This is a genomic window from Bacillus cereus group sp. BfR-BA-01379 (assembly GCF_022663605.1).
Lineage (GTDB): Bacteria > Bacillota > Bacilli > Bacillales > Bacillaceae_G > Bacillus_A > Bacillus_A mobilis.
Window position 1 is genome coordinate 1 of the sequence record NZ_JAKUFT010000033.1, and the last position, 52,797, is coordinate 52,797.

A 52,797-nucleotide genomic window follows, 5' to 3' on the forward strand; every position below is an offset into this window, starting at 1 on the left:
GAGTTCTACTTTCGTTTCTGCATCTTCATTGCCGATAGGTTTCGGTTCGTTTTTAGTTCCGTATGGATCAATGCCGTATAAAACCCATGTAATCGCTTCGCCTATAGATGATTTACCTGCTCCATTCGGGCCACTAATAGTTGTTATTTCACCGAATGCCACATTAAGGCTGTCATGATTTTTAAAGTTAGTAATACGAAGTTCCTTAAAGTTGATTTTCATTATTTTTCCTCCTTGTTTTGAGGAGAAACTCTTTGATATAATATAGGTACATACTTTTCGAAGTTTCTCCAAACCGTCTTAGGGGTAAGACGGTTTTTTATTTTGTTTTGATGCTTTCACGCATCGGAATATCCAGGAACTTATTTTCTAGGTGGGGGATACCATTAAATTCCTGAATATTCCGACAAGCGAAAGCTTGTCCTATTTCGTTTTAGACTCTTTTTTTAGTTCTAAAAGCGTATGGAATGTATTTCTTTTAATCGTTTCTAACAACTGAAATGCTTCATGTGGCGTATAATCCTCTTCCTCAACTAATCTTGCAAGACCAGTAATTATTAGTTGTTGACCAAAACTCTCTAGGTTCAATTCATCCTTCTTCAATTCCCGTTCCCCTCTCTATTTAGCTAGAGTTATAAACTCCTTATGCATTTCCTCAACCTTATCTGCGCTGTTATGTATCCCTCTAGCTCGTAAACTGCGTATCATTTTGATGATGTTTGCTTTGTCTTCCTTATCCTTCTGCTGTTTATCCATCAACTTTCATCCTTTATCAACTGCTTTATGCGTTTGTAGTTCAATCCTACAAAGATGAGAAATGCAACCAATACCATGAAATATGAGTATGTGCTTTCTTCCATTGTTTACACCGCCTTCTGTTCTTGTTCTTTCTTCAGTCGGTCTATGATGTAAGCTTGTCCTTTTGGTGTTACGTATGTTGTTGTCCATGTGAATGGCTCTCCACTTGGTTTCTGTTTAACACCTTGCGCAATTTCGAAGTATCCTTTTTCAACAGCCGCTTGAGTAGGTTCAGTGGATCGTTTGAACATTAGGTTCCATTCTCTAAGTTTTGCGAATAACTGGCGTTGCCCGATTTTGACATTGTGTTTAGCTGCTAACTTAGCAACCTCGCTTACTTTCAGTGATTCATTTGACTGCATACAAGCTTCTGCAAATGTTACAAGTGGTTGTTGCTGTACAAGTTGTTGTTGCGCTGCTGCAAGCTTTTCTTTCTCTTCTTTTAATTTAGTGAGAAGACCAATTGCAAAGTCTGGATTAGTTACTGCTTGTTCCAGGACTTGATCTGTCATGTATGCCCCGTGTTTTCTAATAGAAGGAAGCACTTCTTCAAACACCCATTTTTCAAACTGTTCCGCTTGTGGGAGTTTTGATTTTACGATTAAGCGGTATAAGTTACCTTCATTAATGAATTTCTTTTCTTGTTTTCTTCCTAGCGAATCGATGACTCCGTAAAACGTGGTACCCATCATCGTGCAATGCCTTGTAATCGCATCGTGTGGTTTTGAATAACCCAGTGATTTCGCAACTTCAACTGCCGGGAAGTATTCTTTCCCTTCTTTAATAAGAATTTCTAAGTTGCCGAACATGTTATGTGAGAATTTTTTAAGTTCGTTCATTTGGTTTACTCCTCTCATTTCGTAAATCTAAGGTTTACTTTAGTTGTTAAAAAAAAGGTCTTTCGGATTTTCCTCAAGAGCATTTGCGATTTTCTCTGCTAAGTCTATTTTCAAAGTTCTTTTTTCGTTTTCGATATACCAGTAGTGCATTTTAGTGATTCCGACTTTATCGGCAACGTCTTGGCAAGACATCCCTTTTTCTAGTCGTTTTTGTTTTAACTGCTTCAAGTTATTTCCTCCCTTCGTTGCCTGTGATTTCATTATAAGTAAACCTTAAGTTTATTTCAAGTGCTTTTTTTAAAAAAACTCAAATAAATTTTATCTTGTGGTAAACACTATGTTTACTTTATACTTTATGTATTATATACACTATTTAAAAAGGGGACGTTAATGTGATCGGGGAAAAGATTAAAGAACTCAGGAAGAAAAGTAAGATTACCCAAGAGCAACTAGGCGATGCTATTGGCGTATCTAAAATGGCTATTTCTTATTTTGAAAAAGGTAAAAAGTCACCTGGGCGAGAATCATTAGAAAAGATAGCCGATTATTTCGGAGTAACTACGGATTATTTATTAGGGAGATCAGAGGACCCTGAACTAAATGAAGAAGATGATAAGGTTGTGTCTGAAGAAGGAAAGAACATACTTGCAATAATAGAGGGTCTTCCAGAGGATGAGCGAAAGAAAGCTTGGGAACAATTAGAGATGTACGTTACTTATATGCAAAATAAAAAGAATAACTAACAAAAGAAGACTACCTCATCCGGCAGTCTTCTTTTTTATGTATTTGGTTTTTCCTTATATGATTCATCAAGGACAATCTTTAGAATATCCTCTGCCTTTGGACTCCCCTGTTGCAACCCCAATTTAGCCGCCATTCTTACTAATTGTTCTTTTGTCATCCCCAACATCCTCCAATATTCTCATAGTAGTTTGTGAATTACATCACAATAATTCTATAAAACTCTATTTTCAAAAATACAGAACTTCCCCAGAAAGCACGAATGCGATTGCCCATTGATATAGGCAATCGCATTCTAATTCATATATATATATCTATTACAGGCCGCCGCCGCCTGGATCAACCATCATACGTTGAACTGCAGGTTTTTGTGCGTCTTGTTTAGGTTCTTCTTTTTTTGTGTCAGCAGAGAAAGTGAACATTCCTGCCATTATTAAAATAGGTAAAAGCGCTAAAATCTTTTTCAATCATTTCACCTCTTCTCTTAAGATAATTATACCATTTTTTCAAGAATAGCCCAAGTGTCTTTTAGGCAATTGGGAATAAAAAATATTCCCTTTCTCCTCGAATATCTCAAGAGATTCTTCCATGAGTTTACGATCATTACGAGCAAGCCCTAAATAAAATTTTTGAAACGCAGAAAGTCTCCCTTGCACTTTTAGCAAATCCATCAATATATCTTCTGCCTTTTTGTTATTCCCTAACTTTATTTCTAAATAGGCCTTTTCGGCAGGGTGAACTTCCAAATCCCCTACCGGCTTATCCCAATATATTTTTAGAAATACCATTGTTTGAAGAATAAGCTTCTTTTTGGCCTTTAAACGCTGATTAAATGGATCCCCTAAGTTTTCTAGTGATTCTTGTAGATATTTTAACGATTTATTGTAATCACAAAAGATATATGACTCTCCAAGGTTGCAAAAAGCGTTTACCCTCTGAATGTTGAATTGCGGATTGTTACCACATTGTTCAATTAATTCAAAAGAAAACTCTCTACATTCAATCACATTACCACGAAGTAGATGTATCGCAGAAAGTATTTCAATAATTCGATGATTATAACTTGATTTTATAAATCGGTTTTTTCTCACACTAATTTGTTTAACCTTTTCTTCTGCGTTTTTCACATAATTAAGGATAGATCTATAATTGCCAGTATCGTACAACAAGTAACACATCAACAAGTCGCACATAGCACTGTTTTCCACATATTTCACTTTTTTACGAACATCTTCTAGCTGATTTAACAATTCATCACCGTTAAATCTCTCTAAGCTTCTTTTATACAATATTTCATATACAGTGGCTGCTTCACGGTTTTTGGCATAAGATGAACCTTTTTCTTTTTCAATCATAGTATTTAACAATTCTAATTCTCCGCGATAAGAAGTGTATTCTAGTGTTTCTCTATAACTTCCGTAATCTTTCTCAGAGTTCAAATTTACATATTCCATAATCATCTTTCTCCTAAGATCATGATCATCGTTGTACGCACACATAAGTGCACCGGAGAATTGATAAAATTTCATATCTCTCTTGCCACTAAAAGTTTCTGATATTGTACTTTTACCAACTTGTAATTGTTTAGCTAATTCACCATCTGTAATACCAATTGCAAATAAATCATTATGAAGCTTATTCAATAATCTTTGCACTGTTTTGCTCCTCCTTGCCGGAACAAAAGACACGTTATACCCATTTTTTAACTTTTGAGGAAAACGCGTCACTACATTCAGAAGATGTGTTATAATTTATGTAAGACTTGCAGTAAGTGTTTTCCCTAGTCTGGTTAGGGAAAGCGGTACTATGGTGTTCGCTGCACCTTAGTACACGCTGTGAGTCTTTTTTACGTCCGTTTATTTTATTATTTTCATAATATCACATTTTTTCCAAAATTCAGTCGTGTGGTTGTCAGAAAAATGTTGAGAAAGTTTTTAAATCGCGATATATCAACATTTCTCACGTGACATAAAATTAAAAAAATACATCGAGAATGAAACGTATGAAGACCTCACATGCATATTTTACCACTAAACAAACATTTGTTCTATACATATTTTTATAGGTTATAAAAATACCAAAATAATTTTAAAAAGTCAGAGTATCGACCAATTATGGTATAGTGATAAGGCGATTATTATACTCAAACTATGAAAACTACAGTCGGACAAAACATTAAACGTTTAAGGAAATCATTCGATTTAACGCAAGAACAACTATCCGATAGAACAGGTTTATCACGTGGACAGATCAAGAATTGGGAAACTGATCGGCACGAACCTGATCTTGAAAGCTTAAAAGTACTTGCGTCGTTTTTTAACACCTCCACAGACGCCCTTCTTAACTTCGAGAACAGAAAAGAAGATGCGTTATTAGAATTACTATTTAATGATATCCAAAGAGCTTATGAGGAGCTTGATGGGCATCAGCAAGGGCGTTTCGCTAAACAATTAGCGTTGTATGTCAAAATGTTACGAGATAACAAGGACATACTATGATTTGATTTCATCATAAAAGAAATCATTTCCAAAATAAAGAGGTAAAACTTTACATAATTTTACCATTCTTTCCAAGAGAGCGTTCGCTCTCTTTTTTTATTTTCATTCGACAAAATATGACAATATAGTTGTAACCGTTTCTGTTATGATAGTTTCGGAAATCTTACATTTTACATAACTGGAGGAACGAGAATGTATAAAAAAATGGGTACAATTGCTTTAGCAGGAGCACTTGCTTTTAGTTTAACTGCATGTGGTGAAACAGAAGTTAAAGAAGTAAGTAAAGACAATGCTCCTAAACAAGAGGAAAAAAAGGACAAAAAAGCATCTACTGAAAACAAAGTTTATAAAATCGGGGATACAGTAGAAGTTAATGGTCTACAACTAACTTTCAGTTCAGCTAAATTCGTTGAACCTAACGAATACATTAAAGCTGAAAAAGGAAAAGTTTTAGAAATCGCATTTAATGCTAAAAACAACGGCAAAAAAGATATATATTTCGGAACTTCTGAATTAAAAATTGCTGATGTTAACGGCAATCAATTCAAAGAGTACTTTGGCGGAGGAGATACATTCGTAAACGAAAATATCGCACCAGGCAACCAAATTACTAACAAAATGACATTTGACGTTCCAGAAGGTGATAAATTCGTTGGTACATTCAAACCAACATTTACATTCGATGAAAAATCTGTCAAGTTCGAATTTGACGTGGCTAAATAAGGAGAAATTAAAATGAAAAGAACAACTGAATTTGTATTAGGACTTATTGGTGGTATTTTTGGCATTATTTGTGCATTTATTGCATTATTAATCGGTGGTATGGGAGCTGCTTTCGAAGCTGAAGGCGCAAATACGATTATCGGATTAGGTTGGGGAGCTGTAGGCCTATCAATCTTAGGAATCGTGGGTTCTGTTATGGTTAGGAATAAAGCGAAAGTTGGCGGTATCATGATGACTATCGCTGCTATTGGTGGATTTATTTGTATTTCTATCTTCTTCTTATTACCTGGAGTTTTATTATTGATTGGTGGATTAATGGGTATCTTCCGTAAAGATAAAGTTGCTGTATCTGCTTAATTATACGTTATGTTAATCAAAATTAGAGGGCAACGCTCTCTTTTTTTGTATATTCTAAATATCTTGTACTCAAATAATGGGAATTTTGATACTATCTTATTATTAAAATCTAATATATAAGGGGAGAAATACAGGTGGAAGTTGAAAAGAAATCAAAGGTTTGGGAATATATCGGATGGGGATTAGGTATACTCGTTGGCTCTGTCGCTCTTTTCTTTGCACTATTATGGTTTATTAACGGTCAATCACCTGCCACAGTGTTTAAAACGGTAACAGTTGATGAAATAATAGCTGAATTCAATAAAGAAGGTTTAGATGCTAAAGACCCTACGGAATTGCCTCAAAAAGAATTTGGTAATACTCGTGAGGAAGGTAAGAGGTTTCTTGTACCACATCTAGGTAAAGATCTAGGTGGACGCATTTATAAGTTTAAAAATAAAGAAGATCTTGAAAAAGCAAAGAAATACTATGATGAGCTAGGAAACAACGCTCCGATACTTTTCTCACATACATACGCTAAAGGGAAATATCTTTTACAAATGAATGGTCAAATGAAAGATGACGAGTTCAATAACTATAAAATTGTTATTGATAATCTAGTAAATTAGGCAGCGGCACTCGAAAGGGTGCTTTTATTTATGAATTTATACACAAAAGGAGATTAAACAATGAAATTAACTTTATTTACAATATCTAACGAACAAATTAAAGAACAATTGATCAAGTTACAAACAAAGGTTGAGTCTTTGGAGACTGTAAAAGATGTTCAGGACAAAATGATTGCTACAAAAGATAGTCAAATTTCATTTTTAGAAGGACAAATATCCACCATATCAACGTGGGTTTCTATAGCTGGTGCTGCTGCTGGTATTGTTGCATCATTAGCGTTTGCATACGTAACGTACTTAAATCGTCAAGCTCAGAAAAAAGTCGAACAGGCTGAATCATTAATCATTCAAAACCAACAAACCGCAACTCTTGCACAAGAGAAATTAGATACATTAGAAACTAAACAACAAGAGTTAAATGATTTAGCAAATACAACAATTACAAATCAAAAATATGATGTGTCATTAAGGCAAGTTGGGAGTACGCTTGATTTATCAAAGGTTATTATAGATTCTATTTATGATCAGATAAAATCTCCTACATCTCTAAATCCACCTATGGAATACATAGAGGAATTTTCTAAATTAAATGAGAGATATAATTCCATAGCACCAGAATACAAAGGAATATTATTTAATTTCAATACTGACGTAATAAGTGGTAAAAAATATGATCCAGGGTATGTAATTACAGGGCTTGAAATTTTAGTACCTAAATGCGCCGAATTACATTACGAATGTAAAAATCTAAAGAGAAAATTTGAGAAATATGAATAAAATATAGATTTAAACAACATTTCTCAATGTACAAAACAACTTAACATGGTAAAATAATATTTGGATGGGAGTCCAATACATATTATTAAAATTAAAGTGGTTCAAGTCGGAGAAAGGCACCTTAGGGTGTCTTTTTTTATAAAAAATCCCCGCACATTGTGCAGGGAACTACATTAACTAACAGGAACTCTCTCGCTAGATGGATGTGAATGTAAAGAAAATGCTTGATCAACTGATACACGTTCTGACTCCGGTAAATGCTCTCCATATAAAGTATATCCTCTTACACGATAAGGTTCAGAATTAACACCTAACCAACGATTACAAGCAAATACAAAATCCTTACCATTATCACCCATTAATTTTATATATTCAAGATACCAATCATGAACAGGTTCATCATTACATTCAATTCTAACAGTTAATGCTCTAATATCATCACAAGGTATATCTCTGGGTAAAACAAAACCATCTAAATTACCTTGCTCAAAATCATCATTAGGTCCATTAAAATCACCAAATAACGGAGAAACATAATTAGATCCACCAAATAATTGCACCAATACTACAGCATCAGTACCTGCTCCTTTAACATCACCAGTTTTAAATTGAATTTTATAAGTAGCCATCCTACAAAATCTCCTATCTATAATATAGTCAGTATAGATTTTGTAAAAACATAAAAATTATACATAATAATTTCACGTACTATATATGATGTGTAAAACCAAATTCTGCAATAAGGCCATTCTATCATCCGTCCCCTTATCCTCTAACCAAGTGATTAGTAAATCCTTGATTTATTCCTCTATCTTAGCAAGTAGTTCCCCCAATACTTAAAGAATCTCATGTTTTTCTACTTTTCCTCGAATTTAATGTTGACTGAAGGTCTTGTGGGTTTTTATCATGTGGGAACGATTATGGAACACGGCTGGAAGGCAGATTTATCCCCTACTTTGAACGACTACAAAAAAAGTAATCGATCAAAATAGATGGATAAGCGTCTTGTTTTCGCCATGCGGTCACTTATAAGGTATCCGTATGTATAGACCCTGCTCACTCAGCGATCTTCACCGCATACATCCTTTTACTATGGCTTGTCCTTGTAATATCGTCCCTACACGACAAACTGAATGTACTCCCTAGCACCGTAATGCTAACGATAACCACCCGAACCTTTTAGAGAATCGTCCCTGGGCAAGTTCTCGCCCTCCCTCATCAGAAGAACAGGATTCCAATGAGGGGTGCTGTTTTTGTAGGCGTATACTTTGTACCCCCTGCACGACCAACAGCTAGCCACGCCAATAACACGTTCCCTCTATATAGAAGCACGGAATTACGGCTTATCAGTTTTTAATTACGTGGTATCAGGCAATTCCACGCGAACAAAAACAAAAAGGCATCCCAAATTCCTAAATGGCCTGTACATTCACAAGACTTCTAGGATTAGAGATGCCCGTAATATATCTTCTGGACTATAAAATAATCAAAACTAGTATTTACTAGTTGATATTTATCCAAACAATGATAAAATGGGTATATCAAAGAAGCCTCGGAGAAAGGCATAATTGTTTAAGGATAGTGTTGGTGCACTACTTAAACCGAAGTCCTGCTTGGTTACAGGTTATGTCTAGTAAGTGTTGGTAGCAATTACTAGAACTGAGTCATTCCCTCAACGGTTGGTAGCCGTTAACGTATGGGAGTGGCTTTTTGTTTTGTGTTCATATTCAATTGTTCTATCGATCTTCGTTTATGTAAAATATCAAATTATGTTTTGTTTTGTAGAATGTTGCTTGTTGTGTACTACGTTACAACAAGCTTTTTTGTTTGTAAATACAGAAATGACAACTTGAAACTACGCAAAAGTGTAAATGTGGAACTACGCAAAAGTGTAAAATTCTACTTTTCTACTTATATTCAAAATAAATTATAATTCTACTAACTTATGTTTAAACTCAAATGTATATATAGCTGCATTCAACGCTGTATATACTATTAACTACGCAAAAGTAGAAAAGTAGAAAAGTACACCAAAATATCTTACGCTTAAGTCTACTTTTCTACTCTTTCGATAAATCCGTTGGAAAAACACAAACTTTTCTTAGGTATACTGTTGCGAATATTGTATATAGATGTTACATTTTACTCAAAGGTATACTTATTCGGAGTTTTATAGAGGAGTGTCGAAAATGACTAGACAAGCAACTACATACGTAATCGGTAACTTTAAAGGTGGAGTTGGAAAAACAAAAACAGCAACAATGTTAGCTTATGAAGCAGCTACTGTATTTAATGAAAAGTGTCTTTTAGTGGATATGGATCCTCAGGGTAATGCTACAAGAGTTCTTGCTAAGACAGGAGACATTGAACAAATAGACAAGTCTATTACGGATGCATTTCTAAATCAAAATTTAGAGAATGAGATTATCCCAGTTATTGAGAATTTGGATATCGTTCCATCTAATACTTCATTTAGAAAACTATCAAAAATCCTTTTTGATATGTTCCCAGAGGATGAACTTGCACAAATTACTTATTTAAAGAAATTACTTGAACCATTAAAAGATAAATATGATCGTATTTACATTGATGTACCACCAACAATCAGTGACTACTCAGATAACGCTATGATAGCAGCTGATTATTGTATCATCGTTCTACAAACACAAGAACTCTCTTTAGAAGGTGCTCAAACATACATCGCTTATATGCAGTTCTTAGCAGAGACATATGATGCAGACCTGCAAGTTTTAGGGATTATTCCAATGATGTTACACCAGGGGAAACGAGTGGATAATAAAGTATTACAGCAAGCTCAGGAAATGTATGGCGGAAACGTTCTAGAAACAATCGTGAGATATCAAGAACGCCTAAAAGTGTATGATATCGAAGGAATTCATAAAAATGTTAACGTTAGCGGTAATATTGATATGTGGGATGAAAAAGCTCATCAACTATTCATTGATGTTCTTAGTGAATTAAATGAACATGAAAATTATTTTGCAACTATTAATGCTTAAGGAGGAAGTTCGTAATGTCTAAAGCACCATTTCAACCTATTGTCACAAAACCTGGAAACACTTTAAATGACAAAGGTGTACAGATAAAAGGAACTAACGATTTTGGTCGTAATAGTGAGCCTGTTAAAAAGCAAGTTATCAAACCTATAATTAACAAGGCCAAAGTAACTACTCCTGAAAAGCCAGATCAACGTTTAGTTCCATCTAAAACCGCTAAACTTTCACCTGCTGTGCAATTAAAGTTGAATACACTAAAACCATTTATCAAAGAACAAGAGAACATGGATAAGGCATCGATTAACAGTATTATCGATATGCTGCTTGAAAGCTACGTAAATACTAAACTTACAACAAGACAGTCTGAAGGATATAAAGGGATATATAAGCACCTTTATGAGATGCTAGATAAATAATAAGAAACGATTCAATTTCACCTTGTCTACACAGTGATTCTTAACGTTTTCCATCCTAATATTATTGGAGATGAATTTCATGGGAGTAATTACGAAAAATGGCGATAATATAATTGATTTCGATTTATTTACAGAAAAGTATGGTTGCATAAAAGTTGACTTTAAACAGCAGGAAGGCAAAAGGTACTACTTATATGCATTTCGCAATGATTTATCTGAGTGGGATTTTGATAAAGGGGAATTAATTTTAATTACCCACAATGAAAGTGAAGTTAAAGAGATAGCTTCAAAAGTGCTAACTCTTTATTCAGGTGAAGTATTTTGTAAAGAATGTTTTAGAAAAAAAGATATTAAGAAATTATCTAATAAAGAAGATACTCGATATTGGTGTCATTATTTTTGGGATAAGACTCCACTCCGTACTAAACAATTATTACAAGATGAAATTTTATACTCAATCGATGATATGGATTGGTCCATGGTAAATAGTATAATTTATGATAAATCATATGTACTTTTCGGAACATGTTTATCCTGTATGACTCGTGAAGAATACGATAATAATGATGTTATTCAAGAAAAGATAGAGTTAATGGACGATATCTGGGAAGAAATAATAACAGCAGAAATAATAAATGGCCCTGAAAGCTTATTAGAAAATATATTATGTGACCATATATTTGTCATTGAAAAAGGTATGCATTTTATAGAAAGACAATATAGGGTGGAAAATGGAATCATTGACATTATAGCAAAGGACAAAAATGGCACTAAGTGTATTATTGAATTGAAAACGGTTGATGATGATAAAAGTTTGGTATGGCAAGCTGCTTATTATCCGTCTTGTTTCACTGAAGATGTTCGTATGATTACAATTGCCCCTGGTTATTCAAATAGAATATATAACGCTCTTAAAAACATAAATAATGTTGAAATGAAAGTTTTCGGTAAAGATTCAAATGGAAAGTTTAAGGTAAAAGATTTTGAGGGTAAAGAGTCTGTTTTAGAAACAACGGAAGAATCACCAATTACCGTATGAACGATTGAGCCCTACGTATGTAGGGCTTTATATATATTTACTATTAAGTAGAAAAGTAGAAAAGTGTATATTTCTACTTTTTCGTAGTTTATTCAAAGTCATTCACCAAAACCTCCACCACGGCTTCTTCTTCTCTTTCGCAGCAGCAACCTCATCCCGAAATTCCTGCATCATTCTCTTCGTTTCCTGCATCTCACGTAGTGTCTTCATAAGTGTCTCATCTCTTGCTTCCAATCGTTTTTCCACGCGTTCATTGTGCGATTCTATACTCGCTTTGATTTCCTCGTTACTTTGCTTGGCCTGCTCACTTAAACGTTTCTCCATCGCTAACATACTCTGATTCATTTCTTGCGCCATAACGCTGTACTGTTCCTGTAGTTGCTGTTTAATGTGGAATGGCACTAAGTCCGTTTCCTCAGACTCTTCTTGAATCAGATCTGGATTAACTTTCTCTATTTGCTGCGCAATCATCTTCGCTGCTTTTTCTAGCGTCATACCGTCATGCTTGCTCAAATCAATTAATTTCTCAATCACCATAATGTCACTGTCTGTGTATTGGCGTCTGCCGCGATTATCTTTCTTTACTGCGAATCCTTCGCGTGATAATACTTCCATGTACTTTCTAAGGGTGCTATCGGATATTCCTAGTCGTTTGTATACTTCGCTGGCAGAATAAACAATTTCGTCCGTCATAACGTCACAACACCTCCTAGTGACAGTATTCCATGATAGTTAAGAATTTCCTGCAAATAAAAAAGCCCCGATTAAAAGGCGATGCAATCAACAGAGAAACATCTTGGTGAACGTTTAAAGAGCCATGACGAACTACTTATGAAGACGATTCGTGAACAACAAGAGACGAAAAGGATGTTAGTTGCAGCGCAGGAGAAGAAGAAATGGTGGCAATTCTGGATTAAATAGAAAAGAACCCACTTATGTAATATGGGTTCTTTTTGTTTGGAATTTTTTTGAATTCAGCAGAAATTGATAGCCTATTAAATTCATAGAATTACTAATTGACTACAAAAGGATGTCTATTATTTTATAAATCTAATTTTATTTAGTAATTAATTATATACATAGAAAGCTGCACCTGGGTAAGATAATCCACACAATTCTTCTGCGAATTGTTCCTCTATAATTTCGGTAATTTGGTCAATTATATTCTTTTCCAATCCAAATGAACTAGCAATAATTGAAAACGCCTTTTCATCTTCATATGTCAAAAATACTGAAGGATTTATAACGCCAGATAAACGCATTATCTTTTCAACAATTTTCACATCATCTATTGTAGGAATTCTGTTCAAGTGTATTTCCCAAAGACCTTTACTTTCAGGAATAGTATTTAAAACCGAAAAATCTAAATCTTCTTCTACGGCTTTTTCTAATGCTGGAACCAAGAATTTAATAAATTCTTTAGGAGTAACATGGACAAAATACTTCCCGCCTGTTACAGAAAAGAATTCAGATAATAACGTTTGGTCCACACCTAGTTGTAGATTTTTATTATTTTTATGTATCCAATCTTTCTTTTGGTCGTTACTAACAAAAATTACATTTTGTTTTAAAGTCATCATCTCAGACCAAATTATATAGTCTCCAGTTGGATCGCTTTTATTTTCATTTGTTCCTGGTTTTATACCAAGAGAAATTCTTCTTAATCCTTCTTCCCTCAAAACATCCTTACTTTTTGAGTACGGATAAAAAGACTTCTGACAAAGTTCTTTGATAAATTCGAAATACTCATCATGAGTTATTAATGCTAATATCTTTTCTCTTACCTTTTTCAAACTTTTTTTATATTCTTGCGATGCATTATATAAATCATCTCTTTTCTTTTGAGCATCCATTATTTCTGTCGAAGTTTCAGCAGCTGGCATAAATTTCTTCATTTCTTTTTGAGGATTGTAAACTTTATTCATTTCATCATCTATACTTGAGATTTGTTCCAAAATAATGCGTTGTCTATTTTCAGAAAACTCATATATAACTTGTTCGGGTATAATAAGTCTATTATTTTTATTTAGTCCTTCTAACACTTTTTTTACTTCATCAATAGTAACGTTACGTGATTGGTAAGCCGCCAATAAAAAGTTAGTATCCGGAACGATTATAGCGCCTTCTTCAAACATTTTTTTAAAATCAGGCTGGTAATTGAAATATTTTTCATACAATTCCATATTAAAACCCCTCTCTATTTATACCCATTATAAATAGATATGATAATATTTTCATTAATCAATGATTAGAATTCTATTATTATTAAAAAGCAACACTTATTTATTCAGTTTAAGAGAGGGAAATATTTATATTGCCTTAGCAATTTCAACAAGTAATCTCATAAACAATGGAATCATTTGGACTACAATATAGCCAATCCCTGCACGACTTATTAGCGAGAATCCCCGTTCCTGACTACCAACCATTATGAACAAACCACCGCATAACGCTACAACGGATGCTATTGGATAGGATACTGCTTTGATCAAGAAGATAACCGGCTCAAATGCATTTACAATACGATTGTATAACTGGCCATCTATATAATTTTTTATTGCCCCATCATTGGACTGCACATCTTTAAATACTTCATTCACATCTGGATTATTTCCGTCAGCAAATACATGCGGAATATCTATAATGTTGCTGAATATAATAGCACTACCGATTACTAATGAAATGCGCACTGCGACAGGTGCGTATTTTTTTGCTTTCTTTTTGAACAAGCTCCACTTTTTCTTCGCTCCATAGTTACCATCCATAAAATCTTTGATGCTCATCGTCTCTGCTGCCATATGGACCATCTCCCTGTTTTTAATGGAAATCAGTAACCGTAAATATGTTGCAATCCAATCCCTCGCAAAGCTTCTGGAGTTGTTTTCTGCGGTATTCCGTTGTGGTGTACCAAATAAATTTAGGTGGCTTCTCAAATACCTTGCATTCAATCAATTTGCGATACTTTTGCATCTTGATACGGTTCGCGCTCATCTTTTGCTCATGGTCCACTTCTACTATGTGATAACGGCTATTATCCGTGAATAGTGCATCTGCAATTATGGAAACGATACCTTTCACATTCATCTTCACTTCCTGCTTCCACGTTTTCGGGCATTCGTAAGCAATGTAGATGTCATTTCGCATGATGTAGTGGCGGAATTGATTCGAACGTTTGAGTATTTTCTTACTCCCGATACGTTCGCGTCCTTCTTTATTGAGATAGTACACCTTTTCTCCATCCCTAAAGCTAGAAACATATTCTTCTAGGGTTTTCATTACACGAGAAGCATTCCTGTCACCACCAAGATCATGAAGTACCTGGATTTGCTTTCTGCTAAGAAAGCCGAGTTTCTTCAAGCTCAAGAGTATACTTTCCGTTCTCGCTTCCTTCATGGCTAGTTTTTGCATCTTCATGCTCCTTCCTCGCTCTGATGTTGATGTGTGGCTTTATAATGTTATCGATTTGTTTATTATCAATATAAATCGTCTGCAGGACCTTCTTCTCGTTCGTTTGGTATATAGCCCTTCCCTTTATATTGGGAAGACTTTCTGCGCCGCCCTCATCTAAAACGGCACGGCTCCCTGCTTCTGTCTGTAATCTAAAGCAAATACGAGCACCTATGTTTTGGCGTAATTGCGATGGCAAAGCTTCATTAGTCGGATACTGCGTCGCATATACCAAGCGAAATCCCGCTGCTCTGCCACGACGACCTATATCAACGATGATCTCTCTGCAATCCTGATATGGCGTCATGTCGGCTGCTTCATCTACAATGACAAAGTACCTCGTTGGATCTCCAGCTTCTTTTATATCTTCGTATCCTTTTTCTAGTAAGTATTCGTTTCTAGCATTCAGTTTATCTTGCAATTCCTTTAGAGTCTCAAGGGCTTCCTCTGGATTCTTCGCAATTGATTCGACCTGGTTTAAGAATCTGTATCGGTTAAAAGAGAGACCACCCTTCAAATCTATAAGGAATAGCTTTGTATTTTCTGATTGGTTACGTACTAGTGATGTGATTATTAGTTTTAATACATTTGATTTACCCATGTCCGTCATGCCGGCTGATATCATGTGTGCTAATTGATCAAAGTCATGTTTTACTAATCCATCCCTCGTATAACCAATCGGTACCTCCCACCCCCTACATTGCTTCATCATATCCTCTTCAAATTTAACGAAATCAGGAATCCCTTTCTCATAAACTCGTATTTTTAGCAAACCATCGTAAGACAGCTCAATTTCCTTTCTAACGAGTTTTTTCTTGTTTATGATGTTTTGTATTTGTTTTAAAATATCTTTCCGCATTCGGAGAGATTTTAAGTCTTGTAATTTGAAATCATAAACTTTGCTCTTGTGATTTAATCCATCCTCTAAATGCTGCATCTTTTGTTCAAAATCGGAGAAGCTAAGACCAAGTGGAATCCTATACGCATATTCAACTCCCCAATCATTTCTCGTTTTGCGAAGGAGCTGTATAGTCCTGGTCTCTTTTCCTTCTTTTACTTTCAAACCGCAGTTTGCGCAAATCCTTTGAATCTTGGAAGCATCATTTGTCGCGCCTTTTTGATGCATTTTTGATAGAAAGACTACACCACCGACTGCAGCTGAACTTACTAACTCAAATATCACAAACTCACACCACCCTTCTTTGTGTATTCTGCAAGAATAGTCCCTGAAGATTAGAAGAGATAAAAACAGCTATGAAACATTGAAAATACTAATCTTGTAATGTCTGTAGCAGTATTCTGTGAACGAATTCTATTTGGAATAGGTGAAACGAAGTTTTAAAAGGATATTAATTTGGAACTGATAATCGTAATTTGTTTGGTATGGTAAAAGGTATTTCATACTGCTTGCTTAACATTCCTATTTTCTGGAGGTTTTAAAAATAAAACTTTTGGACATTCTTGTACTAACGAATTAAATACAGGAGTGATCAAAATGAATTGGCTTAACCTAGGGAAAGGAAGGCGTTCAAAAATAGCTCGTTTTTTGGATAAAAACGGGGTTACTCAGCAAGAATTAGCTGAAGAAAGTGGGGTAAGTAAATCTACCATAAGTCGAATATGTCAAGGAGATGCATTCGCACCAACAATGAAAAATGCACAAAAGATTGTTAGGGCTTTGAAAAAGATAACGCATAAGGATGTTGATTATGACGATTTTTGGATGTAGCTTCACTTAAACAAGTGAAGCTATTTTTATTTTTTTTGAAAAAACCTCTTCATAAAAGAACATACATTCGTATATAATAAGAACTAACGTTCTGTTATTTAGGGGGAATAACGGTGTATGACTATTCAATATTACCGAACCGAATTGTTTTATGTGTAGATCTTCGTAGCTTTTATGCTTCAGTCAGTTGTATCAAGATGGGATTAGACCCACTTCACACGAAGTTAGCTGTAGTTGGTGATGTAAATAGGAGTGGCTCTATTGTTTTGGCTGCAACTCCACCATTAAAAGCGTTAGGCGTAAAGAAAATGGCTAGATTGTATGAAATACCACGTCGTAACGATATCCTTGTGGTAAATCCAATTATGGAAACCTATATTAAATGTTCCAATTTCATCACGAAATTAGCCCTACAATACGTTACTGTAGAGGATTTTCACCAATATTCTATCGATGAGTTTTTTATGGATATTACGGATAGTATTCATTTATTTGCTAACGATCCGTATGAGTTTGCATTGAAATTCAAACGAGAGATATATGCGAAAACACGAATTGAATGCACGATAGGAATTGGTCCTAACCCTTTAATGAGCAAGGTAGCCTTAGATGTAGAAGCGAAGAAAACAAAAGATTGCATAGCATACTGGAAGTACGAAGATGTACCCATAAAATTATGGCCAATACGACCACTTACTAAGTTTTGGGGAATTTCGGGTAAGACAGAAGCGAAGTTAAACCGAAAAGGAATTCATTCAATCGGAGACTTGGCGCAATACCCACTCAAATACTTAAAGCAAAGCTTTGGTGTCATTGGCGAAGAACTACACTTACATAGCAACGGCATTGATTTTAGCCGAATATCAGAAAAATATGCTCCAGCAACAACTTCTATTGGCAAAAGCCAAATACTTATGCGTGATTACACCATAGAGGAATTCCCGATTATTCTGTTGGAACACATTGAGGAAGTTTGTTACCGCATGAGAAGACAAAACAAACTGGCTCAAACTATCCATTTTTCTATTGGTTACAGTAAGAATTACTCTGGTGGTTTCAGAAAAACTCACACTATGAACCGACCGACCAATTTAACAATGGATATATATAAGATTTGTACATATTATTTACATGAGTTTTATACTGGAGAACCCATTAGATCCATCAATGTTTCTTTAACTAACTTAATCAATGAAGGCGAAGAACAAATCTCACTATTCGATAATGTAATACAACGAGAAAAAGAAATGAAACTAACTAAGGTAATGGACGAAATACGCACTAAATTTGGAAAGAACAGCATATTAAGAGGGATTTCGTATACAAATAGTGCAACAGCAAGATACAGAAACACATTGTTAGGGGGACATAAAGCATGAACAACGCTAATATGCCAAAGGGAAGAGGAATGGTCAAATGGACTCCATTCGCAGCGATGCCTGAGCAATTCGCTGGTATCCGTGAAATTATTAAAGAAAAAACGAAGGTAGAACGCCCTACATTAACCCAGGATGAACAAGAATTGATTGAGAACATGTTGTTATGTTCATTGTTATCTGAAGAAGAAATATTGGTTACATATTACGAAGGTGGTTTTTTACTCACTAACTATATGACCGTTGTTGATATTGACCCGTTGAATAAATCTATACTTTGCACTGATGCATTTCACAATAATATGACCTTGAAATTTATTGATATTATTGATGCAAAATAAAAAGCCGTCCAACAGGACGGCTCTTGTTTTTATTTAACTTCATACCACCAATTTTTACGGTCAAGGTATTCTTTCATTGCTTTTAATTGCGCATCTGATGTCGGGTCGGAAATGAAATATGTTAATCCATCAGGTTGCAAAATGAATTTAGCAGTCATTTTTAAGGACGTTAACGCTCCTGTAACATCAGGAGTTTCATAAGGTGAAAAAGCACCTGATTGGATGATGTTTTGTGTAGGTTCCTCCGCTCGTACTTGCTCCTGTCTCTGTTCTGCTTCAGTAAACCAAGATAAAGACTTGCTTCCAATAAGTGAATTTAGGTCGCATTTGCCAATACCAGGTACATTTCCTGTCTCCGTGTACTGCCAAATATCACAAGGATATGATGGCTTATTACCTCCATAACGCGGAATCCATACAAAGTCACTTTTTACATTCGCCATACCAAATGGAGCATACATATGATGGCCAACATATAAACCAACTTTCTTAGCACCTAGTCGTCGTAATTCATCGATAAAAGCTTGTGTACCGGATTTCATGTCCTCCATTGTTTTCACTTCTACATCCGCCACCCAAACCGTAGCGCTTTTGTCACCTCGATTCCAAAAGTCCTGCGCTTCTTTCTTTGCATCATTAATCGATACAAACCTACAGAACGCATAATTACCAAAAGGAATGTTGCGAACCTTCATTGCAGCTACATAAGATTTGTATACGGGATCAACATAGTTAGAACCATCCTGCACACGAGAAATAACGAAATCTAAATGTTTTGCTGCTGTGTCCCAATCAGGACTTCCATTCCATTTAGACATATCAACAATATATCCCATTACTTATCCGCTCCTTCATTTCGTTTATCAGCAAACCACTTGCCAGCTGTAGGATTAGATACAACACCTGCAGCAATCAAAATGTATAGAATCATATCTACGTATTCTTGATATCTTCCTAAGTTAAAGTGAGGAACGGCATCCATTAATACCATCCCTACCAACGCAAATAATGCTACCCATAATCCATAATTCTTGAATTTCTCTTGCATCGTTATTTCCTCCGTTTCCTTGTATCAGAACGTTTTATTTTTGCTTCAATTTCACTCGCTACACTTTCCAATAACCACGTTGGAATCCATTTATCCCAACCAACACGAACGCAATTAGCTGTGAAACTGTTGAAAATGTGATATGTTAAACCGCCAGTTACCATAAAGAAAAAGAAATCAGGTAACTTAAACGCGATATCAAACATGTGAGCTAAACAGGGCAATAAAAAAAGCACCACGGTACGCGCGATGCCTTCTACTCCATATGCTGATGAATACGATCCATCTAATTTAGATGCCTTGCTTCCAGTAATCCAATCTAAAGTGACTACCATCATTAAAATGCAAATCCATATTAAGTTAGATTTTCCATATATGATACTTAAAAACGTACCTAAACCTCCACCAACTAATGAACCAAGTTTAAATGTTGTAGAGTTGAAAACATCAATTATGTTAAGACTTCTGAAAATATCATGAACTCTCTCCAATTGTTCACCTCCTTTTCTAAAAAATAAAAAAGACCAGTCAATTACACCTGCTCTTTGTTTTCTAAATCCGCTATTCTACTATTTAAATCAACAATTTGCTCTCCTAAATCCGGAATGACTTGTTTTATTTTATTAATTTCATGTTCATAATCTGGTGTATCTTGTATAGGTGCTGCAAACGCTATTGGTACTTCTGTTTCATCAAGAGTTGGTGGCTTCTGATTTTTGATGCCCTCTAGTTCTTTCTGAATATCAGCTAATTGTTGCTTAATTCTTTCTAACTCTGATGGTTCTTGTGGTTTAGGTTCTACAGGTTCTGGTTCTACCGTTTTAACCCACTCGCCATTCTTGAATACAGGCTCGTACACCTGGTCAGGCGGTGAAATATATGTGCAGTTAGAAGGGATTACAGTTTCTGTCCCTACGAATACATTTTCTGTATATGGAATCTGCACGATTTTAAACTCAGCATTATACATGACGCAGTCAGGGCACTTTTCTTTACCGATAACATTCACGGCATGTACCTTACAAAGCTTCTCTTCTGTAACGATCCTTTTTGTTTCTTCCCTGTACTTCGTGACTTCCTTATAGATAGCTTTCTTTTCTTCTTGCACCATTTCGGTGTACTTTCCTTCTTCGTTGTAGCAGTAACCAAAGTTTAACACGTCATCAACTCCTTATACCGTATATGTGAGTAACGCTCGCATGTCTTCATTTAATGTAGAGCAATAAACAGTGCCATCCACATCTACAATAATCCTAGCAGCCCTACCTGCACCATCAGGAACATGCGTGTCTACAGGTCTTCCAGGCTTGAATTGGTTAGGTAGTACGGCAATGGCATTGTTAGTCAATGATGTGGCTCTGTATGTTAGGGCTAATGATACTGTTCCACCTGTTCGTCGTGCTTGTGATACACGTCCATCAATATTAGTAACGTTCGGTTGGAATGTAATATCAGTCCAGTTTGTATCGTTAGACTGTCTAACTGTCCCATGTTCAGTAAGTTCAACTTGTTTAGCCCAGTCCCACGTACTTGTTCCCGCTACTAACTCAGGTACGAATATCAATGAATTGTTATCAGATCTGTGCACCGCCCACGATTTCCTACCCGCTTTCTTGAATACCTGCGGGAAGATGTCTGTATACGCTACAGTACCCGTTACTTCGCCGCCTGACTTTGGTAGTAGGTTATCAGCATTGACTTCAAACTTTCCTGTAGGATCAAGTTTCCATAAGTATCTACCACCAGGACTATTCCATGCGAAGTAGTTTCCGTTTCCGTCCACCGCCATCGTCGCCAGTTCCACACCAGCATCAGTTTTGAAAACTAGGTTCTTATTTGATGTAAAGTTTAGATGCCCTTCCATAGTGCCACCCGATCGCTTTAACAGGTTCGTCTCGGCTTGCATATAGAAGTAGTTCTCATTGGAATCGAAATAGAATATAGGGTGAGCATTTGCCCAGTCATACGCAATAAGCTGGTTTGTATTGAAAGAAAAACCTGCACGAGCTATACCATCACTTGATCCACGGATAGCTTTCTCACCTGTACTTACATCAAATTCTAAAAGCCCTGTCATTCTATCGCCTGTACGCTTGACTGCTCCATCAGCTTTTTCACCCGCAGCAATAATCCCGTCAATATCTACACCTTCAAGCTTCTTACCTGCTTCAATCGCTTTTTGGATTACTGGAAATTCATTTGTAGATTTCATCGCCTCATCAGACATTATTGATTCACTTACTGTGAATGCGAATTTGCAAGTTTCAATTACTTTGTTATTCGGGAAAGTGAACCTCAATTGTGCAATGACATTACCGTAGGCAATCAGGGTTTGTGCACTTAAAACAACATAGTACTTACCCTGCATTTGATTTACATTCTGTACATCTTGGAATACTCGTTTACAATCAGGCTTTAAAAATGCAATTTGTACACTAGTTGCTGACGAAAAATCTGTTACTACTTTGTCGTGAGTAACATTGATTAATAGTTTGGCAGAGTTTAAATCATTCTGGTAAAACCGGATGAGCTTTAGTTCCTCTTCTTTTACATTGAAATCCTTGTGCTGCATGGTATCAATTGTTATTTCTCTTATTTTAAGTATTTCTGCCAATTGGTCTCACCTCTTTTATTGTTGTGATACTTGTGCTGCTTGTTGCTGTAAGTTAGTTAAGCAATCAGAGCACACGTTTAACGTTCCTAACTTATGCAAATGAGCATTCTTTTTGCACATATCACAAAATGTATCTGTTTTACGCAAATAAACCTGGTCATGATCTGAGAAAATCTCAACTACATCACCAGGTTTTACGCCGATATCGGCTAATTTATCTAATGGAATTTTTACTGATCCGTCTTCATTAATTGTTACTACAATACCTAAATACTGATATTCCATAATTTCCTCCTAAGATATATTAATATAAGCCCACCCTTGTGCTCCAATATGACCATAAAACCCCCAACCTTTGAATCCGTTCATATATTTGATAGTTCCTGTGGAATCTGGTGCATTATCAAATACGTTAATACCTTTTGTTCGCACCTGACATTTGAAAGTAGCTTCTGGCGCCTCAACCCAAAAAGAAGAAGATGTCGTTGTAAAAGCGATTCCGTTTGTCGCTTCTACGGTATACACCCCGTTCTTTGCGTATTGACTGATATTTTTCGCATCAATTCTAGTACTTGCGTTATCAGAAATTAATTTAATACCTTGTTTACCTGTAATCGTTGTAATATTATCTCCAGTTAAGTAGATATTTCCATTATGGTATAACCTTAGTAATGACGGATAATAAGGGTTTCCTGAAAGATCATAACCTTTTGTAATACCCATATTTGCAATGTAGTCACCAACTAAGTTTTGTTGTGATATAACCATTGTTCCATCTTTAAATTTTGCGGGGTCTATATTTTCATGGAGTAAAATTGTAGGTTGGACCTTGCCGTCTACATAGTAGTAACCAAAGTACATTCTGTTTAAATTCGACTCCATCAAACGGATAAATTGTTTTTCTATGTGAACGTAGTTAGAGCCACTATCAGTACGTAATGTGGAACCTTTGATTTCCCCTGCTAATATTCGTTCAGCAACAATTCCTCTGCCTGTAATCGCATTTCTAAAGGTTGTTCCTCCGTCTGTACTTACGCCTAATCCTGCACTATTCAAAACCACAACATAATTTGGGTTTGTTTTATCTATTGCAATTAATCCTTGTGGTGTAATATCAATTTCACTAGTTACGCCTAGAATCATTTTCGTAACATTGGCTACTTCTGCTGCCATTGCATTGATTGGGAGTTTTTCTCGTCCTTCTATCAAATCATTAATTGTTTTAGCAGCATGATCCAAATTAGACTGATACCTTTTGGTAATGTCCTGACTTCCGAAAGTCAATTGAACATCAAGAATGTTGCCACGCCAATCTCGTAACACACTACGATTTACAACACGCACTTCTGTATCCAATCCAATTCTTTCATCAATAAGAAATACCCGATCACCAAGTCCACTCTGCGCAATCGGGTATTTCTGTTTCGTTAAATCGTGTATATCAGCAGTTACGCTAATTTTTAAACTTTCATTCACAATTGTTTTTAAACCGCTATCCATTGTAGCGGATAATTTTATGCGACCGTCTTTTAAAGGTGGAGCGTGACGCACTCCGATTCCAGGAATACTTGCAAGTGGTGATGTATACTCACGAATCAATTTAGCACCTTGCCATCCATCTTCTTCTGTAAAATCGCCATACCCTTTAGCGTATGTCCAAAAACCTGATGCATCAACTTCTTGAACTATATTTGAAGCATTCAATCTATGGCGGTACATGACGTTTAAGTCAACTCCGATTTGCGGTTCAATGGTTACAACCTTGCCGAGCACCTTAAATTCTGCTCCATAACGATTCAATGCATCTTTAAACATTTCAAGTCGGGTAGATCCACCACCAAATCCTTCCCATTGTAGCGAGTTGTAACTACCGTTTAATTGATAAATATAGCCACTTCCACTAAAAATAGTTGCAAAACAAGCATTCGCAGTAAAAGATTGATTATATTCTTCATACACACGGCCATTGTCGAAGTCATCATAAAATTTCGGTACCGCTTTAATCTCAGCAGTTAATGTTTGCCCTTCACCCTGCTTTTTCAGATAAACAACTTTGTATTCCGTTTCATTATCATCGACTAAAGTCCACATTTCTGAGAGTCTATTAAGAAATGTTAAATTCACTTTATTAGGAGGCATCTTTGCAGAAAACACACAATTCCCATTTAATTCTTCTTCAATTAAATAAGTTGTTTGTGTGATATACTCTATATTTTCTAAATCACGTACATACATATTAAATCACCTCACTTGTAGTAAAATCTAAAATCGAATTCTATTGTTGCTGAGGTGCAATTAAACACTTCTAGGGTATTCCACCCTGGTACAAGCTCAATGAAATCCTTCTTTGTATTCCTTAAAAAGGATAAGCCGTTCCTACCTATATTCGGACCCGAGTAAATAATGGTGTCTGTAATATATAAAGATGATGTTATTGTTGCAGTACTAAGATTTGTATGATTCTTAAGCATAAATCCTGCTGTACTACCAGCTACGTCACTAATCGTTATTTTTAATTCTTGTTCAAAAGGATGAACTGGAATGTTACCAGGATTGAAAATTTGAAATCTCTGCCCTGATACGGCTTTATGTTTATATATCCTTGACGCAGGATCACTAATAATGCCCATCCCTGCTCCCCATAATCCACTCCCTGGGCTAATCCCATCACGTTGAATATCTGATGATTTTCCAATCGATTCAGCGAATGGCAAGTCTGCTGTTTCAAATTCTAATTCACCAAACCCATATTTAAGTTGCTGATCTATATCAAATGTAGAAGAAATATTTACTTTGTATCGTTTTCCACTAACGAATTGATTATCTCCATTTTGATACTCTAGTCGTCTTAGTTCCCGAATGTAAAAAGATTCTGTACTTAGTATCATTTCAAATAGTTTGTCTCTCGTTATCGCTACATCTAATAAATCCTGCGCTTTAAAATAAAAAGGTACGGTAATAGTCCGTACCCCATAAGTAGATCCTGTGCTAATTCTTCCATTCGCTCCCTCTACATCTATATAGGTAGGACGCATTTCAATCGATCCCACACGGAAGTCCTGCACCTGGACGCTTATGTCAGATAGTTTAATAGTTTGTCCATTTAATCGTGTGATTTGTACGTCCATTAGAAGTACCTCCTTACTGTGTTTTCGACTGCATTCCCTTCATTTACATGAGGTCTTACAATACGTCCTACTGTTTCACCTTCCATTACAACTTGTAAGTTATCTAATTTGTCACCTAGATTTTTAACTGCAGCTGCTACTAACCTATTATCATTTTGACTTGCAACATTAGCTGATTGAGAGTTAATCATTGCTTGTTGCCCGAAATCTGATGATGAATTAACACCAGATACATATGATGGGGCATTGTAACTTCCTGAAATTGAAGGAATCACAGGAGCTACTACATTACCAGGAAGAATGTCACCCATCTGAATTGAATCTGTCAAACTGGAAAATCCATCTTTAACAGCAGATGCCATATCTAATGCAGTACGCACTAGTGGATTGATCATGCTATCCATTCCTTGATCCAAACCTTGACCTACGTATACCCCTATATCTCTCATCACACGTGAAGGAGAGTGGATACGGAAAAATCCAGTAATTGTATCTTTTATGGAACGACCAATATTAAACACCTGGTCTATAAGTTTATTAGCATAACTGTAAATACCATTCATCAGACCAGAAATCATTTGTTGACCAATCGTGAAAAAGTAACTTACAAAACGCTGGACTGTATTCACCGCTTGACCTAGTACCCACCCAATAGCTGAAACTACACTGTTCATTTTGCTTTGTATTCCGCCTATAATAGCGTCCCAAATTCCAACAAAGAAATTTTTGAACATGCCACCCCAACTTTGTGCAAGACGGGTTATAGTTTCTAATTTTGATCCGAAGAATACATATAAATCTGCAAGGGCATCATTCCAAATCTTCTTTATATCTCCCCAAAACTTACCGAACAACCTTCCTATGTCGTCTCCGAATTTACCAAGCCATTTCAAGACTCTACCAGCACCCCATAATTGTAGGTAACCCCAAATCGCTTCTAGTGCTCCGAACCAAATTTCCTTAACCCCTTCCCACACTCCAGCCCAATCGCCAGTAAAAAGGGATGAAAAAACTTTCACGATTCCGAGTATAACTTTTAGAATTCCTTGTATAAAATCACGTATCGCTTCTAGCGTTCCAATCACAATCTCTTTAATAATCGGCCACGCAAATTGGAAAACTGTGACTATAATCGGCATTACCGATTTTATTATTTCACTCGCTACGGACCAACAATCGGAAAAGGCTTGTTTTATCTGACTGCCGTTTTCTAGCCAAAACTGGGCTATTTGGTTTCCTATCTCATTCATGAAGGACCAGATTCCGCTTAAAAATTCGCTTATTGCTTGCTTGATAGACGATACAGTATTAACAACCGTTGTAATTGTTGCCTGATTCATCCCTAACGATTTTAATAATGCTGTTCCGTTTTCTTCATCACCTGCGAACAACGCAAAAATGCCTTGCATGAATACTGCAAAGCCTGAAAAAACCTGCTTAATTGTTTCAATTACCCCTCGAACTGTTTCACCAAATGATATGATCGCTCTAGTATTCTCTGGTGACATTCCTAGTGTAGTGAGCATACTAGCTGCACCATCACTATTTCCTTGTAAAACTTGCCAAAACGCTTTAAAAATGGTTATCACGTTATTTACTGCGTTCCTAAATGGTTCTATATTTTTATAAGCATAAGTAAACCCTAAAGCTAAACCTGTTATTGCAGCTGCTAGCGCCCAAGCTACGGGACTTGCCATAGCTAACACCATTACCGCCGGTTTAATAATCATCCATAAAGCAGCAAACGCTGCTCTATACCCTTTTAATAATCCCATTCCTGCACCTAATGGCAGCAATAGGAGTGTTAAGGCTGGAACTAACATCATTGTCCCTTGGATGAATTTTGCTAAAGTAGGATGCGCTTCATTAAATGCGATGACCATTTTTGCCATTGTGTTAACAAAATTATAAATAGGAATCATTAAAGCGGCAAATGCATCCCTCATTGGCTGTAAAGCTTCAGTAAGTGACTCCATCATGTCTTTATATGCTTTTGCGTATTTAGGGTTCATCTCCATATTGGCTTTATGCAATTTACCATAAAACATAACTGCTCCAGCACCAACGACTAAAAACGCTTGTCCCATTCCCATAACAGATTGGTTAATAATACGAATTTGATCATTTAACTGCTTCATATTCGCAGTAGGTCCAAGAAATTCTAAAGCTAACTGAGCGGAACTACTTCTATTAGCCAATCGTTCCATTGCATTTGTTGCCGCTAAAGCACCTCTAGAAACGTTGTATAATGGATTACCCATACGTTGTAAGTTGCCTTGTAGTTTACTGGATGTTGTAGACATATTGTTCAACATGCCGATGGTTTGCAAAATACTAGCTTGTTTCATTCTGTCTAGTTTCATAATTTCATCATTCGCGGCTTTTTCTGCCTTACCAATTCTGTTAACCTGAGCAATTAAATCCTGAGCGCTACCAGAGTATGTTTTCATACTCATAGCAGCATCTAAATAAGCGAGTTTAGTTCGTTTTAATTCTTCAATATGAGGCTTCATAGCTTCTCGTTGTTCGTATTTCATTTGCCGTAATCTACGACTATACTCACTATTGGAATCTCCCATACTTTCAATACTGCGTCGATATTCTCTGGAGCTTCGACTGGTTGATGTGACAAAATCGTTCATTTCACGACGCATCTGTTGAATTTCACGACGCATTTGATCGGTTTCAGCCCTAAATTGAACAACTAATTCTTCTTGTGTGGCCAAATCTCTCCCTCCTTTCTAATCGAAGTTGAGATTTTGTAAGAACTGCATATGTTCTTGCGCTTTTTTCATTTTTTCTTCTATAGTTAACTCTTGATTATTTTCTCCATTCAACTTATTACGGTCGAATAAATCAGTTGGTTTCAATTGCTTTTTAGGATCGTGATGATAGGCTACGCGCATCATAAGCGCAAACATACTATTTGTTTGCAACTCATCAAGGTGCTGCTCATTCCGACCTATCATCATATTTTCGAATTCACGAGGGGTAAGTTCCATAACCTCGCTAGGCAATAATTTTAAATATCTAAAACCATCTTGCTGAATTTTATCTAGGTCCTCGCGGGTAAATTCTCTTACTCTTCGATTTTCCCGAACATTTCCTCTACCATTTCCATCATCTCTGGGTTCTCCACTGCTTCTGGATTCTTGGCTAGATACTGCTTCTTCATTTGTTTTCTCAACTTTTTTGTTGTCTTTTGGTAAAAAGTACTTTCTGCTACCACCTCATTTAAAAGTTCTTCAATAAACTCTTGAGAGATTTTACCCTCTTCAAATTGTTTTTCAATGTTCTCCATAACTTTATCTCGTGTAAATCCTTCTTTTGTATGCATTAATCCAAAGTAGATAGCATCAACAAACAACTCTAAATCTCCTTGCATACAAGCCATTACAACTTCGTTTGAACCACCTTCATATTTTTTATTTAATTCATAGATGTTTCCAAAAGTAAGTTTTAATTCGTATTCTTTTTTATCGATTTCAAAACGCATATATATCAATCTCCTCTTAATCGGATATTATTTTCAAATTTAAAAAGGACGGTTTTTACCGTCCTTTACTGACCTGCACCCTTAGGGATTTCTGTGAGTGTTTCTGTTCTTACAGATCCGGATAATTTCACTTCAACTGAATAAGAAACAAATTCACCATTAGATGAAGAACGTTCAAAAGAAGTAATCATATAGTTACCAGCTTCTGCTTCTTTCGTTCTCATATTAATTTCATAAATCTCCATATATTCACCATTTCTAATAGCAGCCTTAACAGCAGGATAATATGGGTCTCCTTCAGCTAACGTACAAGAGAACGAACGAGTTTCTTTTCTTTTTCCGTAATCGGAATATGATCTATCTTTGGATTCTGCTTCAATTTCATCAGCCTCAATATTATGAGAGTCTTCAGTTTGATCAAATGGTCTAACTAATATGGATTGATTGGTCTGATCCTTTATTTTTGCAGCGATAATAAATTCATCACCACGATACATTTTGTTCTTAACTGTTCCAGCTGTTTCAGCCATATATTTCACGCTCCTTAATTTACATAAGCTTGTTGGTATTCAAAAATCATTGTTAGTTGTGCAGAACCAACTCCACTTGGAGCAGTTGTTACTCTCCGAAAATAAATCGTATCAATCGATTCACTACCATCTTCATTACGAAGGTGTACTGTGTAACCGTTGCTTCTGATTTTATTAGCAACATTTTCTGCTGCTTGCATTGCCTTATCTGTTGTTGTATTAAAAAACCTTACTATCATCGTGTATAGTAAGGTGTAATGATCTTTTGAAGTTTTATCATCATTTATAGATAAAATCGGATAATATACCGATGGAATGACTAATTCTTCTGGAACTTGATTATGATAAGCGAATGTATTAACAGGTAAACTGTCGTATACAAAAGCTTTCATAGAGCCATGTATTTGCTCATACATAATTATCTCGCTCCATTCTGTACCCATTGCTTAAATTGGCGGTCAAATGAACGTTGGAACATGCGCTCATATATTGCTACTGCATTATCCCAATACGGACGACCTTCTATGAATTTTGCAGTTAGCATCATTCCAGTAGGTGCATGTGGATCATATTCAAAATTATGACCTTCCCATCTACCTGGAACGAATCTTCTTACCTGCTGCCACCCATCATTTTGAAGCTTAGCGTAATCGACATTCGTCCCTATTTCTAAAACTAAACCGCCATCAGAGGAGCGCCATACATTTCCGTCTCCGCCTTTATCAAACGAATTTAGCAGTCGTCTTGTATCAACAACTGCTAATGAAATAATTTGATTTTGAACCTCTTCTAGAAATTGAAATCCGCTAGCTTCAAGCCATAAAGCAACGTTCTGATCCAATCCATTTGCCATACGATTCAACTTGGCGCTGAACTCACGGAACCCTCTAGTCGTTATTTGGCTAGCCATGGCTCACTCTTCCTCTCTGCAATGGCTTTTATATGTGAAACCTCACCAGTGTGTGGATTTTTTACTGGAAAGGGATTGCGTACATAATAAGTGACATTCGTATCTTTTTTGATTACTTTGTCATTATGCTTAACATCAGCATCCGGCATAAACAATACTCGGATTTCTTGACTGTTTAATTGGTTTGGTACTGATTGTATAGAGGCAGTTGTACCTTCTATAAAGTAGCAGCTTTGTTCTGCTATATCAGGAGTATCCTTGTATAAATACACTTCTTCTCCTGGCTGTCCGAACTTACCAGGCTTTGTTTCCTTCTGTAAATGGTAAATATCACATTCATGGACCATCATCCCTTGAAGAGACATTATATAGCCCTCATTTTGAATGTGACTTTATTCTTACCTTTATGATCCATAAACTTTTGTAAAAGGTATAATACAGAAGGCTTCGCAATACTGGAACTATCCTTTGTATAAGAATAATCACCGCTACCGATACTTTCAGACTTAATACCCTTCATCGCAGTTGTATCAGCATTTTTATAAGCGTAATACTGTGCTAACTTCTTACACGCTAATTTTACCTCTGCTGGCACTTCAGGATACTTCGTCTTATCAGTGAAATCTATTTTAGAGAGATTATAAATCTCTGTATCTGCTTCAAGTATGTCCTGCTCCAATAAAGGAACAGGACGTTTTTTAACTTCAAGTAATACTGTGTAATCAATTAATTCTTGAGCAGTAATAAGTGCCATACTTATCACTCCTCTCCTTTAGATTTATTGTCTTCTTTTCGGACCTCGAATTGTTCATTACCATTTAGGTAATCATAGGTTTTCTTCGTAACCTTCTCTTCTTGACCCAATAAAAAAAGACGTTCATGGACGTCATATGTTTTACCGATAATTAATTTAGCGTAATAATTCAAAAGTCATCACTCCTTAACTTTGATAACTTTCGCTACTGCATCTTCCTCTTCAAACTTCGTATCCATTTTAGCAGTTAATACAATGATAAATTTACGTGCGCGGATATCTTTATCAACTTCAATACGGATATTACGGCTCATACCAACTACAATGTTTTTAGGATGTGTTAGTAAAATATCAGATACAGTATTTGTAGTATCAGTATAAGGTTGTAGCATCGCGATACCATCAACAGGTACTCCATAAGCAGAAGCAAGGCCGCCTTGTAATGAGAAGTCACCTAAGTTTGTTTGTCGTCCTGCCACTTGATCTTTCCATTCTACTTCTAATCCGTGCGAAGTATAGAACTTCCAATCTTTAGGGCTACGAAGGTATTTAGCAGGAACAGATTTATACGCTTTCTTAAATACATCCTTCGAAAATGCACCTGCAGCATGATCGACTACATGAGACTTAGCTTGTTTACGTAAACCATCTAATAGAGCCAAATATGGATCAGCGGATGTTTTATCACCATTTAAAATTAATTCTTCAATATCTAATGCAGCACGTTCAGCAAGCATTTGCATAATCGTATTTTGTAGGTTATTACCCTCAATGTTATTTTCTAGCGTATCGTAAGTGATATGCACTTCAGCAATTACTTCTTTCGCATTTAATGTAATTGTGCTTGTTGCTGGAGCGGAACGATCTGCATCAGCTAACACTTTCCCTTCTACACCAGGACGAAGAATACGAGAACCAAAGCCGATTTTTTCAATTTTACGAGTGTCCGAAGCCATTTGAACAAAGCGTGAGTCCTTTAAAATTGTAGGAGCGCTTTGTACCATGCGTAAGAATGTATCAGCCTGCTCAGGGTTCATTAAACCACCGCTAGCTAATGTAGCAAGGGTAACGTCTGCTTTTTCAATAATTGTTTTGTTATTAAGTGTCATATATGTTTTCCTCCTTCAGGCTTACAGTAAGCCATTCCATACGTTTTTTTGTACACCTGATTTCTGAATAACATCAGTATCTTGCTGATTGCTAATACCTTGAGATTTCTTTAAGGCTTCAATCTCTTCACGTAAAGGAGCAGTAGCAGCTTCAACAGCTTTTTCTACCTTGATATCCTCTTCTGTTTTTTCCTCGTCAAGATTAAGATGTTTTTTAACAGTAGCTAACTCTTCCTTAATTGGACCTACTGCCTTTTCTACTACAGCGGATAATGCTTCTAAATGTTCTTGATTCATACCATTTCCCTCACTTCCTGCGTCTTCCTGAGACGGTGTGACGCGCGTTTTTAGATTTGTTAATGACTCAATAGCTGCATCAATATCAGCCATATTTGTATTACTGATTTTCTTACCTGCTTTTTCTACTTCTTCAGCAAGTGATACAACAGGTTTGTTTTCCCACGCCTTTACAACTGCTTCTGTGCCCTTCAATTCATTGATAATCTCAACAAATTCAAGTGCAGCTGCTTCAATACGATCTAAGTCGATAGCATCAGCAGTAGGGGCATTCCAAAGAGATTGATAGAAAGTATCTTCTAGTGCAGAGAAAGAAGCATTTACATCACGGCGATGTTTGTTTTGGTTGAACTTATCTCTAACCTCGCCTTTTTGAATGTTTTCTCCACTAAAAAAGCCCTTCATCATTTGGAAGAAGGACTTGAATTGTTTCTCTTCAGTTTTCGTTACTTCTTCCTCAATCACTTCTGTTTCAGCGACTCCTGCGAGAGAATAGCCTGTCATCTTGCCATCTTGAATGTCTTTCCATATCTCATCGGTGGCCTTTGTCACTAACACCCATGTACCTTTAGTGATTGTTTCACCGTTAATTTCCATATCAACAGGAGCTACATAACTTTCTACCACTTCTCCTGCTCCTGCATTAAAATCATGCTGCGTGTCGATGTTACGATACTTAGCAATGAAATTATGAGCGGATTTTTCAATATCCTCAGCAGTCATGAAGTCGCCATGCGCATCATGTGTACTTGAATCTCCTGCGCTACCAGGAGAGTATACTATCCCATAAACAAGCTTTTGATCTTCATCTTCACCTTTGATGATTTTAACTTCTTTTTCGAATGTCGGCTCTTGTTCACTCTTCGTTAAGAAAAATTTCTTTTTGTTTGCGGCTTTATCTACTATTGAAACAAAGCTAACATCTACATTTTTTAGTTTTCTTGGCATTTATTCACCTCCCTTCAAATATAAATCAGCATAGTTTTAGAAGTCTTCATTTCTTGCTCAACTCCTTCAAAGTTTCTTCCCTAATCTTCTGCTTCTCTTCTTCAGATAGTCCTAATATACTGTTATCTACTGCCGGGCTCATTACGCATTTGCAACGCACTCTCTCTTTTGCAGATAAAGAACTATCACGAGGAAACATGCACTTCTCACCAGATCCAGGTAATTCAAACTCTTCTTCTACCGGAACCGTAGTACCGTCATACTCCACATGATTATCACGCGGTTGGTTATTCTTCGCACCGCTATGACGCCACTTCTTACCAATGACAGCAGGAGATTGGCGATATGATTCAAATTGAGAGGCAGAGCATGCTGCGAGGACTTCTGTCTGCGCCGTAGTCTTCGCTCTTTTACGATCAAATTCTGGAAGTTTTGCTAACTCCCTCGCAATCTCTTTAATGCCTTTTCCCTTCTCCAATCCCTCGTTTAAGATACGCTCTACTGCTTTGTGTGAATTAATCTTCATGATCTTACCTAATTCATCCGACCAACTATCAATCCACTTTGTAGTGCGTTTTGAGAAGATATTGAACTGAATATCCGGGTCAATCGCATCCATGAAAGCTTTTGACATATCCTTCATCGTGTAATTAAGAAACTTCCTAGCTGCTTTGCTCAAGCTTTTAGCGAATGTATCTGCTCCAAATAGGCTACCAGTGACAAAGTCGATAATATCCTTTATCTTGATACCCTTCTCTACAGCATCCTTTTTCGTATAGTTCTTAATTCCATCGACAAAGTATTTCTTCTGCTTCCGGAGCAGTTTAGCGATTTCCTTTTCGAATTCCTCAACGTATCCTGGTAACATGTCCAATACTTCTAGATCAGCAGGTAATGCAGCGGTAAAATCGTCAGTATCAGCCTTTTCAATCCACTCGTTTAATGAATCAAGTAACTTATCAATCTTCTGCATCTTGCATCGACTCCAGTAAGTCACGTAAGTCTTTCATTACATTGACTAAATCCTCATTTGAATTGCTGTCAGCTGACTTTTGCAACGTTTCTCCTAATCCTTTTTGCCAACCGCCTACCTTACGATGTCTTTCTAAGACTAAAGCAACTGGCTCATTCATTTCTGGAATATCATAATCAGAGAACTCTTTATTCAGCATGTTACTAGCTATATTACGTACATCCTGGAATGTTAATCCGCCCTTATCAGCAAGCACCTCGATAGTTTTAACCATATCTTCCGTGTTACTAATCTCTGATTTACGTAAATTCACATATACGTGCTTTAATCCATACGGAAGCAGCAGGACATTATTGATAATGAACTCTAAGTTATTTCGCTCTGGCTCAAATACCTGTTCCTCTGTAATTTCTCGTACAGATTCAGCAGTTGCTCTGTTAAAGTCACGAATATACCCTACATACACGTCAGGTAATCGGAATGCTGATTGTACCTTTTGGCGAGACTTCTCATCATACTCAAGAAATAGAGCATCATTTTGCAGGATATCCGCTAAAGATTTAAGTTCAATATCCACCGGTATCGGCGTATCACCTACAACGCCTTCTTCCGCTGGTTCTACTTGCAACAAGAGATATTTATGTTGATTATCCTCACCTTCAACATTCGAAACGTAATCAGTTATCGCTGCTTCACTTTCTTCTGATAATATCCCGTTCTTCAATAAGATGGCCATTGGAATATGACGACCTTGTTTGAAATAACGAAGATTTAATTCTTCTGCCTTCCTTGTGCCAACCATGTGAACGACATGCGATACCCAACGCGGAATTCCGTATGGTCCATTTCCAATCTTCAAATGAAGAACTTCAGTAGCATTTTTATCACCTAAAGAACTATCAGAGAATTTACCAGTTTCTTTATTTAAGAAACGCGGATCTCCAAACTCTTTAAAATAAGTATCTACTGCTCCTACCCGTTGCACATAGCGACGGAATATTTTTTTTCGTTTGATTTCTTTTCCGTTAATTAAGTATGTTACTTCTTGAGGTTCGTCATCTTTACGTGTTACTCGCATGTACTGCGGTAACATATTTATCAATTCAGCAGGTTTTCCCTCTAAATTACGAATCACTTCAATATAACCATTACCCGTTGTCTCTTTATCATCAATACCCGTTTCAAAAATCTCTTTGAATGGCTTATCGAAACTAAATAGCGGGATGATTTCCTTATCAACTAACGTCCACTCTGTCTTCATTTCAGGAGTTTCCTTGTCGTCCTCTTGTTTATATTTCATTTCATGCCCGAATCCAGCTATATTACGTTTATATGCATCAATACATTGCCCGAGAATTGTGCTATTCTCTCTAATCTGCTGCAGGTCTTCTATTCTGTAAGGTGGTTCGATAATGTCATTGGCGGCGTACTTTTCGTTTTCACTCTCTTGCTGGCGAGATAATACTTGAGTACTTGTCCCTGCTGCCTTAATCACCTTTGCACTAACTTTCCTTTTATTCGTCATTAAGCTGCTTCACCTCGTTTCTTTTTCTTCTTTTTACGTAATCCAAATATGATTGTATTAATGAAGTATCTCGTTTCGTCCATATGGTGGTCATTCTCTTTTAACGGCTTATCTTCGCCACGTTCCACAGATTTTTCATCCCATATATAAGAAGCGAACTCTTTAAATGTTTCATTGCAGCAGTCGTTAAAATAAATAATGCCCGTGTTTAGTGCAACACCGACATTTCCAATGCCCTCTTTAACATTATTTCGGGCCTTATATACTTTTCTCTTGTTTCTAACTAATAAAGCTATAAATGAAGCAGCGGACGGGTCAATTACAGTGCCACGAATAGGTAAATCTCCTACAAACTTTTCAAAGTCTTCATAGTATTCCTGGTCTGTTTTCTGCTTTTCTTTTTCCCTACCGCTATAACGGTACTCTTTCACCTTGTACCATACTTCTTCGCCTCCTTCGATGCACTTACCCCACAAGCCATATACCATAGCGTTCTGCGTACCATAGTCACAAGAGACAAAGTATTCAACATATTCCCTTTCAATCGTAGGAACCTTGTGTTTATCCTCATCAAACATATCGAATATAAGCCCAGAAGCAGCTGCCCAAAGCCCTAAAATGTATCGTTTGAAGAAGACTCCGCTGTACATCTTGTAATAACGTTGTTTTACTTTTCCAGACAGTGATAAGTTATCATCCATAGTAAAGCGAATGTGTAGTAAGTTCTTTTCTTTCGCCTTATCTAACCATTCTGTTTTAAACCAATGATATGGACCGCCAGGGTTACAGTTAAACCAGACTTTTGAACCCTCTACAGAACAACGACCAGTCGCTTGGTTTACAAATGAACGAACCATAAGTACTACTTCATCAAAGAAGCATCCTGCTAAAGTGATACCTTGGATAAGATCTTGTGACGCTTCATCTTTACCACCAAAGATATAAAAGAAGTTCGTTACGCCATCTTTAGTAATGGTAAGCATATTCTCACTTCGATGGTCCTTAACCTTATAACCGCGAGACTTCAACATCTTTTTAAGTGGCGTTATAACGTTACGACGGTGCGAACCAATCGTTTTACCACACATACCGAAGTTCTCGCCTTCGAATGATTCCATTGCCCACATAACGTAGGAAAGAGCCATTGATACAGTTTTACCAGCACGAATAGAACCATCACAAATAATCCCATCATAATTTTTAACGGGACTGTTAGGCTTCCACCAGGTTAATACCTTTAGCTGCTTCTTGGAGAATGGCTTGAACTTGAATGGAGCAGGTTTCTTTTTACGCTTCGGAATCGTCGTCATGGTCATCCCACACTTCCTCTACCTTACCTTCTAGCGCCTCTTTGAAACCATCGTCTTCGTACTCATCGCCATCTTCACCCTTAATACGAGCAGTGTCAGCTCTAATTTTATCAACTTGAGCCTTTTGTACTTCCATCTGCATTTTGTGGCGTTCCTCTTCAATTTGGCGTTTAAAGTTGTCAGGAACTAAATCGAAGTACTGCGCCAATTTGTCTAGAGCCTTCATTTTGTCAGCTAGTTTAACTGACACGCCATCTTTACCTAGCTTCACTTCAGTAATTATGGAACCGTCAACCATATCAGCCTCGTGTAAATCCACATAATTTACGATACGAGTTATTTCTTTCCCTGATTCATCTTTCATAGGACCATAAAGGCCCATAACAGGTACTTCCTTCTGCCCAAAAGTCACATAGTTAGTAATATCAGCAAAAGCAATCTTAATGTACTCTTTCAACACATCCATCGCTTCTACAAATACATTTTCAACTAACTCACCTTTTAGCTCTTTTATATAGGAAGAAACTCGTTCACGCCTTAGCAATCGACTCGCTTGTACATGAGCGCTTTCTTTCGTATACCCACTTTTAAGCGCTGCCTGAGTTCCGTTAAAATACTTTATATAATACAAGCAGAAAAGACGTTCTTTTTCGGTAAGCTCTGCATCTTCTAGAATTTCTTTTAGTTTTTCTTTTGTCTTGAGATTTTTAACATTAGTAACGCTCCTTTTCGCAATAGTAACGTTACCATTCATTTGTTCATCCCATTTATCTTGTGATTTCCACTTTCTGATTTGCGAGGGCTTGAGATTTAACTCAGTTGCAATATCGATTAATGGCTTCTCACCTTTACTTGTTTTATATATTTCAAATGCTTTATCACGATCTGGGCTTCGTTGCCTAGCCATATTCACCACCTCGCGGTAATCCCTTTTTAAAATAAAAAGCATCCACTATGTGAACACTTCATGGTATTATATTTAAGCTATCTTAATTCAGATTGTAGGTGAAACGAATGGAAAACAAACAACCTGAACAAAAGTATGATCTAAGTAAGATATACACATACACAGAACATCCTGACAAAATCAGCGGTCGCTGTGATAATTGCGGAAATACCGCATTCAAAAGTTCCGTTAAAGATTTCATCTATTTAAGAGAATGTCGTAAATGCGGCATGAAGAAAAGTATCTAGCCCCGTATGGGCTTTTTTCTTTATAAACTAAAAAAGCAGCAGATTCGCTACTTTAAAGTAAATGATCTAATCTTGAGTTATTTGTACTTTTTCGACCAGATAAAGAGTACATAATATCCTGGTGTTTAATAATTCTCTGATGATTACGAGGTATTTTAAAATCCTTTCTTCGCTCCTTCAATGCGCTGATAACATTGATATCTATACTCAGTGCATTCGCTAACATATTAGGGTTATATCCACTGTCCAATAGCGAAAGGACCTCATAAAACATCGACTTCCCACCAACAGATTTGAACGTTTCTTTTTTGAATCTATCTCTTTCTCTAGCTCTTTCCTTCTGTAACGCAATCATCTGAGGTGTCGCAACCCTACGTTTCCCTTTTTCAATGTCTCTTACAGCATCCTCTAGTTCAGCCTGTTTAAAAGCTTCATCAATTTCAGGAATCATTTTTACATGTTTGTACTTTGCGTTTGTGTTTTTAATATAGTCAGTGTATAAATCCGGGAACTCCTCTTGCACCTCTTTATTTAGCACTGTTTTATATTCGATCATATAAGTTATCTCTAATAATGAACGCTTTAACGGACTATCTTCTAATATATAAGCCACTTTATTGAACAGGTGCGCATAATCTTTAGTATTCGAATAACCATTAAAATGAGCATGAACCCTAGTCTTTATTTTAAAAGCTTTGCCTACATAAACAATTTTGTCATTATAATCGGTGATTAAGTAAACCCCGCTATCGTGACTTTGTATTTTATTATTAAACTCTTCAAAACTCATGAAGTTTAATTCCCCCATAATTTCCCCTCCTACATAATCCCCTTTTCTTTTGCTCTCTCGTAAAGAACCGTACGACTTACACCAGTAACTTCGCATATTTTTTTAACTGTAAACTTGTTTTCCTTTCGGTTTGCAAGTAGCTCTAAAGCATGCTCCATATTTGGATTATCGTCATCGTACTTCTTAGGACGCCCTTTATAAACGCCACGTTCTTTAGCTAGTTCAATACCTTCTCGTTGTCGCATTCGAATTAGGTCCCGTTCTAACTGGTTAACACCAGCCATTACAGTAAGTAAGAAAGTGCTGTACGGATTATCACTTGTAGTATCAAGCCAATTATCTTTTAACGACTTAATAGAAGCGCCTTTTTCTTTAATTGTTTCTATAAGTTTAAATAAGTCCTGTGTACTTCTTGTAATACGTGCTAATTCAGTCACTACAATTACATCACCTTCACGCAGATTGTCTAACATACGTAATAACTCCGGTCTGTCTGTCGTAGCCCCACTAACTTTTTCTTCAAACACATAATCACATCCATAATCACTCAATTGTTTGAGCTGCCTTGCTAAGTTCTGATCTTGTGTCGATACACGAGCATATCCAAGAATCATTCCATTTCTCCCCTTTCGTCCGTTTAAGTGTCCGTAAATTAACTGTAGCTTAATAATAGCATTTAATTTCCGTACATGTAAACCGAACATATAGAGAGTTATAAAATAAGAGTTTAAAATATGTCTAAAATGTGAACAAATACAATTCTGAATAAGTACACCCATAACGGACGTTTTACTATTCATTTTCGTTTGTTGTGTTCGTTTGTTTTGTTAAATGCAACACGTTTGCGCTTATCTTTCCTTAACAACAAACAAGACGCCCACCAGATCACAGCAGCGCCTACGATAATTGCTATTGGATCACTATTTAATCACTAGTCCCAATTCACGTTGAACTCCAGAGAACGAGTATCCATATGCATAACCTACAATACGAATACCTGCAGCGTATCTATGCTCTAAATCTTCATTGTAAGTTTTCTTGTAATACTCTAATTTAGAAACGATATTATGTTTATCATTAATAATTACCTCATCGCTTGGAAATCCATCCATTTCAATCTGTACAGCTACATAGTTAGCCTCTTCACTTAATGCTTCATTAAAACACTCTTCTAATCCTTCTAATGTTAATTCCATCATTCATCCTCCTTATTCATATCCATTTCATTCAACTTCACGTTTAATGTGTAATTTCTATACAACAAAGAAAAAAGCACCCATATTGGATGCTTTCTTATTAAATATCGAATTCTTCAATCATTGTATGTTTTACTGGACAAACATACTTTGCTCGAATTTGCTCTCCTACCCGATGACGATTTCCTTTTTCATCTTCCGCAAACACCGGAACGATTTTACCGCTCCCTAGTAATGGCTCTGATGTTAATCCACATTCTCGACATTCCATTTTAGGAAGTTTCGTCTCATCTACAAATCGTTTTAGCATGTTAATTTCCCCTTTTTATATATTTTCTTGTTTCTTCATTTCTAGTAGAACCATTTAGTAAAAATATGTCAAGTATATGCTACTGAAGAAACAAAAAAGCCATCACCGAAAGGTGACAGCTCCTAAAGGGGAAGAGAGATAACAAATGGCAATAAGTATCTCTTCAAGCCTCAGGTATTCTAGATACTCTCGGGCTTCTCCAAGCCACCGCATCATGTAATTTTTTAGCTCTTATTAGCTACGCGCTTTACGTTCGGTGACTGGGAGAAGAGCAAGAGCTTCTTGTATCTCTTTCAACACTCATATGTTGCTTTATCTTCTCAGTTTATAGCCCGTCTCTAGGCTCCGTTTTATCCTCCGCAGAGTCGAAAAGGTGAAGTGACCGGTATTCATTCCTTTTCATTTTTAAGGTAATTCCGCACTCAGTTGTGCCGGGGAGCAAGTCCCAAAATAGCTAATTATCTTTTTCCATCCTGTGAAGTGGATAATTGATAACGTGAAAAGGAAGTATTTATATCAAGACGTAAGTGTTTCTTCCGACGCCTTGTTTGAACTAACATATTTTCAAGGGGATGGAGAGGAGGCTCCACTACGTTAGTTCAAACAAAGAGCGGAAGCTCTCTGCTCGTTTTGTTGTTTAAAAGAAGAACCATGACTTACATTAGTAATTGTCGTGAGCAACTCCTGATAAATCAATTGAAACTTCTTTTATAACATGTAATTCATTTAATCTAACAGCCCAACATCCCAATTTGTAAAAAGATCCATTTTAACATAGAAATCAAGAAATCACATGACAGATGTGTTTTTACTACCTATGAGCCTACAAACGAAAGGCGGTACGCTTATACACTCAATAAGAAGTAAAACAGCATGACGAATGCGAGTTATCTCACATCCGCCACACTGGAATATGTCATTGTTAATCATTTAAGGGAATCTTACCACCCTTACGGCGAGATTCTTACCGCCCATGCCCGCCCTGCCGCGGTATACGTTAAGGAGTACTAATCCTCTTCGATATGCGGTTTTCAAAGAGCTTGTACCTATAATTTACCGTTATTTTCATTTGCAAAAACTCCCCAAAAAATATGCTATTTCTCTGCGTTTTCTCTGCCATTTTTAAATGATTCCTAATGTAGTAGCGATTAGTTTAATTGCACTCTTCTTTTTCTCGTAAAAGTATGAGTTCTTCATCATCAATTCGTTTTGTACAAATGAATCTTTAACTGGTTTGTTATCTAAGAACTTCATAGTAATGATATTTCTTTCATCTTCATCCAGGATGTTATGTAATGCCTTTTCAATTTGTTGTACCTTCATCCTACTTGTTACCCTCGAATCACGTAATTCAGGGAATAAACTGATTCCTTCTTGCTCCACTTCATTACTAAACCGCATCTTGAGTGCTCTGTATTCTTTTAAAATGCTTACTACTTCCTTTTGTACTTTCTTATCATCGATAGCCGGTAATAATGTTAATTGTCTCTCCACGAAGGAATCCCCCTATTTCGTATTTTGTTTTTTTACACTCACATCAGGTACGTGAAATTTTACTATCTCTTTGTTGAATAAGGGAAACATGCATAGCGAGTAGCCCCCACCATCCACTCTGCATGGTTCCGTTATCCATTAAGATTCTATTTTTATATTTATAGCAAACTCTTCAATCATATCCGCTAATTCATGTGCATAAGACATATCTTCAGTATGAATAGTTACAAAACCATCATTCGTTTCAATCATCACACCTTGTGACGATGCCGTTCCAAACGTTCTTACTTTCCAATCTTCCATAGCATTCACCCTCCATTAAGCCTTTAATAACTTACGTTTCCTGTTTTCCATCTTCTCTTTCGCTGCTTCAATGTTATTCGCTATCTTTTGATGGTCCTGATCAAATTGAATCATTCCATCAAACATAACTGATGCTACCGCTTCATCAATGTATTGTAAGTAATCAACTGGTGCTCGTTCTGTCTGTTCTACTAAGTACCCGTAAATATCAAAGTCTGCTCTTGATATAGACTTCTTCCCATTCGGTTGATGAGACATTCTTACGTAAGACTGAACAACTGATGCAGGTACAAGGAATACTGTTTGATCCTTACTAAACTCTATAAGGAAGAAACACACCGCTCCCATCTTTTCTGCTTTCTCCAGGTAATCTAATTGATGCTGTGCAATGTTACTTAAATCGAATCGTGTAAGGCTCTGTGTTGACTTTGCTTCAAATGCTACCGCTCGTCCTTTATACACGCCGTCATAGTCTACTGTACTTTTAGCTTCATAGAATCCATTTAATACTCGTCCACCTGCGCTTTTTAACACCTTCACAGGAGTTGCACGCTTGTTTATAAGCGCCACTCCCTCCCTTTGATACATTTCATTCGATAGATTAATAAGCTTTTCAAAATGCATTCCTCTGTTCCCTAGTCCCATTTTTATTCCTCCATTTCATTTTTACACTCTTCAAGAAACTCAATAAATTCTTGAACCTGCTCTTTAGTTGAGAAACTCTCTATACATTCACCCGATACGCCATACAATCGAATGGTTCTATCTTCATCAAAAGTAGCCTTTAAATCACCAGTTTCTCCAAATCTATTCCATTTCTCTGGCATTCGCTCTACCTCACTTTCTATTCCATCTGTTCTTTACACTTTCCAAGAAAATCAATAACCTCTTGAACATGATCTCTTGTGGTCATACTCTCCATTACATATCCTTCATCGTTATAAACATTGACCTTATTCCCTGTAAACTCCATTCCACACATTCCATCTGCACCTAATAGTTTTACGTTTCCTTCCATTCTTTTAACCTCACTTTCTATTCTTCAGTTTTCACATAAAACAATTTCATATAGAAAAATGCCATTGCAAAAGTAACCAATTCTGCGCCAACTTTATAATATTCAGCATGCATCATATAAATTGCAGCTGCTAACGCTGCAAATATAGGACCTACTGTGAAAACAATTACCGCTAATTTATTTGTGTACCCATTACGAAGTACAATTGTTATTCCTACTACTATTAGTAAATTTCCGATATTCCCTATGATTCTAGGTGTGTTTAAGTCATAAATACTTATCCCTAATGATGATATTGCGCTTGCCCACATTATTGCTAAAATTGTATTCACTAACTTCGGTGAAAACATATGTCCACTTCACTTTCTATTAAAAGGATTATTTTGTTTAAATCTTCCTTAAATCTTGTTACTACTCCTTAACACACAAATGAATTCCTGTATAATTCAATATAGTAATTAATAGGAGTGTTAAATATGCCTGATACATTAAGAATCATTATTTATATCATTGCAGTAGTTGGTGCATTTGCCGCTTTGATCAAAGAGTTTAAAAAACCTCAAAAAAGTATCTTTTTGATTTCGTTCAATTTGTTAATTCTCATAGGATTTACATATTTACTTACAGATAGGTTGATGTAATTTACATAGTAAATAATCCCTACCCCCTGAATAAAACTCAATATTCCGTCAATACTGTAGATACCATGATAATCTTTTCTCCTTGTTCCCCCTTGGAGAACCGAGCAGTTAGCTTGTGCTAGCTGCTCTTTTGATTTGCACCCCAACCATGAATGCAGTAGTTATATAACTTTCCATCAATATGTTCTGTACGCCCATCATATTTAGCTTTCGTTCCGCAAACTTCATTCACTTGCATGACACTGCTTCTTGCTGTGAAAATATCATCCGAGCTTGTCAGATAAATATAGAAATGTCCTAATCCAGCATTACGGACCATCGCTTTTCCTTTGCAATCTTTCTTCAATTTATTTCTTAACGTTTCGATGTACATTTGTTTCACCACTTTTCTACAAAATGAAATTTTTATACTAATCTCTCAGCAATTGCATGAATTACATTGACGGTAACTGAATTACCAGCTTGTTTATACAATTGTGAGTCTGAATTAACTTCTCTTGCTCGATCAAACGACCAATCCGGAAATCCTTGCAATCTCCAACATTCTCTTGGTGTTAGTTTTCGAATACGATAAGGCGGTCTATTCTCAATTGTCGCTTGATTACAAGATGTGTCTAACGTTTGGGCAACTCCTTTTCCCACACGTCCTCTTCTTGTTTTGCTATTTGGTACTGAAAGGTTAATACTGTCACCGATTTTCGCTATAGCGTATCCTTGTTTCGTCGCTTCCTTTACTAAAACTTTTGGCCCTTCTCCTTTGTTTGTGGTCAATGTTGGTGCTAATCCTTCAGATTCATATACGTTTCCATTCATCCCGTTTCCTGATGGATTAACATTACCTCGTACTAATACTTTTGGCTCCCTATTTCCTCCGCCCATTGTTAACAAGCATTTTGAAATGCCGGATGGATCTAATACATAGTTCACATCTTTATATCCGTCACTTAAATATCCAACGATTTCAATAGCGGAAGTGTTTTTTCTTCTGATAGGAAATATTTCTCGTCTACTTCGTCCTCTAAGATGTCCAACAATGAACACCCTTTCTCTGTTTTGCGGGACTCCGAAATCTTTACTGTTAAGTACTTGCCATTCCGCATCATACCCCAATTCATCAAGCGTGGAGATGATTGTTCTAAATGTGTTCCCTCCGTCGTGATTGAGTAGGCCTTTGACGTTCTCAAGGAATAAATATTGTGGTTGGATTTCTTTGGCGAGTCTAGCAATTTCGAAGAACAAAGTTCCTCTAGTTTCTGCGAATCCCAATCGCTTTCCGGCAATTGAGAAGGCTTGACAAGGGAATCCACCACAGATAACATCGACGGTTCCTCTAAGTAATCGTAAATCGTCGTTTGTAACAGTTGTAATGTCATGTGCCGTCCACTCTCCTTTTACGTTATTAATTGCTTCGTATGACTTCCTAGCAAACTTGTCCCACTCTACATATCCAAGGCATTTATGACCCGCTCGCTCCATGCCCATTCTAAAACCGCCTATGCCTGGCGAATAAGTCTATAAATGTAAGACTCATATCACCACCTCGCTTTCTATTAAAATAGCGTTTTTATTAAGAAATCTTTTCTAACTCATGTTCGGCATACCATGAAGATGGTTGCCCTACGATGTTATATTGAAATCCAAATGCAGGATTATTTAACGCATACCACCAATTTTCAATCGTAACTATTTCTCCTGTCGATTTGACTCGCACTTGTTCTCCGTCATCAAAAAGGTTATCCATTACTTATTCCCCCTTCTCTTAAATTAACGATTTTGTTTGGTTTTAGAACCCTATTAAATTGGTACTGTACTTTTTTAGAACCCGATAATGCTTTCAAACCCCTCTTTACTTCTGTAAAATTGGTACTGTACCAAATAACGCTTTTGTTTAGTTTTTTTCTAAGAATCTACTCAATGAAATATGCCCGAAAAATTTACCTATCAATTTATTGTTCTCATCGTAAACATTGATATGTGCATCCTCTTCTTCTGCACTCCAACCTCTTTCAAGGCAAGTGCAAAAGTTCTCATCTCTTATGCCAATTAATAGGTTTCTTTGCAAATTCGCTAATGACATATTCGCACCCCATTTCTTAATAAAATTCAAATTGTATTATTTATCAAAAACTTAAAATATATAAATGATACGTAAAAACCTTGTTAAGCTTGCGGCCATTCGCACCTTTTACCTCAAAGTTGTTATATAGTAAAAGTGCAATTATTTCACTTTCCATACGACTTATGCTTGAGTGCTAGGAGAAATCCTAGCCTTTTTTAATAACCGCTCGCTAGTCGATCATAGTTAACCTGGTTCTTCTCAAAGTACGCCTTTTCCATATCTCCAAATGTCATGCCCATTCTTAACCCGATTTTCACTAACGCTGCTAACGATAAACAATAACCACCTAATTTATTAAGGCTTGATTTGTAAATAATATCGAATAGGCCGTGATAATCATGCGAATTTGTATACTCCAGTTCGTTGTGAATGTTGTTAATATCAATTACATTTGTCGTTAACTCACTGTGCCCGTACTTATTGCCTAAACTCGCCATAAAGTGCATGCAATCCGCCCACTCATCGTATTGACGCGCCTTATCATTTTTCTTATTCTTCTTCCAATACTTGAAGAATCCAATCTCATTACTTAGCTCACCTAACTCCGTATATAATGCTTGTGTCACATCACCAGTTAGGTTTTGCTCTTCCAACCCGTGAACCTCCACAACCTTACGATCTAACTTGTCCTGCGCTTCAAAAATATTTTGTATGTTTAACATTCGTATCCGCTCCTTATAGATAACTTTTCAATTTCTCTTTCTGTTTCTTCAACACTTCCAAAGAGAGCGTTGTCTTCCGTTTCTCGTTATTCAATCCCACCAAGTGATATTCCATCTTACGAATCTCACTTTCTACTACAGCTAGTTCACTTTGCACCTGCACCGCAGTTTCTTTTTTCATTACTTACCTCCCTTTGCTTCGCTAATTAACTTAGTGATTTCATAAACACCGTTTTCCATTACTTCCATTACTTTTCATCTCCTTTCAATAACTGACTTAGTTCTTCGCATGACCCTTCATACAAATCACGGCCATCCGGTAATTTAAATACATGCCTATCAATCAATTGTTCTATCAACCTATCTTGCTCCATGTTGCCTCCCTAGCTGATTTGTTTCTTTTTGTATATCCGTGGTTGTTTTGTAGCTGCCTTGTAAGGATCCATTCCTCTTTCAACTCTTTTGTAAAAGGTTATCTCTTTAATTCCATTTTCAGCAGCCAATTCAAGGTAGATTGAATATCCTACCGGTTTTGTTGCTGCTTCGTAAGGAGGCATCCCTTCTTCTTTTACTCTTTTCAAATAGGTCGGTCTACTAATGCCATTACGTTCAGCGATTATTATCATACTTTCATGCTTATCTTCTTTATATTTTTTGACAGGCTCTGTTATAGAGCGTTCAATACTCCAATCTGAATATTTGACTCGGCGGAATACATGTTTCTTGCTAATTCCATTTGCAGCCGCTATCTCATAATCTTTTTCCGTTGGAACTGCTTTGTATTTCATTTCCCAGCCACCTTCTTTTTCCTTGCAGGTTTTGTGGCAGCTTTATGATGGCCCCAACCACTTTTTATCCTACTGAGAAACGTACCTGTGTTTACCCCATTAGCTCGCGCTAATTTCAACCATTTGTGGTTTTCCCCTTCGTAATCATGTCTAACTGTTCCAGGTGGAGCTGTTAAAGCTTCTTCCAGTTCCCATTTATCTGACCTGTAGAGACGGTAGTATAATGTTTTTGTACCAATTCCGTTAGCGGCTGCTCTTGCTCGTTCCTCATCAGTTAACCAACGATTTAAAGCCATTTTCTCCCTCCTAATCTAGCGCTAAAAATTCAGCTCTTGTACGCTTCGAATGTTTTATCTTAATCTTCTGAATACCCTTACCGTGTTCTTCTATTGCTGCGTCCCACGCTTCGCTTTCATTATCAGCATCAAAACAATCTAGCTTTTGCCTTTCTTCTCGATCGTAGAAATGTACCTCGTATGACGTTATGACGCTAGGTTTGGCTAGGAATTTCTCTGCCGTGCTCTTTGCTTTGTAATCGAAAGTTCCTACTACATCATCCAGTGTTAGTTGTTTCATGCCCCTAACCCCATTGGACGTTTATTTATTCTTTGTTTATCGCCCTGATCCATAATAAGTACCGCTATTTCCATTTCGTGACGTCTCATGTCTTCAGCTATTTCAGCCAGAGATTTGTTTTCTCTCCACAATTTTTTCATGCGATTTACTTCTTTATCGCTAAAGACAAGATCATACTTTTCGAGAGGGATATATAACTTCTGTCTCTCTTTTTTCATATACTTTTTCGTTTGTTGTGCCATTGTGTAATTCTCAAGCTGTTCTGCTGTTTCGAATTTCCCCATCCCATTCCCCCTCCATTTGCAATTGATGAATTTCTTTTAATCTCGCCATAACGGCATGACGCCTTCTATCCACTTCTTCAGGACTGCGATTCCCTGCCTCGCAAATACATGATCCAAATTGATACATTCCCATTCCTATATCGTTCTGAATTACTCCCGTTCCTTTACATGCACACATTTCAATTCCCCCTTTTAAAATGGCAATGCCTTTCTTCTGTAATCCTTTGTATCTTTGAAAACCAACGCTTTAAAGTTGTTGAAGATACGTGATACGATTCGCTCATCATATGCACCCTCCAGACGCTCTCCTGTAAGGTTTGTCGTGAAGATAGTAGATTTACCTTGCCTGCCGTCGAAAACATCGAATAGCACCCTATTAATGAAGTTTGTCGCTTTTGTATTTGCATCTAATGCGCCTAACTCCGCTCCCAAATCATCAACTATTAATACTTCTGCTCTTACTAAACTTCTTATAATTGCATCTTCAGTTAATGTGGAATCTTTACTGAAAGTACTTTTAATCTTTCGTAGCAATTCGCCAACTGTGACGAAGACAACCGACTTCCCTGCTCCTGCAAGTTGATCCGCTATAGCGTAAGCAAGATGTGTTTTCCCAGCCCCGCAATTCCCAGCCATAATCGTGTTGAAAATCTTTCCATTGAGATAATCTGTAGCGATGACCTTTGCGAGTCCAAGGTTCTTCGCTCCTTCCTCGCTAGTAGGTTGGTAATTATCAAAATTAGCTTTCTTAATGTTGCTATCGGCAATCATGCTCTGTTGGTGGAACATGAACTTCTTCTCATTTGCTTTATCTGCATCGTATTTCGCTTGCTCTTGTTGTTGAAGCTTCTTGCTTTCGTTTTCAAGGAAGCAACGAGGGCAAACAACTTGTCCACCGAACTTCATCTTATTCATGACATGTGTATCACACACATCAGAATCCATAGTCATATTCACCTTTTTGGCTATATCGATTGGTATTGCTGCCGCCGCTCTCTGCACTGTTCTTCGCTCCTTTATTTCGTTGGTACTCAGCTTCTAAAGCTTCCACATCACTTAAAGTCTTAATGTTTTTGTTAGCCCACTGTTTTAAGATGCCTTCAGCGTAATTCCATTTCTTCTGTTGCTTTAATGCACGTTCCATAGCTGCTATAACAAGTTCTTCACTTGTATCTTTAATCCACTGATCTATGCCATCTGCCATGAATGGATTTAAAACTCCGATGTTACTTTCATAGAATGAGAAGGGGTTCTTACTACTACTTATTGTTAAATTAGTATTGTTAAGATTAGTATTGTTAGGGTTCACCTCGTGAACTCCCCCCCGTTCATCTCCTGAACCCCCCCGGTTCATTTGGTGAACTCCCCCGTTCAAATCGTGAACGTCATTGACGTAATAAACGTTGGACATATCGCCTTGCTCTTTGGATGAACGTTTCTCTTTTGTCACGTAACCTATTTCAATTAAGGTGTTTAAAGCCTTGATTACCGTATTCTTCGACATCCCGACTTTCTTTCCGATTGTTGGTAAAGAAGGGAAGCAACTCCCTGTTTCTTGATTTAGATGTCTACAAAGAACCATGTATACCGCCATTTCCTTATGAGAAAGTCTTGCATCATCTACAATCTCGTTATCTATCATGAAAAATCCACGTCTTCTTCTATCAATTAATGTCATTTAGTTCACCTTCTTCATCCAACACTCATAACTTGCACGATCTTCCATGCCTGTGAATCGAATTTTGTCCTTTCCTTTGAACTTTCCATCGTTATAAAATGTCTTTTCTGCTCTGTACACTTTTGTTATTGGCGTTACGTAGTCATAACCTCGCTTCTCTAAATCACGCACTGCTGTTAACATTTCCTTCATTGATCCACGTCTTACTGGCACTTGGAACATCATGTTTCCTCCCGTTCACATATTGCAAATCCTTTCGATACTTTCAGGACCCTATAACCTGGGTAGCGTTTCGGATTTATATATTTCAGTACATTTCGTTTTACTTCGTCAGTTGATTTAGCATCCTTCCAGCACCAAGCCGGAAGGAGTACCTTACTTTGGGTATTGATCATGCTATATCCATTTCCATATTTTCAAAGTCGATTTCTTCTTGTTCTGGTTGTTCTTGCGCCTTCTCTTGCTCTTTCACACGTTTCTTATGTTCTAAACCTAAGAACTTAACAAGGCCTGTAAGTTGTTGAAGGTTTAACTCAGCCGCTGGTACTTTGAAGTGCTTAACCGCAATTTCTTGCAAATCATCATTTGTCATGTTGTACTCACTTAGTTTTTCCATTACTTCGCTTTGCTTTTTCTTTAACTCAGCTTCTGGATCAACTGTTTCGCCTTCTTCAACTTGAATTTGGTTCGGTTTATTTGGTGTGATATCTACTCGTTTTTCAGGTTCATAAGATGGAACACTATCCACCGGGCTTGATGAAACTGCTTCATCTTCGTTAATTTCAATGCCGTACTGTAATTTCGCAGCACGTTTCATTGCATGCTTTTTGAACATATCGTTGAACCAGTTATTCCACATATGCTTATTAGTACCGTTCTTCATATGGATCACTTCGTCTGTTTCCATCATGACTACAACATCTTTAAAACCTTCGCGTTGAGCTACTGCATAACAACCAATTACTTTTCCACGAGGGAATTTAACCTGATGCTTTCTGATAATCCATTCACCTTCTTGAGAACGATCAGCTTCAAATTCGTCATTCTCATGTACTGTTTGAACATCGATACCTTTATATCCGTTCTTTTGTCTTGCTAGGTGAAGCACACCTTCTACTGATACTTGGATGCTCATTTTTCCACCGTATACGATGCAATAAATATGATTTAGGAAAGGATTAAGTTCTGAGTTAACGCAAGTTTGTACGAATAAAGCGAATTGCTCGTTGCTTGTACCGGTTGCGATTGTACTTTTAATTGTGTCTAGTTCCGATTTCGTAAAATTACCGATTACCTTATCTGTATTAGGTGTTGCTGATACTTGATTAGCCATTGATTACTTCCTCCTTTTGGATTCCTTCTGCTTTAATCGTGAACTCTGTATCTTCAACCTTTGCTATGATTAACTGCCCTGCTGGCTTCGCGAAATGTAGAATACTCTCAGCGTTATCAACGAATGTAGGAACAACTAATTGCGATTGTTTGCTTAACACTTCAATAAGTTCTAATCCTGCTTTTATCTTTTCAGCTGTAGAAAGTCTGCTGTAAGGCTTGCCATCCATTAAGATTTCAAATGTCGCTCTCTCTTCGCCGTTTTTAAGAGTTTCATAGAGCTGTACATCAATGCTTGTAAATAAACTTTGAATCTTGCTAACCATCAATTCAGAACGTTTTGTGCGGAAGTCTTTAATTGCATCAATGATTGCTATTGATTCATTCTTTTCTTTACGAATCTTCGCTTGTGTTTCTGCCGCTTCATCAATTTCTTTTTGAAGTAATTCAAGTTGTTGCGATTGTCTAAGTAACCCGTTTAACTCGTAAATCTTTTCATCAATTTCTCTTGTCTGAATTGGATCTACTTCTTCAACCGACATTTCTTTTATAGAAGCTTCTAGTTCTTTTAGTTTCTTAACCATGTTTGAACCAATCTGTTTCGCTTCTTCAAATCGGTTAATTTTGTTTTGTTTAACCTGTTCAACTGCTTCGTCTTGTAAGGCTTGTCCGCATGTGTGGCAAGTGTCTTGTAATTCCTCGTCACGTATACTAAGTACTACATTCTTCTGATTTAAAACCTGCTGTTTCATACCTTCAATTTGGTACTGAACCTGGTTGTATTGCTGCTGTTTTTTCTGTGAATCTTTAATCGTTTTATCGATTTTTGAACGTTTTGCTTGTAATTCAGATAGTTGTGATTCAATTTCTTCTTTATTAACATCCGTACTTTCTGCTTTCTGCTTCTCGTACTGTTCTTTTAATGTGATAACTCGTTCACTAGCACGTTCATATGATTTTTCATGAGTTTTCTTACGTTCTACATGAACCTTCTGTAAGTCTTCTATAGAAAGTTTCTTTAAGTTTTCTTCTAATAAACCAACTTGTATTTTTGGTAACTCATC

At 36.7% G+C, this 52,797-nt stretch carries 78 protein-coding genes and 1 pseudogene; 15 read left to right on the forward strand and 64 right to left on the reverse strand.

The annotated features are described in order from the left end of the window. The 5 genes from MR113_RS14195 to MR113_RS14215 form a co-directional block, all read right to left on the reverse strand. Positions 1-222, reverse strand: a 222-nt coding sequence (locus MR113_RS14195; protein ID WP_242254975.1) for an AAA family ATPase, incomplete at its 3' end; no start/stop codon positions are given. Between the two features lie 201 nt (positions 223-423). Beyond that, complete coding sequence (locus MR113_RS14200) at positions 424-603, reverse strand: hypothetical protein (RefSeq protein ID WP_157410602.1); 180 nt, start codon at positions 601-603, stop codon at positions 424-426. Positions 604-618: 15 nt separating this feature from the next. Next, a complete protein-coding gene (locus MR113_RS14205; RefSeq protein WP_179885276.1) occupies positions 619-756 on the reverse strand; it encodes a hypothetical protein in 138 nt (45 codons plus the stop codon). Positions 757-863: 107 nt separating this feature from the next. Further along, the gene (locus MR113_RS14210; protein ID WP_242254979.1) at positions 864-1,637 is read right to left on the reverse strand and encodes a phage antirepressor KilAC domain-containing protein; all 774 of its coding nucleotides are present in this window, start codon (positions 1,635-1,637) and stop codon (positions 864-866) included. Positions 1,638-1,676: 39 nt separating this feature from the next. Further along, positions 1,677-1,898 carry a helix-turn-helix transcriptional regulator gene (locus tag MR113_RS14215; protein WP_098580843.1) on the reverse strand — a complete coding sequence of 74 codons (222 nt, stop codon included), beginning with the start codon at positions 1,896-1,898 and terminating at the stop codon, positions 1,677-1,679. Positions 1,899-2,029: 131 nt separating this feature from the next. On the opposite strand from MR113_RS14215, the gene MR113_RS14220 reads away from it, so the two are divergent. Then, on the forward strand, positions 2,030-2,380 hold the full coding sequence (locus MR113_RS14220) for a helix-turn-helix domain-containing protein (protein WP_242254982.1): 351 nt from the start codon (positions 2,030-2,032) through the stop codon (positions 2,378-2,380). A 35-nt stretch (positions 2,381-2,415) separates the two neighbouring features. On the opposite strand, the gene MR113_RS28350 is transcribed toward MR113_RS14220, so the two are convergent. The 3 genes from MR113_RS28350 to MR113_RS14230 all read right to left on the reverse strand — a co-directional run bounded on the left by MR113_RS28350 (position 2,416) and on the right by MR113_RS14230 (position 4,033). Then, positions 2,416-2,538: a hypothetical protein gene (locus tag MR113_RS28350; RefSeq protein WP_277929696.1), complete on the reverse strand. Its 123-nt coding sequence runs from the start codon at positions 2,536-2,538 to the stop codon at positions 2,416-2,418. Between the two features lie 157 nt (positions 2,539-2,695). Next, positions 2,696-2,845, reverse strand: a complete 150-nt coding sequence (locus MR113_RS14225; protein ID WP_242254985.1) for a complement C1q protein — start codon at positions 2,843-2,845, stop codon at positions 2,696-2,698. A 39-nt stretch (positions 2,846-2,884) separates the two neighbouring features. Next, positions 2,885-4,033 (reverse strand): AimR family lysis-lysogeny pheromone receptor, encoded by a 1,149-nt coding sequence (locus MR113_RS14230; protein WP_242254987.1) that lies wholly within the window; start codon positions 4,031-4,033, stop codon positions 2,885-2,887. Between the two features lie 495 nt (positions 4,034-4,528). Here MR113_RS14230 and MR113_RS14235 point away from each other — a divergent pair, with 495 nt between their 5' ends. From MR113_RS14235 to MR113_RS14255, 5 genes are all read left to right on the forward strand, one after another. Continuing rightward, a complete protein-coding gene (locus tag MR113_RS14235) occupies positions 4,529-4,876 on the forward strand; it encodes a helix-turn-helix transcriptional regulator (protein ID WP_098355237.1) in 348 nt (115 codons plus the stop codon). 192 nt (positions 4,877-5,068) lie between these two features. After that, positions 5,069-5,599 (forward strand): DUF4352 domain-containing protein, encoded by a 531-nt coding sequence (locus tag MR113_RS14240; protein WP_242254990.1) that lies wholly within the window; start codon positions 5,069-5,071, stop codon positions 5,597-5,599. A 12-nt stretch (positions 5,600-5,611) separates the two neighbouring features. After that, positions 5,612-5,956, forward strand: a complete 345-nt coding sequence (locus MR113_RS14245; RefSeq protein ID WP_242254992.1) for a DUF4064 domain-containing protein — start codon at positions 5,612-5,614, stop codon at positions 5,954-5,956. A 134-nt stretch (positions 5,957-6,090) separates the two neighbouring features. Then, the gene (locus tag MR113_RS14250) at positions 6,091-6,564 is read left to right on the forward strand and encodes a stress protein (protein WP_396022461.1); all 474 of its coding nucleotides are present in this window, start codon (positions 6,091-6,093) and stop codon (positions 6,562-6,564) included. Between the two features lie 60 nt (positions 6,565-6,624). Next, positions 6,625-7,341, forward strand: a complete 717-nt coding sequence (locus MR113_RS14255) for a hypothetical protein (protein WP_242254994.1) — start codon at positions 6,625-6,627, stop codon at positions 7,339-7,341. 173 nt (positions 7,342-7,514) lie between these two features. Here the strand turns inward: MR113_RS14255 and MR113_RS14260 are convergent, their stop codons facing one another. Beyond that, positions 7,515-7,970: a PLAT/LH2 domain-containing protein gene (locus MR113_RS14260; RefSeq protein WP_242254996.1), complete on the reverse strand. Its 456-nt coding sequence runs from the start codon at positions 7,968-7,970 to the stop codon at positions 7,515-7,517. Positions 7,971-9,530: 1,560 nt separating this feature from the next. Between MR113_RS14260 and MR113_RS14265 the strand changes: the two genes are divergently transcribed. From MR113_RS14265 to MR113_RS14275, 3 genes are all read left to right on the forward strand, one after another. Further along, positions 9,531-10,361: a ParA family protein gene (locus MR113_RS14265; protein ID WP_098155046.1), complete on the forward strand. Its 831-nt coding sequence runs from the start codon at positions 9,531-9,533 to the stop codon at positions 10,359-10,361. Positions 10,362-10,375: 14 nt separating this feature from the next. Next, a complete protein-coding gene (locus tag MR113_RS14270; RefSeq protein WP_242254998.1) occupies positions 10,376-10,774 on the forward strand; it encodes a hypothetical protein in 399 nt (132 codons plus the stop codon). A gap of 79 nt (positions 10,775-10,853) precedes the next feature. After that, positions 10,854-11,813, forward strand: a complete 960-nt coding sequence (locus MR113_RS14275; protein WP_242254999.1) for an endonuclease NucS domain-containing protein — start codon at positions 10,854-10,856, stop codon at positions 11,811-11,813. Between the two features lie 102 nt (positions 11,814-11,915). Here the strand turns inward: MR113_RS14275 and MR113_RS14280 are convergent, their stop codons facing one another. Continuing rightward, on the reverse strand, positions 11,916-12,506 hold the full coding sequence (locus tag MR113_RS14280) for a DUF3967 domain-containing protein (protein WP_242255002.1): 591 nt from the start codon (positions 12,504-12,506) through the stop codon (positions 11,916-11,918). An 81-nt stretch (positions 12,507-12,587) separates the two neighbouring features. Here MR113_RS14280 and MR113_RS14285 point away from each other — a divergent pair, with 81 nt between their 5' ends. Next, positions 12,588-12,734 (forward strand): DUF3967 domain-containing protein, encoded by a 147-nt coding sequence (locus tag MR113_RS14285; RefSeq protein ID WP_396022462.1) that lies wholly within the window; start codon positions 12,588-12,590, stop codon positions 12,732-12,734. 146 nt (positions 12,735-12,880) lie between these two features. On the opposite strand, the gene MR113_RS14290 is transcribed toward MR113_RS14285, so the two are convergent. From MR113_RS14290 to MR113_RS14305, 4 genes are all read right to left on the reverse strand, one after another. Then, positions 12,881-13,996, reverse strand: coding sequence for a PIN-like domain-containing protein (locus MR113_RS14290; RefSeq protein WP_242255004.1), 1,116 nt, complete (start codon positions 13,994-13,996; stop codon positions 12,881-12,883). Between the two features lie 126 nt (positions 13,997-14,122). After that, the gene (locus tag MR113_RS14295; RefSeq protein WP_106383555.1) at positions 14,123-14,611 is read right to left on the reverse strand and encodes a hypothetical protein; all 489 of its coding nucleotides are present in this window, start codon (positions 14,609-14,611) and stop codon (positions 14,123-14,125) included. A 19-nt stretch (positions 14,612-14,630) separates the two neighbouring features. After that, positions 14,631-15,176: a replication-relaxation family protein gene (locus MR113_RS14300; protein ID WP_313895080.1), complete on the reverse strand. Its 546-nt coding sequence runs from the start codon at positions 15,174-15,176 to the stop codon at positions 14,631-14,633. After that, on the reverse strand, positions 15,148-16,443 hold the full coding sequence (locus MR113_RS14305) for an FtsK/SpoIIIE domain-containing protein (RefSeq protein WP_242255007.1): 1,296 nt from the start codon (positions 16,441-16,443) through the stop codon (positions 15,148-15,150). Before MR113_RS14305 ends, MR113_RS14300 begins: the two co-directional genes overlap by 29 nt. A 312-nt stretch (positions 16,444-16,755) precedes the next feature. Between MR113_RS14305 and MR113_RS14310 the strand changes: the two genes are divergently transcribed. From MR113_RS14310 to MR113_RS14320, 3 genes are all read left to right on the forward strand, one after another. Beyond that, positions 16,756-16,989, forward strand: a complete 234-nt coding sequence (locus MR113_RS14310) for a helix-turn-helix domain-containing protein (protein WP_098355248.1) — start codon at positions 16,756-16,758, stop codon at positions 16,987-16,989. Positions 16,990-17,102: 113 nt separating this feature from the next. Next, positions 17,103-18,368: a Y-family DNA polymerase gene (locus MR113_RS14315; protein ID WP_242255008.1), complete on the forward strand. Its 1,266-nt coding sequence runs from the start codon at positions 17,103-17,105 to the stop codon at positions 18,366-18,368. Continuing rightward, positions 18,365-18,706: a YolD-like family protein gene (locus MR113_RS14320; protein WP_242255009.1), complete on the forward strand. Its 342-nt coding sequence runs from the start codon at positions 18,365-18,367 to the stop codon at positions 18,704-18,706. The genes MR113_RS14315 and MR113_RS14320 overlap by 4 nt, the downstream gene beginning before the upstream one ends. A 29-nt stretch (positions 18,707-18,735) precedes the next feature. Here MR113_RS14320 and MR113_RS14325 read toward each other — a convergent pair whose 3' ends face one another. From MR113_RS14325 to MR113_RS14435, 23 genes are all read right to left on the reverse strand, one after another. Then, entirely contained in the window at positions 18,736-19,542 is an 807-nt protein-coding gene (locus MR113_RS14325) for an N-acetylmuramoyl-L-alanine amidase C-terminal domain-containing protein (protein WP_242255011.1), read from the reverse strand. Continuing rightward, positions 19,542-19,754 (reverse strand): hypothetical protein, encoded by a 213-nt coding sequence (locus tag MR113_RS14330; protein ID WP_222660196.1) that lies wholly within the window; start codon positions 19,752-19,754, stop codon positions 19,542-19,544. Before MR113_RS14330 ends, MR113_RS14325 begins: the two co-directional genes overlap by 1 nt. A gap of 2 nt (positions 19,755-19,756) precedes the next feature. Continuing rightward, entirely contained in the window at positions 19,757-20,245 is a 489-nt protein-coding gene (locus MR113_RS14335) for a phage holin family protein (protein ID WP_098582243.1), read from the reverse strand. A 41-nt stretch (positions 20,246-20,286) separates the two neighbouring features. Continuing rightward, complete coding sequence (locus tag MR113_RS14340; RefSeq protein WP_242255095.1) at positions 20,287-20,865, reverse strand: hypothetical protein; 579 nt, start codon at positions 20,863-20,865, stop codon at positions 20,287-20,289. 60 nt (positions 20,866-20,925) lie between these two features. Continuing rightward, on the reverse strand, positions 20,926-22,326 hold the full coding sequence (locus tag MR113_RS14345; protein WP_277929700.1) for a BppU family phage baseplate upper protein: 1,401 nt from the start codon (positions 22,324-22,326) through the stop codon (positions 20,926-20,928). Between the two features lie 57 nt (positions 22,327-22,383). Next, a complete protein-coding gene (locus MR113_RS14355; protein WP_242255014.1) occupies positions 22,384-22,653 on the reverse strand; it encodes an AbrB/MazE/SpoVT family DNA-binding domain-containing protein in 270 nt (89 codons plus the stop codon). A gap of 9 nt (positions 22,654-22,662) precedes the next feature. Next, positions 22,663-24,603 (reverse strand): phage tail protein, encoded by a 1,941-nt coding sequence (locus MR113_RS14360; protein ID WP_242255016.1) that lies wholly within the window; start codon positions 24,601-24,603, stop codon positions 22,663-22,665. Positions 24,604-24,614: 11 nt separating this feature from the next. Beyond that, positions 24,615-25,496 (reverse strand): phage tail domain-containing protein, encoded by an 882-nt coding sequence (locus MR113_RS14365; RefSeq protein ID WP_242255019.1) that lies wholly within the window; start codon positions 25,494-25,496, stop codon positions 24,615-24,617. Beyond that, the gene (locus MR113_RS14370) at positions 25,496-28,222 is read right to left on the reverse strand and encodes a phage tail protein (protein ID WP_242255021.1); all 2,727 of its coding nucleotides are present in this window, start codon (positions 28,220-28,222) and stop codon (positions 25,496-25,498) included. The genes MR113_RS14365 and MR113_RS14370 overlap by 1 nt, the downstream gene beginning before the upstream one ends. A 15-nt stretch (positions 28,223-28,237) precedes the next feature. Further along, positions 28,238-28,498 carry a hypothetical protein gene (locus tag MR113_RS14375; RefSeq protein ID WP_242255022.1) on the reverse strand — a complete coding sequence of 87 codons (261 nt, stop codon included), beginning with the start codon at positions 28,496-28,498 and terminating at the stop codon, positions 28,238-28,240. A 77-nt stretch (positions 28,499-28,575) separates the two neighbouring features. Continuing rightward, on the reverse strand, positions 28,576-28,992 hold the full coding sequence (locus tag MR113_RS14380) for a tail assembly chaperone (protein WP_242255025.1): 417 nt from the start codon (positions 28,990-28,992) through the stop codon (positions 28,576-28,578). Between the two features lie 65 nt (positions 28,993-29,057). Beyond that, entirely contained in the window at positions 29,058-29,522 is a 465-nt protein-coding gene (locus tag MR113_RS14385) for a phage major tail protein, TP901-1 family (protein WP_071726339.1), read from the reverse strand. Between the two features lie 14 nt (positions 29,523-29,536). Continuing rightward, entirely contained in the window at positions 29,537-29,938 is a 402-nt protein-coding gene (locus MR113_RS14390; RefSeq protein ID WP_242255028.1) for a hypothetical protein, read from the reverse strand. Positions 29,939-29,940: 2 nt separating this feature from the next. After that, complete coding sequence (locus MR113_RS14395; RefSeq protein ID WP_242255030.1) at positions 29,941-30,432, reverse strand: HK97 gp10 family phage protein; 492 nt, start codon at positions 30,430-30,432, stop codon at positions 29,941-29,943. Continuing rightward, positions 30,417-30,797, reverse strand: coding sequence for a DUF3599 family protein (locus MR113_RS14400; RefSeq protein ID WP_242255032.1), 381 nt, complete (start codon positions 30,795-30,797; stop codon positions 30,417-30,419). Before MR113_RS14400 ends, MR113_RS14395 begins: the two co-directional genes overlap by 16 nt. Beyond that, the gene (gene yqbG, locus MR113_RS14405; protein ID WP_242255033.1) at positions 30,797-31,186 is read right to left on the reverse strand and encodes a protein YqbG; all 390 of its coding nucleotides are present in this window, start codon (positions 31,184-31,186) and stop codon (positions 30,797-30,799) included. Before yqbG ends, MR113_RS14400 begins: the two co-directional genes overlap by 1 nt. 5 nt (positions 31,187-31,191) lie before the next feature. After that, positions 31,192-31,359 (reverse strand): YqbF domain-containing protein, encoded by a 168-nt coding sequence (locus tag MR113_RS28355; protein ID WP_277929697.1) that lies wholly within the window; start codon positions 31,357-31,359, stop codon positions 31,192-31,194. A gap of 6 nt (positions 31,360-31,365) precedes the next feature. Then, positions 31,366-32,295, reverse strand: a complete 930-nt coding sequence (locus MR113_RS14410) for a phage major capsid protein (RefSeq protein WP_242255034.1) — start codon at positions 32,293-32,295, stop codon at positions 31,366-31,368. 21 nt (positions 32,296-32,316) lie between these two features. Next, the gene (locus MR113_RS14415; protein WP_242255037.1) at positions 32,317-33,540 is read right to left on the reverse strand and encodes an XkdF-like putative serine protease domain-containing protein; all 1,224 of its coding nucleotides are present in this window, start codon (positions 33,538-33,540) and stop codon (positions 32,317-32,319) included. Between the two features lie 46 nt (positions 33,541-33,586). Next, on the reverse strand, positions 33,587-34,513 hold the full coding sequence (locus tag MR113_RS14420; protein ID WP_242255039.1) for a phage minor head protein: 927 nt from the start codon (positions 34,511-34,513) through the stop codon (positions 33,587-33,589). Continuing rightward, positions 34,500-36,038, reverse strand: coding sequence for a phage portal protein (locus tag MR113_RS14425; RefSeq protein WP_242255041.1), 1,539 nt, complete (start codon positions 36,036-36,038; stop codon positions 34,500-34,502). Before MR113_RS14425 ends, MR113_RS14420 begins: the two co-directional genes overlap by 14 nt. After that, positions 36,038-37,354 (reverse strand): PBSX family phage terminase large subunit, encoded by a 1,317-nt coding sequence (locus MR113_RS14430; protein ID WP_242255042.1) that lies wholly within the window; start codon positions 37,352-37,354, stop codon positions 36,038-36,040. The genes MR113_RS14425 and MR113_RS14430 overlap by 1 nt, the downstream gene beginning before the upstream one ends. Further along, on the reverse strand, positions 37,326-38,255 hold the full coding sequence (locus MR113_RS14435; RefSeq protein ID WP_242255044.1) for a terminase small subunit: 930 nt from the start codon (positions 38,253-38,255) through the stop codon (positions 37,326-37,328). The genes MR113_RS14430 and MR113_RS14435 overlap by 29 nt, the downstream gene beginning before the upstream one ends. A gap of 107 nt (positions 38,256-38,362) precedes the next feature. Here MR113_RS14435 and MR113_RS14440 point away from each other — a divergent pair, with 107 nt between their 5' ends. Next, positions 38,363-38,542 carry a DUF8096 family protein gene (locus MR113_RS14440; RefSeq protein ID WP_000428652.1) on the forward strand — a complete coding sequence of 60 codons (180 nt, stop codon included), beginning with the start codon at positions 38,363-38,365 and terminating at the stop codon, positions 38,540-38,542. 52 nt (positions 38,543-38,594) lie between these two features. Here MR113_RS14440 and MR113_RS14445 read toward each other — a convergent pair whose 3' ends face one another. The 10 genes from MR113_RS14445 to MR113_RS14490 form a co-directional block, all read right to left on the reverse strand. Continuing rightward, on the reverse strand, positions 38,595-39,350 hold the full coding sequence (locus tag MR113_RS14445; RefSeq protein ID WP_242255045.1) for a GIY-YIG nuclease family protein: 756 nt from the start codon (positions 39,348-39,350) through the stop codon (positions 38,595-38,597). An 11-nt stretch (positions 39,351-39,361) separates the two neighbouring features. Further along, complete coding sequence (locus tag MR113_RS14450) at positions 39,362-39,946, reverse strand: recombinase family protein (RefSeq protein WP_200730739.1); 585 nt, start codon at positions 39,944-39,946, stop codon at positions 39,362-39,364. A gap of 306 nt (positions 39,947-40,252) precedes the next feature. Next, entirely contained in the window at positions 40,253-40,528 is a 276-nt protein-coding gene (locus tag MR113_RS14455; protein ID WP_242255047.1) for a hypothetical protein, read from the reverse strand. A 100-nt stretch (positions 40,529-40,628) separates the two neighbouring features. After that, positions 40,629-40,838: a hypothetical protein gene (locus MR113_RS14460; protein ID WP_242255049.1), complete on the reverse strand. Its 210-nt coding sequence runs from the start codon at positions 40,836-40,838 to the stop codon at positions 40,629-40,631. A gap of 1,122 nt (positions 40,839-41,960) precedes the next feature. Then, the gene (locus MR113_RS14465; RefSeq protein ID WP_242255051.1) at positions 41,961-42,332 is read right to left on the reverse strand and encodes an ArpU family phage packaging/lysis transcriptional regulator; all 372 of its coding nucleotides are present in this window, start codon (positions 42,330-42,332) and stop codon (positions 41,961-41,963) included. A 138-nt stretch (positions 42,333-42,470) separates the two neighbouring features. Further along, complete coding sequence (locus tag MR113_RS14470; RefSeq protein WP_242255054.1) at positions 42,471-42,635, reverse strand: hypothetical protein; 165 nt, start codon at positions 42,633-42,635, stop codon at positions 42,471-42,473. A 15-nt stretch (positions 42,636-42,650) separates the two neighbouring features. After that, positions 42,651-43,280, reverse strand: a complete 630-nt coding sequence (locus MR113_RS14475) for a Holliday junction resolvase RecU (protein WP_242255057.1) — start codon at positions 43,278-43,280, stop codon at positions 42,651-42,653. Positions 43,281-43,282: 2 nt separating this feature from the next. Continuing rightward, a complete protein-coding gene (locus MR113_RS14480) occupies positions 43,283-43,462 on the reverse strand; it encodes a hypothetical protein (RefSeq protein WP_242255059.1) in 180 nt (59 codons plus the stop codon). Positions 43,463-43,479: 17 nt separating this feature from the next. After that, positions 43,480-43,653, reverse strand: a complete 174-nt coding sequence (locus MR113_RS14485; protein WP_242255060.1) for a hypothetical protein — start codon at positions 43,651-43,653, stop codon at positions 43,480-43,482. Positions 43,654-43,670: 17 nt separating this feature from the next. Further along, positions 43,671-44,003 carry a hypothetical protein gene (locus tag MR113_RS14490; protein ID WP_242255063.1) on the reverse strand — a complete coding sequence of 111 codons (333 nt, stop codon included), beginning with the start codon at positions 44,001-44,003 and terminating at the stop codon, positions 43,671-43,673. Positions 44,004-44,129: 126 nt separating this feature from the next. Here MR113_RS14490 and MR113_RS14495 point away from each other — a divergent pair, with 126 nt between their 5' ends. After that, positions 44,130-44,294: a hypothetical protein gene (locus MR113_RS14495; RefSeq protein WP_242255065.1), complete on the forward strand. Its 165-nt coding sequence runs from the start codon at positions 44,130-44,132 to the stop codon at positions 44,292-44,294. 118 nt (positions 44,295-44,412) lie between these two features. Here the strand turns inward: MR113_RS14495 and MR113_RS14500 are convergent, their stop codons facing one another. From MR113_RS14500 to MR113_RS14580, 17 genes and pseudogenes are all read right to left on the reverse strand, one after another. Then, on the reverse strand, positions 44,413-44,667 hold the full coding sequence (locus MR113_RS14500; RefSeq protein ID WP_242255067.1) for a hypothetical protein: 255 nt from the start codon (positions 44,665-44,667) through the stop codon (positions 44,413-44,415). Between the two features lie 32 nt (positions 44,668-44,699). Then, positions 44,700-45,825, reverse strand: a pseudogene (dcm, locus tag MR113_RS14505) (DNA (cytosine-5-)-methyltransferase). Between the two features lie 36 nt (positions 45,826-45,861). Continuing rightward, positions 45,862-46,035, reverse strand: coding sequence for a hypothetical protein (locus MR113_RS14510; RefSeq protein WP_197964264.1), 174 nt, complete (start codon positions 46,033-46,035; stop codon positions 45,862-45,864). 147 nt (positions 46,036-46,182) lie between these two features. Then, the gene (locus MR113_RS14515; protein WP_242255069.1) at positions 46,183-46,371 is read right to left on the reverse strand and encodes a hypothetical protein; all 189 of its coding nucleotides are present in this window, start codon (positions 46,369-46,371) and stop codon (positions 46,183-46,185) included. 197 nt (positions 46,372-46,568) lie between these two features. After that, on the reverse strand, positions 46,569-47,075 hold the full coding sequence (locus tag MR113_RS14520) for a dUTP diphosphatase (protein ID WP_242255071.1): 507 nt from the start codon (positions 47,073-47,075) through the stop codon (positions 46,569-46,571). A gap of 13 nt (positions 47,076-47,088) precedes the next feature. After that, positions 47,089-47,256 carry a hypothetical protein gene (locus tag MR113_RS14525; RefSeq protein ID WP_242255073.1) on the reverse strand — a complete coding sequence of 56 codons (168 nt, stop codon included), beginning with the start codon at positions 47,254-47,256 and terminating at the stop codon, positions 47,089-47,091. Between the two features lie 67 nt (positions 47,257-47,323). Then, positions 47,324-47,449 carry a Fur-regulated basic protein FbpA gene (gene fbpA / locus MR113_RS14530; protein WP_242255075.1) on the reverse strand — a complete coding sequence of 42 codons (126 nt, stop codon included), beginning with the start codon at positions 47,447-47,449 and terminating at the stop codon, positions 47,324-47,326. Positions 47,450-47,458: 9 nt separating this feature from the next. Next, a complete protein-coding gene (locus MR113_RS14535) occupies positions 47,459-47,863 on the reverse strand; it encodes a hypothetical protein (RefSeq protein WP_242255077.1) in 405 nt (134 codons plus the stop codon). Then, positions 47,860-48,159: a hypothetical protein gene (locus MR113_RS14540; protein ID WP_313895079.1), complete on the reverse strand. Its 300-nt coding sequence runs from the start codon at positions 48,157-48,159 to the stop codon at positions 47,860-47,862. Before MR113_RS14540 ends, MR113_RS14535 begins: the two co-directional genes overlap by 4 nt. Positions 48,160-48,169: 10 nt before the next feature. Continuing rightward, positions 48,170-48,439 (reverse strand): hypothetical protein, encoded by a 270-nt coding sequence (locus MR113_RS14545; protein ID WP_242255079.1) that lies wholly within the window; start codon positions 48,437-48,439, stop codon positions 48,170-48,172. Continuing rightward, positions 48,436-48,723, reverse strand: a complete 288-nt coding sequence (locus tag MR113_RS14550; protein WP_242255081.1) for a helix-turn-helix domain-containing protein — start codon at positions 48,721-48,723, stop codon at positions 48,436-48,438. Before MR113_RS14550 ends, MR113_RS14545 begins: the two co-directional genes overlap by 4 nt. Continuing rightward, positions 48,692-48,901: a hypothetical protein gene (locus MR113_RS14555; RefSeq protein WP_242255084.1), complete on the reverse strand. Its 210-nt coding sequence runs from the start codon at positions 48,899-48,901 to the stop codon at positions 48,692-48,694. Before MR113_RS14555 ends, MR113_RS14550 begins: the two co-directional genes overlap by 32 nt. Positions 48,902-48,915: 14 nt before the next feature. Next, entirely contained in the window at positions 48,916-49,674 is a 759-nt protein-coding gene (locus MR113_RS14560) for an ATP-binding protein (protein WP_242255097.1), read from the reverse strand. After that, on the reverse strand, positions 49,658-50,401 hold the full coding sequence (locus tag MR113_RS14565) for a helix-turn-helix domain-containing protein (protein ID WP_242255086.1): 744 nt from the start codon (positions 50,399-50,401) through the stop codon (positions 49,658-49,660). The genes MR113_RS14560 and MR113_RS14565 overlap by 17 nt, the downstream gene beginning before the upstream one ends. Further along, positions 50,402-50,623, reverse strand: coding sequence for a hypothetical protein (locus MR113_RS14570; RefSeq protein ID WP_078183713.1), 222 nt, complete (start codon positions 50,621-50,623; stop codon positions 50,402-50,404). Positions 50,624-50,792: 169 nt separating this feature from the next. Next, positions 50,793-51,734, reverse strand: a complete 942-nt coding sequence (locus MR113_RS14575) for a RecT family recombinase (protein ID WP_242255088.1) — start codon at positions 51,732-51,734, stop codon at positions 50,793-50,795. Continuing rightward, a partial coding sequence (locus MR113_RS14580; RefSeq protein WP_242255090.1) for a hypothetical protein occupies positions 51,727-52,797 on the reverse strand: 1,071 nt, incomplete at its 5' end. The genes MR113_RS14580 and MR113_RS14575, both read right to left, overlap by 8 nt.

Bases quoted from the DNA above. Each gene is read 5' to 3' on its own strand.
- MR113_RS14205 (WP_179885276.1), bottom strand. From the start codon at position 756: ATGGATAAACAGCAGAAGGATAAGGAAGACAAAGCAAACATCATCAAA.
- MR113_RS14210 (WP_242254979.1), bottom strand. From the start codon at position 1,637: ATGAACGAACTTAAAAAATTCTCACATAACATGTTCGGCAACTTAGAA.
- MR113_RS14215 (WP_098580843.1), bottom strand. From the start codon at position 1,898: ATGAAATCACAGGCAACGAAGGGAGGAAATAACTTGAAGCAGTTAAAA.
- MR113_RS28350 (WP_277929696.1), bottom strand. From the start codon at position 2,538: ATGACAAAAGAACAATTAGTAAGAATGGCGGCTAAATTGGGGTTGCAA.
- MR113_RS14235 (WP_098355237.1), top strand. From the start codon at position 4,529: ATGAAAACTACAGTCGGACAAAACATTAAACGTTTAAGGAAATCATTC.
- MR113_RS14240 (WP_242254990.1), top strand. From the start codon at position 5,069: ATGTATAAAAAAATGGGTACAATTGCTTTAGCAGGAGCACTTGCTTTT.
- MR113_RS14245 (WP_242254992.1), top strand. From the start codon at position 5,612: ATGAAAAGAACAACTGAATTTGTATTAGGACTTATTGGTGGTATTTTT.
- MR113_RS14255 (WP_242254994.1), top strand. From the start codon at position 6,625: ATGAAATTAACTTTATTTACAATATCTAACGAACAAATTAAAGAACAA.
- MR113_RS14260 (WP_242254996.1), bottom strand. From the start codon at position 7,970: ATGGCTACTTATAAAATTCAATTTAAAACTGGTGATGTTAAAGGAGCA.
- MR113_RS14265 (WP_098155046.1), top strand. From the start codon at position 9,531: ATGACTAGACAAGCAACTACATACGTAATCGGTAACTTTAAAGGTGGA.
- MR113_RS14270 (WP_242254998.1), top strand. From the start codon at position 10,376: ATGTCTAAAGCACCATTTCAACCTATTGTCACAAAACCTGGAAACACT.
- MR113_RS14275 (WP_242254999.1), top strand. From the start codon at position 10,854: ATGGGAGTAATTACGAAAAATGGCGATAATATAATTGATTTCGATTTA.
- MR113_RS14280 (WP_242255002.1), bottom strand. From the start codon at position 12,506: ATGACGGACGAAATTGTTTATTCTGCCAGCGAAGTATACAAACGACTA.
- MR113_RS14285 (WP_396022462.1), top strand. From the start codon at position 12,588: ATGCAATCAACAGAGAAACATCTTGGTGAACGTTTAAAGAGCCATGAC.
- MR113_RS14290 (WP_242255004.1), bottom strand. From the start codon at position 13,996: ATGGAATTGTATGAAAAATATTTCAATTACCAGCCTGATTTTAAAAAA.
- MR113_RS14295 (WP_106383555.1), bottom strand. From the start codon at position 14,611: ATGGCAGCAGAGACGATGAGCATCAAAGATTTTATGGATGGTAACTAT.
- MR113_RS14310 (WP_098355248.1), top strand. From the start codon at position 16,756: ATGAATTGGCTTAACCTAGGGAAAGGAAGGCGTTCAAAAATAGCTCGT.
- MR113_RS14320 (WP_242255009.1), top strand. From the start codon at position 18,365: ATGAACAACGCTAATATGCCAAAGGGAAGAGGAATGGTCAAATGGACT.
- MR113_RS14325 (WP_242255011.1), bottom strand. From the start codon at position 19,542: ATGGGATATATTGTTGATATGTCTAAATGGAATGGAAGTCCTGATTGG.
- MR113_RS14330 (WP_222660196.1), bottom strand. From the start codon at position 19,754: ATGCAAGAGAAATTCAAGAATTATGGATTATGGGTAGCATTATTTGCG.
- MR113_RS14340 (WP_242255095.1), bottom strand. From the start codon at position 20,865: ATGGTGCAAGAAGAAAAGAAAGCTATCTATAAGGAAGTCACGAAGTAC.
- MR113_RS14345 (WP_277929700.1), bottom strand. From the start codon at position 22,326: ATGCAGCACAAGGATTTCAATGTAAAAGAAGAGGAACTAAAGCTCATC.
- MR113_RS14355 (WP_242255014.1), bottom strand. From the start codon at position 22,653: ATGGAATATCAGTATTTAGGTATTGTAGTAACAATTAATGAAGACGGA.
- MR113_RS14360 (WP_242255016.1), bottom strand. From the start codon at position 24,603: ATGTATGTACGTGATTTAGAAAATATAGAGTATATCACACAAACAACT.
- MR113_RS14365 (WP_242255019.1), bottom strand. From the start codon at position 25,496: ATGGACGTACAAATCACACGATTAAATGGACAAACTATTAAACTATCT.
- MR113_RS14375 (WP_242255022.1), bottom strand. From the start codon at position 28,498: ATGGAACTTACCCCTCGTGAATTCGAAAATATGATGATAGGTCGGAAT.
- MR113_RS14380 (WP_242255025.1), bottom strand. From the start codon at position 28,992: ATGCGTTTTGAAATCGATAAAAAAGAATACGAATTAAAACTTACTTTT.
- MR113_RS14385 (WP_071726339.1), bottom strand. From the start codon at position 29,522: ATGGCTGAAACAGCTGGAACAGTTAAGAACAAAATGTATCGTGGTGAT.
- MR113_RS14390 (WP_242255028.1), bottom strand. From the start codon at position 29,938: ATGTATGAGCAAATACATGGCTCTATGAAAGCTTTTGTATACGACAGT.
- MR113_RS14395 (WP_242255030.1), bottom strand. From the start codon at position 30,432: ATGGCTAGCCAAATAACGACTAGAGGGTTCCGTGAGTTCAGCGCCAAG.
- MR113_RS14400 (WP_242255032.1), bottom strand. From the start codon at position 30,797: ATGTCTCTTCAAGGGATGATGGTCCATGAATGTGATATTTACCATTTA.
- yqbG (WP_242255033.1), bottom strand. From the start codon at position 31,186: ATGGCACTTATTACTGCTCAAGAATTAATTGATTACACAGTATTACTT.
- MR113_RS14410 (WP_242255034.1), bottom strand. From the start codon at position 32,295: ATGACACTTAATAACAAAACAATTATTGAAAAAGCAGACGTTACCCTT.
- MR113_RS14415 (WP_242255037.1), bottom strand. From the start codon at position 33,540: ATGCCAAGAAAACTAAAAAATGTAGATGTTAGCTTTGTTTCAATAGTA.
- MR113_RS14420 (WP_242255039.1), bottom strand. From the start codon at position 34,513: ATGCAGAAGATTGATAAGTTACTTGATTCATTAAACGAGTGGATTGAA.
- MR113_RS14425 (WP_242255041.1), bottom strand. From the start codon at position 36,038: ATGACGAATAAAAGGAAAGTTAGTGCAAAGGTGATTAAGGCAGCAGGG.
- MR113_RS14430 (WP_242255042.1), bottom strand. From the start codon at position 37,354: ATGACCATGACGACGATTCCGAAGCGTAAAAAGAAACCTGCTCCATTC.
- MR113_RS14435 (WP_242255044.1), bottom strand. From the start codon at position 38,255: ATGGCTAGGCAACGAAGCCCAGATCGTGATAAAGCATTTGAAATATAT.
- MR113_RS14440 (WP_000428652.1), top strand. From the start codon at position 38,363: ATGGAAAACAAACAACCTGAACAAAAGTATGATCTAAGTAAGATATAC.
- MR113_RS14445 (WP_242255045.1), bottom strand. From the start codon at position 39,350: ATGGGGGAATTAAACTTCATGAGTTTTGAAGAGTTTAATAATAAAATA.
- MR113_RS14450 (WP_200730739.1), bottom strand. From the start codon at position 39,946: ATGATTCTTGGATATGCTCGTGTATCGACACAAGATCAGAACTTAGCA.
- MR113_RS14455 (WP_242255047.1), bottom strand. From the start codon at position 40,528: ATGGAATTAACATTAGAAGGATTAGAAGAGTGTTTTAATGAAGCATTA.
- MR113_RS14460 (WP_242255049.1), bottom strand. From the start codon at position 40,838: ATGCTAAAACGATTTGTAGATGAGACGAAACTTCCTAAAATGGAATGT.
- MR113_RS14470 (WP_242255054.1), bottom strand. From the start codon at position 42,635: ATGGAAGATTGGAAAGTAAGAACGTTTGGAACGGCATCGTCACAAGGT.
- MR113_RS14475 (WP_242255057.1), bottom strand. From the start codon at position 43,280: ATGGGACTAGGGAACAGAGGAATGCATTTTGAAAAGCTTATTAATCTA.
- MR113_RS14480 (WP_242255059.1), bottom strand. From the start codon at position 43,462: ATGCCAGAGAAATGGAATAGATTTGGAGAAACTGGTGATTTAAAGGCT.
- MR113_RS14485 (WP_242255060.1), bottom strand. From the start codon at position 43,653: ATGGAAGGAAACGTAAAACTATTAGGTGCAGATGGAATGTGTGGAATG.
- MR113_RS14490 (WP_242255063.1), bottom strand. From the start codon at position 44,003: ATGTTTTCACCGAAGTTAGTGAATACAATTTTAGCAATAATGTGGGCA.
- MR113_RS14495 (WP_242255065.1), top strand. From the start codon at position 44,130: ATGCCTGATACATTAAGAATCATTATTTATATCATTGCAGTAGTTGGT.
- MR113_RS14500 (WP_242255067.1), bottom strand. From the start codon at position 44,667: ATGTACATCGAAACGTTAAGAAATAAATTGAAGAAAGATTGCAAAGGA.
- MR113_RS14510 (WP_197964264.1), bottom strand. From the start codon at position 46,035: ATGGATAACCTTTTTGATGACGGAGAACAAGTGCGAGTCAAATCGACA.
- MR113_RS14515 (WP_242255069.1), bottom strand. From the start codon at position 46,371: ATGTCATTAGCGAATTTGCAAAGAAACCTATTAATTGGCATAAGAGAT.
- MR113_RS14520 (WP_242255071.1), bottom strand. From the start codon at position 47,075: ATGTTAAACATACAAAATATTTTTGAAGCGCAGGACAAGTTAGATCGT.
- MR113_RS14525 (WP_242255073.1), bottom strand. From the start codon at position 47,256: ATGAAAAAAGAAACTGCGGTGCAGGTGCAAAGTGAACTAGCTGTAGTA.
- fbpA (WP_242255075.1), bottom strand. From the start codon at position 47,449: ATGGAGCAAGATAGGTTGATAGAACAATTGATTGATAGGCATGTATTT.
- MR113_RS14535 (WP_242255077.1), bottom strand. From the start codon at position 47,863: ATGAAATACAAAGCAGTTCCAACGGAAAAAGATTATGAGATAGCGGCT.
- MR113_RS14540 (WP_313895079.1), bottom strand. From the start codon at position 48,159: ATGGCTTTAAATCGTTGGTTAACTGATGAGGAACGAGCAAGAGCAGCC.
- MR113_RS14545 (WP_242255079.1), bottom strand. From the start codon at position 48,439: ATGAAACAACTAACACTGGATGATGTAGTAGGAACTTTCGATTACAAA.
- MR113_RS14550 (WP_242255081.1), bottom strand. From the start codon at position 48,723: ATGGGGAAATTCGAAACAGCAGAACAGCTTGAGAATTACACAATGGCA.
- MR113_RS14555 (WP_242255084.1), bottom strand. From the start codon at position 48,901: ATGTGTGCATGTAAAGGAACGGGAGTAATTCAGAACGATATAGGAATG.
- MR113_RS14560 (WP_242255097.1), bottom strand. From the start codon at position 49,674: ATGACTATGGATTCTGATGTGTGTGATACACATGTCATGAATAAGATG.
- MR113_RS14565 (WP_242255086.1), bottom strand. From the start codon at position 50,401: ATGACATTAATTGATAGAAGAAGACGTGGATTTTTCATGATAGATAAC.
- MR113_RS14570 (WP_078183713.1), bottom strand. From the start codon at position 50,623: ATGTTCCAAGTGCCAGTAAGACGTGGATCAATGAAGGAAATGTTAACA.
- MR113_RS14575 (WP_242255088.1), bottom strand. From the start codon at position 51,734: ATGGCTAATCAAGTATCAGCAACACCTAATACAGATAAGGTAATCGGT.